The sequence below is a fragment of the Planomonospora parontospora genome (genome assembly GCA_014647935.1).
GTDB classification, from domain to species: Bacteria; Actinomycetota; Actinomycetes; order Streptosporangiales; family Streptosporangiaceae; genus Planomonospora; species Planomonospora parontospora.
In genome coordinates this window covers 1-50,649 of sequence record BMQD01000023.1, presented here as the reverse complement: position 1 = coordinate 50,649, position 50,649 = coordinate 1, and the positions used below count along the sequence as shown (strand labels likewise).

Annotated in this window: 76 protein-coding genes and 1 pseudogene (1 of these 77 only partly in view); 67 read left to right on the top strand and 10 right to left on the bottom strand. The window is 68.8% G+C overall.

Annotated elements, in window-relative coordinates:
- On the bottom strand, positions 1–226 hold the 5' portion of the coding sequence (locus tag IEZ07_RS28350; protein ID WP_191897570.1) for a hypothetical protein. The gene continues 26 nt to the left of window position 1, outside the view; the window shows 226 of its 252 coding nt (coding positions 1–226); it begins with the start codon at positions 224–226; its stop codon lies beyond the left edge, outside the window.
- 190 nt (positions 227–416) lie between these two features.
- Positions 417–905, bottom strand: coding sequence for a hypothetical protein (locus IEZ07_RS28345; protein ID WP_191897569.1), 489 nt, complete (start codon positions 903–905; stop codon positions 417–419).
- A 242-nt stretch (positions 906–1,147) separates the two neighbouring features.
- Between IEZ07_RS28345 and IEZ07_RS28340 the strand changes: the two genes are divergently transcribed.
- The 28 genes and pseudogenes from IEZ07_RS28340 (at position 1,148) to IEZ07_RS28205 (ending at position 15,052) form a co-directional block, all read left to right on the top strand.
- Positions 1,148–1,537, top strand: coding sequence for a helix-turn-helix domain-containing protein (locus tag IEZ07_RS28340; RefSeq protein WP_191897568.1), 390 nt, complete (start codon positions 1,148–1,150; stop codon positions 1,535–1,537).
- Between the two features lie 25 nt (positions 1,538–1,562).
- The gene (locus IEZ07_RS28335) at positions 1,563–2,192 is read left to right on the top strand and encodes a hypothetical protein (protein ID WP_191897567.1); all 630 of its coding nucleotides are present in this window, start codon (positions 1,563–1,565) and stop codon (positions 2,190–2,192) included.
- On the top strand, positions 2,189–2,377 hold the full coding sequence (locus tag IEZ07_RS28330; RefSeq protein WP_191897566.1) for a hypothetical protein: 189 nt from the start codon (positions 2,189–2,191) through the stop codon (positions 2,375–2,377). The genes IEZ07_RS28335 and IEZ07_RS28330 overlap by 4 nt, the downstream gene beginning before the upstream one ends.
- Positions 2,374–2,502 (top strand): hypothetical protein, encoded by a 129-nt coding sequence (locus IEZ07_RS36005; RefSeq protein WP_275413870.1) that lies wholly within the window; start codon positions 2,374–2,376, stop codon positions 2,500–2,502. Before IEZ07_RS28330 ends, IEZ07_RS36005 begins: the two co-directional genes overlap by 4 nt.
- Positions 2,499–2,936, top strand: coding sequence for a hypothetical protein (locus IEZ07_RS28325; protein WP_191897565.1), 438 nt, complete (start codon positions 2,499–2,501; stop codon positions 2,934–2,936). The genes IEZ07_RS36005 and IEZ07_RS28325 overlap by 4 nt, the downstream gene beginning before the upstream one ends.
- Positions 2,933–3,862, top strand: coding sequence for a YqaJ viral recombinase family protein (locus IEZ07_RS28320; protein ID WP_191897564.1), 930 nt, complete (start codon positions 2,933–2,935; stop codon positions 3,860–3,862). Before IEZ07_RS28325 ends, IEZ07_RS28320 begins: the two co-directional genes overlap by 4 nt.
- Positions 3,852–5,495, top strand: a complete 1,644-nt coding sequence (locus IEZ07_RS28315) for a recombinase RecT (protein WP_191897563.1) — start codon at positions 3,852–3,854, stop codon at positions 5,493–5,495. The genes IEZ07_RS28320 and IEZ07_RS28315 overlap by 11 nt, the downstream gene beginning before the upstream one ends.
- A gap of 56 nt (positions 5,496–5,551) precedes the next feature.
- Positions 5,552–6,025 carry a hypothetical protein gene (locus IEZ07_RS28310; protein WP_191897562.1) on the top strand — a complete coding sequence of 158 codons (474 nt, stop codon included), beginning with the start codon at positions 5,552–5,554 and terminating at the stop codon, positions 6,023–6,025.
- A complete protein-coding gene (locus IEZ07_RS28305) occupies positions 6,022–6,267 on the top strand; it encodes a hypothetical protein (RefSeq protein WP_191897561.1) in 246 nt (81 codons plus the stop codon). The genes IEZ07_RS28310 and IEZ07_RS28305 overlap by 4 nt, the downstream gene beginning before the upstream one ends.
- Before the next feature lie 117 nt (positions 6,268–6,384).
- The gene (locus tag IEZ07_RS28300) at positions 6,385–6,636 is read left to right on the top strand and encodes a hypothetical protein (protein ID WP_191897560.1); all 252 of its coding nucleotides are present in this window, start codon (positions 6,385–6,387) and stop codon (positions 6,634–6,636) included.
- On the top strand, positions 6,629–6,934 hold the full coding sequence (locus IEZ07_RS28295) for a hypothetical protein (protein WP_191897559.1): 306 nt from the start codon (positions 6,629–6,631) through the stop codon (positions 6,932–6,934). Before IEZ07_RS28300 ends, IEZ07_RS28295 begins: the two co-directional genes overlap by 8 nt.
- Positions 6,931–7,194 (top strand): hypothetical protein, encoded by a 264-nt coding sequence (locus IEZ07_RS28290; RefSeq protein WP_191897558.1) that lies wholly within the window; start codon positions 6,931–6,933, stop codon positions 7,192–7,194. The genes IEZ07_RS28295 and IEZ07_RS28290 overlap by 4 nt, the downstream gene beginning before the upstream one ends.
- Positions 7,191–7,361, top strand: coding sequence for a hypothetical protein (locus IEZ07_RS28285; RefSeq protein WP_191897557.1), 171 nt, complete (start codon positions 7,191–7,193; stop codon positions 7,359–7,361). Before IEZ07_RS28290 ends, IEZ07_RS28285 begins: the two co-directional genes overlap by 4 nt.
- Positions 7,361–7,639 (top strand): hypothetical protein, encoded by a 279-nt coding sequence (locus IEZ07_RS28280; protein WP_191897556.1) that lies wholly within the window; start codon positions 7,361–7,363, stop codon positions 7,637–7,639. Before IEZ07_RS28285 ends, IEZ07_RS28280 begins: the two co-directional genes overlap by 1 nt.
- Before the next feature lie 103 nt (positions 7,640–7,742).
- Complete coding sequence (locus IEZ07_RS28275) at positions 7,743–7,961, top strand: hypothetical protein (RefSeq protein WP_191897555.1); 219 nt, start codon at positions 7,743–7,745, stop codon at positions 7,959–7,961.
- Positions 7,951–8,433, top strand: coding sequence for a RusA family crossover junction endodeoxyribonuclease (locus IEZ07_RS28270; RefSeq protein ID WP_191897554.1), 483 nt, complete (start codon positions 7,951–7,953; stop codon positions 8,431–8,433). The genes IEZ07_RS28275 and IEZ07_RS28270 overlap by 11 nt, the downstream gene beginning before the upstream one ends.
- Positions 8,430–8,624: a hypothetical protein gene (locus tag IEZ07_RS28265; protein ID WP_191897553.1), complete on the top strand. Its 195-nt coding sequence runs from the start codon at positions 8,430–8,432 to the stop codon at positions 8,622–8,624. Before IEZ07_RS28270 ends, IEZ07_RS28265 begins: the two co-directional genes overlap by 4 nt.
- Positions 8,621–8,956: a helix-turn-helix domain-containing protein gene (locus IEZ07_RS28260; RefSeq protein ID WP_191897552.1), complete on the top strand. Its 336-nt coding sequence runs from the start codon at positions 8,621–8,623 to the stop codon at positions 8,954–8,956. Before IEZ07_RS28265 ends, IEZ07_RS28260 begins: the two co-directional genes overlap by 4 nt.
- A 182-nt stretch (positions 8,957–9,138) precedes the next feature.
- Positions 9,139–9,483, top strand: coding sequence for a hypothetical protein (locus tag IEZ07_RS28255; RefSeq protein ID WP_191897551.1), 345 nt, complete (start codon positions 9,139–9,141; stop codon positions 9,481–9,483).
- A complete protein-coding gene (locus IEZ07_RS28250; protein WP_191897550.1) occupies positions 9,480–10,571 on the top strand; it encodes a hypothetical protein in 1,092 nt (363 codons plus the stop codon). Before IEZ07_RS28255 ends, IEZ07_RS28250 begins: the two co-directional genes overlap by 4 nt.
- A 93-nt stretch (positions 10,572–10,664) precedes the next feature.
- A complete protein-coding gene (locus IEZ07_RS28240; RefSeq protein ID WP_191897548.1) occupies positions 10,665–11,534 on the top strand; it encodes a hypothetical protein in 870 nt (289 codons plus the stop codon).
- A gap of 139 nt (positions 11,535–11,673) precedes the next feature.
- Complete coding sequence (locus IEZ07_RS28235; RefSeq protein WP_191897547.1) at positions 11,674–12,225, top strand: hypothetical protein; 552 nt, start codon at positions 11,674–11,676, stop codon at positions 12,223–12,225.
- The gene (locus IEZ07_RS28230) at positions 12,222–12,464 is read left to right on the top strand and encodes a hypothetical protein (protein WP_191897546.1); all 243 of its coding nucleotides are present in this window, start codon (positions 12,222–12,224) and stop codon (positions 12,462–12,464) included. The genes IEZ07_RS28235 and IEZ07_RS28230 overlap by 4 nt, the downstream gene beginning before the upstream one ends.
- On the top strand, positions 12,457–12,894 hold the full coding sequence (locus tag IEZ07_RS28225; RefSeq protein ID WP_191897545.1) for an SLOG family protein: 438 nt from the start codon (positions 12,457–12,459) through the stop codon (positions 12,892–12,894). The genes IEZ07_RS28230 and IEZ07_RS28225 overlap by 8 nt, the downstream gene beginning before the upstream one ends.
- A complete protein-coding gene (locus IEZ07_RS28220; protein ID WP_191897544.1) occupies positions 12,881–13,192 on the top strand; it encodes a hypothetical protein in 312 nt (103 codons plus the stop codon). Before IEZ07_RS28225 ends, IEZ07_RS28220 begins: the two co-directional genes overlap by 14 nt.
- A 132-nt stretch (positions 13,193–13,324) precedes the next feature.
- Positions 13,325–14,164, top strand: a complete 840-nt coding sequence (locus IEZ07_RS28215; RefSeq protein ID WP_191897543.1) for a hypothetical protein — start codon at positions 13,325–13,327, stop codon at positions 14,162–14,164.
- Between the two features lie 385 nt (positions 14,165–14,549).
- Positions 14,550–14,702: pseudogene (locus tag IEZ07_RS36000) on the top strand (DnaJ domain-containing protein); the annotation flags it as partial.
- Positions 14,703–14,734: 32 nt separating this feature from the next.
- Positions 14,735–15,052 (top strand): hypothetical protein, encoded by a 318-nt coding sequence (locus IEZ07_RS28205; protein ID WP_191897542.1) that lies wholly within the window; start codon positions 14,735–14,737, stop codon positions 15,050–15,052.
- Positions 15,053–15,763: 711 nt separating this feature from the next.
- Here the strand turns inward: IEZ07_RS28205 and IEZ07_RS28200 are convergent.
- Complete coding sequence (locus IEZ07_RS28200; protein ID WP_191897541.1) at positions 15,764–15,940, bottom strand: hypothetical protein; 177 nt, start codon at positions 15,938–15,940, stop codon at positions 15,764–15,766.
- Positions 15,941–15,986: 46 nt separating this feature from the next.
- Between IEZ07_RS28200 and IEZ07_RS28195 the strand changes: the two genes are divergently transcribed.
- The 7 genes from IEZ07_RS28195 to IEZ07_RS28165 all read left to right on the top strand — a co-directional run bounded on the left by IEZ07_RS28195 (position 15,987) and on the right by IEZ07_RS28165 (position 19,914).
- Complete coding sequence (locus IEZ07_RS28195; RefSeq protein ID WP_191897540.1) at positions 15,987–16,268, top strand: hypothetical protein; 282 nt, start codon at positions 15,987–15,989, stop codon at positions 16,266–16,268.
- Positions 16,269–16,330: 62 nt separating this feature from the next.
- Positions 16,331–16,891 carry a hypothetical protein gene (locus IEZ07_RS28190; RefSeq protein WP_191897539.1) on the top strand — a complete coding sequence of 187 codons (561 nt, stop codon included), beginning with the start codon at positions 16,331–16,333 and terminating at the stop codon, positions 16,889–16,891.
- 61 nt (positions 16,892–16,952) lie between these two features.
- A complete protein-coding gene (locus IEZ07_RS28185; RefSeq protein WP_191897538.1) occupies positions 16,953–17,351 on the top strand; it encodes a hypothetical protein in 399 nt (132 codons plus the stop codon).
- A 77-nt stretch (positions 17,352–17,428) separates the two neighbouring features.
- Positions 17,429–17,803 (top strand): hypothetical protein, encoded by a 375-nt coding sequence (locus IEZ07_RS28180; RefSeq protein WP_191897537.1) that lies wholly within the window; start codon positions 17,429–17,431, stop codon positions 17,801–17,803.
- A gap of 1,192 nt (positions 17,804–18,995) precedes the next feature.
- Entirely contained in the window at positions 18,996–19,229 is a 234-nt protein-coding gene (locus IEZ07_RS28175) for a helix-turn-helix transcriptional regulator (RefSeq protein WP_191897536.1), read from the top strand.
- A 34-nt stretch (positions 19,230–19,263) separates the two neighbouring features.
- Positions 19,264–19,545 (top strand): helix-turn-helix domain-containing protein, encoded by a 282-nt coding sequence (locus IEZ07_RS28170; protein WP_191897535.1) that lies wholly within the window; start codon positions 19,264–19,266, stop codon positions 19,543–19,545.
- Positions 19,546–19,914, top strand: a complete 369-nt coding sequence (locus IEZ07_RS28165) for a hypothetical protein (RefSeq protein WP_191897534.1) — start codon at positions 19,546–19,548, stop codon at positions 19,912–19,914.
- 116 nt (positions 19,915–20,030) lie between these two features.
- Here the strand turns inward: IEZ07_RS28165 and IEZ07_RS28160 are convergent, their stop codons facing one another.
- Positions 20,031–20,912: a hypothetical protein gene (locus IEZ07_RS28160; protein ID WP_191897533.1), complete on the bottom strand. Its 882-nt coding sequence runs from the start codon at positions 20,910–20,912 to the stop codon at positions 20,031–20,033.
- Positions 20,909–21,253: a PadR family transcriptional regulator gene (locus IEZ07_RS28155; RefSeq protein ID WP_239320863.1), complete on the bottom strand. Its 345-nt coding sequence runs from the start codon at positions 21,251–21,253 to the stop codon at positions 20,909–20,911. The genes IEZ07_RS28160 and IEZ07_RS28155 overlap by 4 nt, the downstream gene beginning before the upstream one ends.
- Positions 21,254–21,315: 62 nt before the next feature.
- Between IEZ07_RS28155 and IEZ07_RS28150 the strand changes: the two genes are divergently transcribed.
- The 3 genes from IEZ07_RS28150 (at position 21,316) to IEZ07_RS28140 (ending at position 22,726) form a co-directional block, all read left to right on the top strand.
- Complete coding sequence (locus tag IEZ07_RS28150) at positions 21,316–21,972, top strand: ParB N-terminal domain-containing protein (protein ID WP_191897532.1); 657 nt, start codon at positions 21,316–21,318, stop codon at positions 21,970–21,972.
- Between the two features lie 37 nt (positions 21,973–22,009).
- Entirely contained in the window at positions 22,010–22,183 is a 174-nt protein-coding gene (locus IEZ07_RS28145; protein WP_191897531.1) for a hypothetical protein, read from the top strand.
- 90 nt (positions 22,184–22,273) lie between these two features.
- Positions 22,274–22,726, top strand: a complete 453-nt coding sequence (locus IEZ07_RS28140) for a hypothetical protein (RefSeq protein WP_191897530.1) — start codon at positions 22,274–22,276, stop codon at positions 22,724–22,726.
- A gap of 3 nt (positions 22,727–22,729) precedes the next feature.
- Here the strand turns inward: IEZ07_RS28140 and IEZ07_RS28135 are convergent, their stop codons facing one another.
- Positions 22,730–22,981: a hypothetical protein gene (locus IEZ07_RS28135; RefSeq protein ID WP_191897529.1), complete on the bottom strand. Its 252-nt coding sequence runs from the start codon at positions 22,979–22,981 to the stop codon at positions 22,730–22,732.
- On the opposite strand from IEZ07_RS28135, the gene IEZ07_RS28130 reads away from it, so the two are divergent.
- On the top strand, positions 22,965–24,095 hold the full coding sequence (locus IEZ07_RS28130) for a GNAT family N-acetyltransferase (protein WP_191897528.1): 1,131 nt from the start codon (positions 22,965–22,967) through the stop codon (positions 24,093–24,095). The genes IEZ07_RS28135 and IEZ07_RS28130 overlap by 17 nt on opposite strands.
- On the opposite strand, the gene IEZ07_RS28125 is transcribed toward IEZ07_RS28130, so the two are convergent.
- On the bottom strand, positions 24,060–24,536 hold the full coding sequence (locus tag IEZ07_RS28125) for an ASCH domain-containing protein (protein WP_191897527.1): 477 nt from the start codon (positions 24,534–24,536) through the stop codon (positions 24,060–24,062). The two genes, IEZ07_RS28130 and IEZ07_RS28125, sit on opposite strands and share 36 nt — an antisense overlap.
- A 125-nt stretch (positions 24,537–24,661) precedes the next feature.
- Here IEZ07_RS28125 and IEZ07_RS28120 point away from each other — a divergent pair, with 125 nt between their 5' ends.
- The 3 genes from IEZ07_RS28120 to IEZ07_RS28110 all read left to right on the top strand — a co-directional run bounded on the left by IEZ07_RS28120 (position 24,662) and on the right by IEZ07_RS28110 (position 26,995).
- Positions 24,662–25,081, top strand: a complete 420-nt coding sequence (locus IEZ07_RS28120) for a hypothetical protein (RefSeq protein WP_191897526.1) — start codon at positions 24,662–24,664, stop codon at positions 25,079–25,081.
- Positions 25,078–26,361 carry a PBSX family phage terminase large subunit gene (locus IEZ07_RS28115; protein WP_191897525.1) on the top strand — a complete coding sequence of 428 codons (1,284 nt, stop codon included), beginning with the start codon at positions 25,078–25,080 and terminating at the stop codon, positions 26,359–26,361. The genes IEZ07_RS28120 and IEZ07_RS28115 overlap by 4 nt, the downstream gene beginning before the upstream one ends.
- Before the next feature lie 166 nt (positions 26,362–26,527).
- The gene (locus IEZ07_RS28110) at positions 26,528–26,995 is read left to right on the top strand and encodes a hypothetical protein (protein ID WP_191897524.1); all 468 of its coding nucleotides are present in this window, start codon (positions 26,528–26,530) and stop codon (positions 26,993–26,995) included.
- Between the two features lie 147 nt (positions 26,996–27,142).
- On the opposite strand, the gene IEZ07_RS28105 is transcribed toward IEZ07_RS28110, so the two are convergent.
- A complete protein-coding gene (locus tag IEZ07_RS28105) occupies positions 27,143–28,525 on the bottom strand; it encodes a hypothetical protein (protein ID WP_191897523.1) in 1,383 nt (460 codons plus the stop codon).
- 281 nt (positions 28,526–28,806) lie between these two features.
- On the opposite strand from IEZ07_RS28105, the gene IEZ07_RS28100 reads away from it, so the two are divergent.
- From IEZ07_RS28100 to IEZ07_RS27990, 22 genes are all read left to right on the top strand, one after another.
- Positions 28,807–30,147 carry a hypothetical protein gene (locus IEZ07_RS28100; RefSeq protein ID WP_191897522.1) on the top strand — a complete coding sequence of 447 codons (1,341 nt, stop codon included), beginning with the start codon at positions 28,807–28,809 and terminating at the stop codon, positions 30,145–30,147.
- A 16-nt stretch (positions 30,148–30,163) separates the two neighbouring features.
- Positions 30,164–30,454 carry a hypothetical protein gene (locus tag IEZ07_RS28095; RefSeq protein ID WP_191897521.1) on the top strand — a complete coding sequence of 97 codons (291 nt, stop codon included), beginning with the start codon at positions 30,164–30,166 and terminating at the stop codon, positions 30,452–30,454.
- A 21-nt stretch (positions 30,455–30,475) separates the two neighbouring features.
- Positions 30,476–30,736 (top strand): hypothetical protein, encoded by a 261-nt coding sequence (locus IEZ07_RS28090; RefSeq protein ID WP_191897520.1) that lies wholly within the window; start codon positions 30,476–30,478, stop codon positions 30,734–30,736.
- Positions 30,737–30,770: 34 nt separating this feature from the next.
- Complete coding sequence (locus IEZ07_RS28085) at positions 30,771–32,330, top strand: phage portal protein (RefSeq protein WP_191897519.1); 1,560 nt, start codon at positions 30,771–30,773, stop codon at positions 32,328–32,330.
- The gene (locus tag IEZ07_RS28080) at positions 32,330–34,198 is read left to right on the top strand and encodes a phage minor capsid protein (protein WP_191897518.1); all 1,869 of its coding nucleotides are present in this window, start codon (positions 32,330–32,332) and stop codon (positions 34,196–34,198) included. The genes IEZ07_RS28085 and IEZ07_RS28080 overlap by 1 nt, the downstream gene beginning before the upstream one ends.
- Positions 34,195–34,362 carry an Rmf/CrpP fold protein gene (locus IEZ07_RS28075; RefSeq protein WP_191897517.1) on the top strand — a complete coding sequence of 56 codons (168 nt, stop codon included), beginning with the start codon at positions 34,195–34,197 and terminating at the stop codon, positions 34,360–34,362. The genes IEZ07_RS28080 and IEZ07_RS28075 overlap by 4 nt, the downstream gene beginning before the upstream one ends.
- Positions 34,363–34,549: 187 nt before the next feature.
- The gene (locus tag IEZ07_RS28070) at positions 34,550–35,299 is read left to right on the top strand and encodes a hypothetical protein (RefSeq protein ID WP_191897516.1); all 750 of its coding nucleotides are present in this window, start codon (positions 34,550–34,552) and stop codon (positions 35,297–35,299) included.
- A gap of 15 nt (positions 35,300–35,314) precedes the next feature.
- Positions 35,315–36,265 (top strand): major capsid protein, encoded by a 951-nt coding sequence (locus IEZ07_RS28065; RefSeq protein WP_191897515.1) that lies wholly within the window; start codon positions 35,315–35,317, stop codon positions 36,263–36,265.
- Positions 36,266–36,338: 73 nt separating this feature from the next.
- Positions 36,339–36,716 (top strand): hypothetical protein, encoded by a 378-nt coding sequence (locus IEZ07_RS28060; protein WP_191897514.1) that lies wholly within the window; start codon positions 36,339–36,341, stop codon positions 36,714–36,716.
- The gene (locus IEZ07_RS28055) at positions 36,716–37,027 is read left to right on the top strand and encodes a hypothetical protein (protein WP_191897513.1); all 312 of its coding nucleotides are present in this window, start codon (positions 36,716–36,718) and stop codon (positions 37,025–37,027) included. Before IEZ07_RS28060 ends, IEZ07_RS28055 begins: the two co-directional genes overlap by 1 nt.
- Positions 37,014–37,358 carry a hypothetical protein gene (locus IEZ07_RS28050; protein WP_191897512.1) on the top strand — a complete coding sequence of 115 codons (345 nt, stop codon included), beginning with the start codon at positions 37,014–37,016 and terminating at the stop codon, positions 37,356–37,358. Before IEZ07_RS28055 ends, IEZ07_RS28050 begins: the two co-directional genes overlap by 14 nt.
- A 3-nt stretch (positions 37,359–37,361) precedes the next feature.
- The gene (locus IEZ07_RS28045) at positions 37,362–37,751 is read left to right on the top strand and encodes a hypothetical protein (protein WP_191897511.1); all 390 of its coding nucleotides are present in this window, start codon (positions 37,362–37,364) and stop codon (positions 37,749–37,751) included.
- 4 nt (positions 37,752–37,755) lie between these two features.
- Positions 37,756–38,070, top strand: coding sequence for a hypothetical protein (locus IEZ07_RS28040; protein ID WP_191897510.1), 315 nt, complete (start codon positions 37,756–37,758; stop codon positions 38,068–38,070).
- Complete coding sequence (locus IEZ07_RS28035; RefSeq protein WP_204054671.1) at positions 38,067–38,417, top strand: hypothetical protein; 351 nt, start codon at positions 38,067–38,069, stop codon at positions 38,415–38,417. Before IEZ07_RS28040 ends, IEZ07_RS28035 begins: the two co-directional genes overlap by 4 nt.
- The gene (locus IEZ07_RS28030) at positions 38,414–38,860 is read left to right on the top strand and encodes a minor capsid protein (RefSeq protein ID WP_191897509.1); all 447 of its coding nucleotides are present in this window, start codon (positions 38,414–38,416) and stop codon (positions 38,858–38,860) included. Before IEZ07_RS28035 ends, IEZ07_RS28030 begins: the two co-directional genes overlap by 4 nt.
- A gap of 66 nt (positions 38,861–38,926) precedes the next feature.
- A complete protein-coding gene (locus IEZ07_RS28025) occupies positions 38,927–39,397 on the top strand; it encodes a phage tail tube protein (RefSeq protein ID WP_191897508.1) in 471 nt (156 codons plus the stop codon).
- A complete protein-coding gene (locus IEZ07_RS28020) occupies positions 39,397–39,876 on the top strand; it encodes a DUF7426 family protein (protein WP_191897631.1) in 480 nt (159 codons plus the stop codon). Before IEZ07_RS28025 ends, IEZ07_RS28020 begins: the two co-directional genes overlap by 1 nt.
- Before the next feature lie 193 nt (positions 39,877–40,069).
- The gene (locus tag IEZ07_RS28010; RefSeq protein WP_191897507.1) at positions 40,070–40,759 is read left to right on the top strand and encodes a DNA cytosine methyltransferase; all 690 of its coding nucleotides are present in this window, start codon (positions 40,070–40,072) and stop codon (positions 40,757–40,759) included.
- A complete protein-coding gene (locus tag IEZ07_RS28005) occupies positions 40,750–43,668 on the top strand; it encodes a phage tail protein (protein WP_191897506.1) in 2,919 nt (972 codons plus the stop codon). Before IEZ07_RS28010 ends, IEZ07_RS28005 begins: the two co-directional genes overlap by 10 nt.
- Before the next feature lies 1 nt (position 43,669).
- Positions 43,670–44,539 carry a hypothetical protein gene (locus IEZ07_RS28000; protein WP_191897505.1) on the top strand — a complete coding sequence of 290 codons (870 nt, stop codon included), beginning with the start codon at positions 43,670–43,672 and terminating at the stop codon, positions 44,537–44,539.
- Positions 44,540–44,552: 13 nt separating this feature from the next.
- A complete protein-coding gene (locus tag IEZ07_RS27995) occupies positions 44,553–45,119 on the top strand; it encodes a hypothetical protein (RefSeq protein ID WP_191897504.1) in 567 nt (188 codons plus the stop codon).
- A 102-nt stretch (positions 45,120–45,221) separates the two neighbouring features.
- Positions 45,222–45,980 carry a hypothetical protein gene (locus IEZ07_RS27990; protein WP_191897503.1) on the top strand — a complete coding sequence of 253 codons (759 nt, stop codon included), beginning with the start codon at positions 45,222–45,224 and terminating at the stop codon, positions 45,978–45,980.
- A gap of 46 nt (positions 45,981–46,026) precedes the next feature.
- On the opposite strand, the gene IEZ07_RS27985 is transcribed toward IEZ07_RS27990, so the two are convergent.
- Entirely contained in the window at positions 46,027–46,872 is an 846-nt protein-coding gene (locus tag IEZ07_RS27985; protein WP_191897502.1) for an AbiTii domain-containing protein, read from the bottom strand.
- A 160-nt stretch (positions 46,873–47,032) separates the two neighbouring features.
- On the opposite strand from IEZ07_RS27985, the gene IEZ07_RS27980 reads away from it, so the two are divergent.
- From IEZ07_RS27980 to IEZ07_RS27970, 3 genes are read left to right on the top strand one after another with little or no spacing between them, the layout of a single operon-like run.
- Positions 47,033–49,744, top strand: coding sequence for a fibronectin type III domain-containing protein (locus IEZ07_RS27980; RefSeq protein WP_191897501.1), 2,712 nt, complete (start codon positions 47,033–47,035; stop codon positions 49,742–49,744).
- Positions 49,745–49,784: 40 nt separating this feature from the next.
- Positions 49,785–50,288: a hypothetical protein gene (locus IEZ07_RS27975; RefSeq protein ID WP_191897500.1), complete on the top strand. Its 504-nt coding sequence runs from the start codon at positions 49,785–49,787 to the stop codon at positions 50,286–50,288.
- A complete protein-coding gene (locus tag IEZ07_RS27970; protein WP_191897499.1) occupies positions 50,281–50,451 on the top strand; it encodes a hypothetical protein in 171 nt (56 codons plus the stop codon). Before IEZ07_RS27975 ends, IEZ07_RS27970 begins: the two co-directional genes overlap by 8 nt.
- Before the next feature lie 14 nt (positions 50,452–50,465).
- On the opposite strand, the gene IEZ07_RS35995 is transcribed toward IEZ07_RS27970, so the two are convergent.
- On the bottom strand, positions 50,466–50,649 hold a 184-nt coding region (locus IEZ07_RS35995; RefSeq protein ID WP_301549358.1), incomplete at its 5' end, for a hypothetical protein.

The following is a 50,649-nucleotide window of genomic DNA, read 5'->3' as shown; positions in this document are numbered from 1 at the left end:
GTTCAAGGCCCAGGTCGTAGGCCGCGGCTGCGGGCAGAGGGACCGTACGGCGACGGCCGAGGGATGCATGCAGCCCGAGGGCAGAGCTGGCGGCGACGAGCCCGTAGAACAGCCGTGTGGCGTTCTCGCCGTCCGCATAGGGGGTTGCGATGCCGACGATGAGGATGCCGCCTGCGCCGATCCCGGCGAGCGCGGCCAGTATCCCCGTCAGCGTGGTTCGTCTCATGTGGTTGTTGTGCACCTTCCCGTACTGGAGCGGTGGACCGCTTCACCAGTCTTGAAGATCACACTCTTCCACTCGTGGAATTCTCACGGCACCTCTAGTGGGCTCATGAAGCCGTATTGTTATGATTGTTTCCTAATGCACAATTCTTTTGCGTCATGTCCGAATTTGTCAAGAATCCGTGCAGGCCGCCTCACTCTTCGGATCTGACGGTTGCCATTACCCGGGCGAGGAGCTTGCGAATCATCTGCTCCTTGTCTCCTTCTGTCCACTCCGCCGATCGGCGAATGTCCTGCACTTTCTGCAATAGGTCCATCACCACCCGCTCAGGCGTCAGATCATCCAGTTCGGCCAGCACGGGGTCGGCGGCAACCCGGCGCTCGGCCTCCGCCCGGAGAAGCTGGGCGGCTGCGGGACGCCCAGCTTCTTCAAGCTGTTCCGGGGTCGCGCCGACGACCAGGGCCATCAAGGCGAGCTGCTTGTCCGAGGCCTCGGTCCTGCCGCTTTCGATGTTGCGCCAGGTCCCTTCACTGAACGCATTCTCAGGGCTGATGGCGGCGGCACGGCGGTTGGCTTCCCGGATGGCCATCTCCTTGGAGATGCTGCCTTCGCGCCGGCGTAGGCGGGTGATGAGTACCGCTTCCGGTGGTGGGGACGGGGTGTCTCGTCGGACGGGTGACATGGCGCTCTCCTTCGTGCCTTTCGCTGATTTTGCGCATCTAATGCGGTTACGCGCAACGGTATCAGCGTGCGCCGTATAGCACATGGCACCGACAAGATCAACTTCACTTTGTGACTCTCTGTAGTCAACAGATTGATCTCGTTACGCAGATTACGCGCAACGAGTTGACTTATGCGCAACGGGGAGTATCTTGGGATCATGAAGTACGACCGTAGAAACCAAGATCAATTAGGGGGTAAGGGGTGGTCAGAGCAGTGAACAAGCCCGACCCCGCGCCCGATAGCACCACCGACGCCCTCCGCGTCGACCTAACGCTGCGTGACATCCCCTCCGGCACCCCCACCGTGTCGCCCGCCGGGAGCACCCAGGCCGCTGAACTCGTCGCGCGCATCCGCAGAGGCGACAGCATCACCGCCGAGGAGATCGCCGCCCTGCACCTGCAAAACGTCGCCGAAGCCCACAACCTGCTGCGCGTCAGCAAGGCCACCGTGCGCAACATGGTGACCCGGCGCGACCTCGACGGCTTCCGCGTCGGCGGCCAGTTCCTCATCCCCCTGGCCAGCATCACCGGCTATCTGGCCGACAACTACACCGCCGAGGACGACATCCCCGGCGCCAGCACCGCCGCGTAACCCTCCACCCGAAACGGGGAACGCCATGTTGATCACCCACCACCGCACCGCCTCCCGGTGCCACCTCGACCCCGCAGGGATCCTGACCACCCCCGCGGGTGTCTGGACCCTCGTCGGCCGCCGCCGGCCAGACGGCGACCTCGACGTCATCGTCCGCCGCACCCCCCGCGACGCCCGCGACGCGGACCGGTACTTCGGGTACCGGCTCAGCGTCGTTGACGCCACCTGGCGGCAGGTGGACATGTTCTGGTCCCGTCTGGACCAGGCCGCCGCCGACATCGGATGCGGTACCGCATTCGCTAACGTGGTGAGCCCGTACCTGCTGAGCCTCCTCAGCCTCGCGACCCCCCGTGCCGCGGAGCACAGCACCGGCCACGGTGAACCTGCTGCAGCCAGGAACACGCGTTCCTTCCGGGGCGGCTGGACCTCGACCACCCCGCACGTTCTGGCCGTCGAAGAGGTCACCGTCGAGCACCGCCGCCTCGACTCCGACCTGTACCTCCTCCCGCGCCCGACGCACGTCCTGGCCGAGGGCGACGCCTTCGGCACCCTCGTGAAGGTCTGGACCAGCAACCGCATCCCCCACGCGGACCTGACCCGCGCCGGGCACGCCCTGGCCGCCGAGCACGGCCTGACCTACCGGGGGAACCGGTGAGCACGCCGCTGACCGACGCCCTCGTGGCCGGGTGCCGCACCCGCTCCACGGCCGAACTGCTGGGCCTCTACCGCCAGGGCGCTGCCCTGGCCGCGACCGGCCCCCTCACCCTCAGCGGTGAAGTGCTGGCCGCGATCGAGACCGTCCTGATCGAACGCGACGCGCTGGCGGGTGAAGCCCGATGACGCCGCCCACCGACGCCGAGATCGAGCACTACCTGGCCGCCCTCACCGCAGGCGACGACCACCCCCACCCGTACTGGCCGGCCGCCGTGCTCACCCGCACCACCGAGACCGGAGGCACCCGATGATCCCGCTGAACGCCGCGACCGCCGAACGCGTCGTCGCGGTGGCGCACGCCACCCTGGAGGAGTTCGACAGCCGCGCCCCAGGCGACTACAGCGGCGGCGAGGCCGCGTTCCGGCTCGGGGAGCTGTCGCATGCCCTGCGCTCGGTGCTCGCGCTGCTGCCGGACCCGCCGGGCCCGGACGCGCCCACCACGGCGGCCACGCTGTCGCTGGGTCAGGAAGTCCCGGTGGGGTCGCTCGTGGGCCGTCTACCGCGTCGGCTGCTCGCCCTGGTGCCGGGCTACAACGGCAACTGGCCGATCAAGTTGTGCGACGTCCTCCAGCGCCACGAGGACTCCGTGATCGTTATCTACGCCATGCCGGGAGGGATCAGCGGCAAGACCTCCTGGCGCGCTGACCGGATGATCGTTCCGCTGAAGTGGGAGGACGCCGAATGACCGTCCTCGACATCGGCACCGCGCGCCTGCTCGGCACCTGGCCGGACGATTCTCCCGAATGGGCGGAAGCGCGACGGGAGCGGTTCGGCGGCAGCGACATCGCCGCGATGCTCGGCCTGTCGTCCTACACCTCGCCGTACTCGCTGTGGATGGAGAAGAAGGGCTACATCGCCCGGGACGAAGGCGGGGACGACGCCCTCCGCGGCAAGTTCCTGGAGCCGTCGTTGGCCGCGTACTTCGCCTACGTCCACCCGGAGCTGACCGTCGTCAACCACCCGGGCACCTACGCCGACGGGTGGAAGCTCGGCAACCCCGACGCGCTGTGCTACAGGGACGGCCGGCTCGTCGCGGGTGCCGAGTACAAGTCGGCCCGCCACCGCAGCGAGTGGGGAGAGCCGGGCAGCGACGAGATCCCGCCCGCCTACTGGGTGCAGGTCCAGTGGTACATGCACCTGTTCGGGCTGCCGGTCTGGTACGTCGCGATGATCGGATCCGGTCTGGACTTCGCCACCTACGTGGTCGAGTACAACGAGACCGCCGCGCTCAGCATGGTGGCCCAAGCCGAGGAGTTCCGCACCTCCATGGTGTGGGACATCCCGCCGCCGCTGGACCACCACCCCGCCACCTACCGGGCGGTCCGCAAGGCGCACCCCGAGATCGAGCACGGCACGAAGGTCACCGTCTCTACCAAGACCGGCGTCCGCTACGTCAAGGCCGTCCTGGCGAGTACCGCGGCGGACAAGGAGCTGACCGCCGCCAAGGCCGCGCTCGCCGCCGAGATGGGCAACGCCCACCAGGCCTACCTGGACGGCTATCTCATCGCTGACCGGCGCCCCAACAAGGGCCCGCACCCCCACGTGCAGCAGGCCCGCAACCTGAACCGCGTTCCGCTTCCCGCTACCGAAGGAGACCCCGATGGGCAGTGAACTGTCGCCGCAGCAACGTAAGGGCCTGGCCGCGCTGGACGAGACGATCGGCAGCTACGAGCGGGTCTTCCGGGAGGCTCTGCCGCCCGGCGTCCGCGTCGAGCGGTTTCTGCAGGACGCCCGCAACGCCCTGGCGCAGTCCCCGGAGCTGGGCGACTGCTACGCGCCCAGCGTCATCGGCGGCCTGGTGACGTGCGCGCAGCTCAACATCCGCCCGCACATCCCCGCGCTCGGCCACGCCTGGCTGCTGCCGATGAAGAACAAGAAGGCCGACTACCGGCTGGACGCCACGCTGATCGTCGGCTACAAGGGCTTCCTCGACATCGGCTACCGCGACCCCGACACGACCATGATGGCCGCCCACGTCGTCAAGGTCGGCGACGAGTTCGACACCTGGTTCGACGGCCAGTGGAACATCAAGTACCGGCCGGTGAGCGAGGACCGGGACAAGCGCCACACCATCAGCTACTTCGCCATGGCCAAGTTCCGGGGCGAGACGTTCATCACCGAACCGATGACCCACACCCAGATGGTCCGGCACCGCGCCAAGTACGCCATGACCCGCAGCGGCGGCCCCTGGTGGTCGAACGGCGAACACTCGCCCGAGTTCGACGAGCAGGGCAAGAAGACCATGATCCGCGCCCGTCTCATCAAGCTGGTGCCGCAGAACGTGCAGCTGGTCGCCGCGACCTACGCCGACGAAGGCACCCGCACCGACGACGACCCGAACGCCGACATCCTCCAGGTGACCGTCCACCCCGGCGACCAGGCCGAGGAGGGCGCCGACGAGCCGCAGGAGCAGCCGCGCTCGATCATCACCCTCCTGACCCGGCCGGAGCCCCCCGGCGAGCCGACAGACCAGGACCTCCTGGTGAAGCTCGGCGAGACGCTCATCGCCAACGGCGTCACCGGCCCGGCGATGCTCACCTACCTGAGCACGGCCGTGGGACGGCCCATCAGCAACCCGGGCCAGCTCACCCGGGAGGAGATCACCACGGCGCAGAAAGCCATCGACCAGCGCCTGCACCTCGATGAGCAGCAGCCTCCCCAGGAGGCAGATCCCGCTCCGGAGCCCAGCCCGGCCGCCGAGCAGCCGCCGGCGGCCGAGGCCGCGCCGACCGCGCAGCAGAGCCAACCGACCGCTGAACCCGCCACGGACGACCGGCTCCGTGAGTTGAACATCCTGTTCACCGACTGCGGCGTCACCCACCACACCGGCAAGGGCTCCAAGGCCCTCAACGACACCGAGCGGTTCGCCTGGCTGGAACGCACCATCGGCGCCCGGGTCACCAGCACCAAGGACCTGACCGCTGAGCAGACCGAGCAGGCCATCGCGATCCTGACCGACGCGAAGGTCGGACTCGCCCACCGGCGAGCCGAGCTGACCAACACCATCGGACGGCTGTTCGCAGGGCTCGGCATCACCGACGCCGACGACCAGCTCCGCGACGTGTCCGCGATCCTCGGGCGGGTCGTCGCCACCCCGGCGGACCTGACCGTGAACGAGCTCGCGGACCTGGCCGCCCTGCTGACCGAGACCCAGGGCAAGGTCACCGCCTGGAACGCCGCGGTCGACGCCGCCGAGAAGGCCAACCGAGACGCCGCCCAGACCGGCGGCACCGCCACCGCGTAACCCCTGATCCGGCCCGCCGCCCCGGCGGGCCGGACCCCCACCTCTCAAGGAGCAGCATGATCCACCCCATCTACGTCGTCAGCACCCCCCTCCGCCCGGAGGACATCCGCCAGTACGCCACCGAGCATGAGATCGTCCTGGAGATCGGCGAGTTCCGGATCGCCGTCCCGAAGCAGGACATGACCGCGCTGCAGGAAGCCGCCGCGCTCGGTGACCGGCTCACCGACCTGGCCCACGCCTTCCGCGTCGACGTCGGCCAGCAGGGCGGCCGCCTCATCGAGGAGACCAAGGCCCGGGAGAACGCCGCGGCCCGCTGCGTCTGCGGCATGCCGCACCTGACCGGCTACCGCCACCGTACGGACGGGCCGTGCTACGCCGAGGAGGCCCCGCGCACGCCCATCCTGACCAGTCAGCCGCCGGCCGAGCAGGCGGCCACCCCTGAGGGGGAGATCGACACGAGTTTCTGGGCCAAGCCCCTCGTCCCCTCCGCTCCGGCCCCGGCGCGGCCTGAGCAGGTGACGCAGCCATGACCGAGTCCGTTGACCTGCCGGGCGGCGGCACCGTCCTGCTCGCCTGGTCCTCCGCCCTGGAGACCTTCACCGTCCGCGCGACCCTCAACGGGCAGGTGCTGTGGCAGGAAGGCACCACCGCGAAGGAACTGCCGACGATCGCGGCGCTGCGCGCCGTCCTGCTCGGTCACCGGGTCTGCATCCCCGGCGACGTCGCCGACCGCCTCATCGCCATCCAGAACGAATGCGGCTCCGCATTCTGAAAACCCTCCACCCGAAACGGAGAAACCCATGGCAACCATCAGCGAAGCCAACGCCATCAACCGGCTGCTGAGGTACCTCCTCAGCGACGCGCACAGCCTATCGCCAACGGCGACGCGTTGAACGACGCGCTGTTCCTGGCCGAGCGCGCCAGGAAGGCCCTGCAGACCGGTATCGCGCCCGAAGACCTGCGCGCCTGGTGGCAGTCCCGCAGCAACACCGCCTACATCGACGGCCCCGACGGCTACCCGGCGCTGCGCTGCTCGACCTGCCACACCTACCTGTGCCTCGTGGAGGCACGCGAAGGACTCGCTGACCTCAACGCGGTCGTGGCCGCGCACACCTGCCCGAAGGAGAACGACCGTGGCTGACCCGACCCTCATCACCGCCGACGAAGCCGTCGAGGTGCTGACCGCCACCGCGTTCGAGATCACCGACGAGGAGTCCGAGCGGTACGGCGAAAAGATCATCCACTGCTTCGCCGGGATGCTCGGCGCGGACTGGCCCCTACAGACCGCCCTAGACCTGCTGGAGACCGCGCAGACCATCGCGTGGATCAACCACTGGGCCAGCCACGACCTGGCCGTCATGGACGCCGAGGGCAAGGTCCGGTTCTTCGACGTCAAGCGCCCCACCACCTCCATCAGCTCGAAGGGAGACGGCCAGTGAGCCGCCACACCATCACCACTCCGGACGGCCGTACCGTCCTGGTCGGCTGGGACCGGCCGACGTCGACGTTCTACGCGATGGGTCTGCCCATGTTCTGGTACGGCACCAGCACGGGCGAACTCGACACGGTCGAGGACCTGGCCGAGGTCCTGCGCCCGCACGGCGTCACCCTGCCGGACGACCTCGTGCGGCAGCTCGTCACCGACCGGATGAACGAGGGCCGCCTGGGGCGGCCCACCGGGATCGGGGGCCAGGCATGAAGTGGGTCGTGGGCTTCGCGGCGCTCTGCTCGCTCGCGCTGGCCGTGCTCGGCATCCACGAGCAGGTCACGATGGGCACCGGCGGGGACTCCATCGGCATTGGCGTGACGTTCCTGGTCCTGAACCTCATCGGGCTCCGGACTCTGCACAAGGGCGGCCGCCGGTGATGACTCTCCTCGTGCTTCTGGCGGTGCTGACCATCGGCCTGATGAACGCGGGCTGCTGGTGGATGTACGTGAGGGGCCAGCACGTCGACCGGACCCGGCTGTCCGCTGAGCGGTACGCCCGGCACCGCGCCGAGTCCGAGGCCGACCAGCTCAAAGAGCGAGCCATCGCGCTCGCGCTCGAGGCCGGCCGCCTCAAGACGGATCTCCTGACCGTCACCGAGGAGAAGCACGCCCTGCAGACCCGCCTGGACGACCTCGCTGCGGGGCCCGGCGCGTGACGTACGTCCTGCTCCTCTTCTTCGCTCCGTACGCCGTTGCTGCGGCCGTGGCCCTCGTGGTCGCGGCCGTGGCCGGCCTCGCTCACCTCCTTGGAGGCCGCCGGTGACCATCCCGCTGTGGCTGCTCGTCCCGCTCGGATTCCTGGCTCTGATCGGCGCGGTCATCGCGCTCATCGTGGGCCTGGTCCTCGCCGACACCTGGCTGCATGTGACCCGCGCCCGGCGCCGGGTCGCGCTCGCCGAGCTGGCCGACCCCACCTTCAACCCCGACCTCGACGGGCTCGTGATCGAGCCCCCGCACTGGAAGCGAAATGATGCCTGAACCCGTCCTCATGATCACCGCGTTCGGAGTGCCCGCCCCGCAGGGCAGCAAGAAGGCCCGCCCGATCTACAAGGGCCGCGGGCCCGCCCGGGTCTTCACTGGCCGCGTCGCCATGCAGGAGTCCTCCGACAAGGTCAAGCCGTGGCGGGACGTGGTACGGCGTGCGGCCAAGACCGCGGTCTCGGTGAAGCCCGGCTGGACGGTCCTGGATGAGCCGCTGATCGTGGAGTTCTGCTTCTCCCTGCCGAGGGGCGTGACCGTGAAGCGGGCGCACCACACGACGTACCCGGACCTGTCGAAGCTGGTCCGGTCGACCGAGGACGCCCTGACGAAGGTGGTGTGGGCCGACGACGCCCGCGTGATCGCCTACCGGAACCCGCGCAAGCTGTACGCCGGGGACGACGACCCGGACGCGCTGCCCGAGCCCGGGTGCGTGATCCGCGTCTGGCGGGTCGCGGAGGTGCAGCGGTGATCCGGCTGCTGGCGTTCGTCGTGATGACCGTGTTCGTGTGCGCCGTCTCGTGGTTCGCCTACGCCCAGTACCCGGTCACCGGGATCGTGCTGCTGGTGTTCGGGACGGCCGCGTTCATCGCGCCCGGCTACTTCGCTCTCCTCGACCCGGGCGCGCCCGCCCAGGACTCCAGCCGAGAGGGGGAGCGGTGACAGCCCGAGGCACGCTCATCGTCTGCTGGTGCTGCGGCGTTCCCGGCTCGTCGTCGGGCGCGTTCGAGCTGACCGAGGCCTGCTACAGCCGGTGGCTGCGCGCGGGCAAACCCAAGAGTGGGCCGCCGCCGCGGAACCCGGAGAAGGGCAAGCAGGCCCGCACCGAAGGTCTGCGCCGCGCCAAGGAGATGCGGCTGCAGCGGTACCTGCAGATCCGGGATGACTGCGCGACGCAGGCGGAAGCCGCGGCACAGCTCGGCGTGAGCCTGCGCACGATCTGGAGCTACGAGCAGGAGATCAAGGCCCGTGAGCGGGCCGCCCGAGTCGCGTAACGCACCGATCAGCCGGGCCGGGGGGGACCCCTTCCCCGGCCCGGCCCGTACCGACACCGAGGAGCACACGATGCCGCCCCGGCGGACGACCAGGCGCCCCTGTTCGACCTCGACCCGCCCGCCCCGACCTCCCGGAGCCACCAGCAATGACACCCCCTCCCCCCGCCAGAAAGGACCAGCGAATGCGGAACCGCACTCGTAAATCGTCCAGCGTCATCCAAGTGACCGGCCTGGCCACCCTGTCCGCGCTCGTCCTCGCGGCCTGCACCGTCGAGGAGACCGTCGTGTCCGACTGCGTCGAAACGGCCTCCCGCGCGCCGGACGGCTCCTACCGCGTGGTCGATGACCGGTACTGCGAAGGCGGATCCCACCACGGCTACAGCCACTACTACGGCGGAAGTTCGGCCGGCGGCCGGGTCCACAGCGGCACGACCGTTCGACCGGGCAACGTCACGATCACCACCCGGTCGGGGACGGTCATCTCGCGGGGCGGGTTCGGCGGCCGGGGAACCGGAGGCGCCGGATGACCGTCGCTTACGGCAAGACCGCCGCTGACCTGCGTGACTCGCGTCCCGTCATTCCCTCCAAGACGATCTACGGCCGGTACCGTAAACAGCTCATCGCCTACGGGCAGTGGCAGCCGCGACCGGGGATCGACGCTGAACCGGTCCGCGCGCACCTGCGGCTCCTACAGGAGGAAGCCCAGCTCGGTCTCGAAGCGATCGCCTCGATGACCGGAGTCGGCGTCGGGACCATGCAGAACATCCTGTACGGCAAGCCGAGCGAGGGTAAACCGGCCGCGCGAACCGTCTTGAAGTCGACGGCGGACAAGCTGCTCGGGTTCTGGCCAACCCTCGACCAGCTCCCCGGGCGGGTGCCGGTCGACGCGACCGGCACCCGCCGCCGGGTCCACGCCCTAATGCGGCAAGGCTGGTCGATGACACGGATCGCAGCCCAGATCGGCAGCAGCGGAGAGGCGCTGAGCCGGATGATCCGCCGCCGGACCGTCCTGGCGCGGCTCGCCCGCGCGGTCCGCGACGTCTACGACGATCTGTGGGACGTGCCAGCTCCGGCCCGAACGGCAGCCGACCTGAGATCGGTGAACAGGACGAAAGCTCTCGCTGCCCGCCGAGGCTATGTCACCGGCATGTCGTGGGACGACGACACGATCGACGACCCGAACGCCCGCCCGGATCCCGGGGCGCGCGTCTCCCGGGACCAGGCCTTGGCCGAGGACTCCGACTGGCTGATGACCACGCAGGGGCTGACGGTCGAGCAGGCCGCCGAACGGCTCGACGTCACCCGCGACTACCTCGACAAGGCCCGGTCCCGCCACCAGAGGCGCCTGACCCGGCAGGCCGCCGTCACGTCCCTGCAGGCCGTCTACGCGGCGCTGCGCGCTCACCGTCTCCAGAAGGCAGGCCAGCATGAACCCGCTGCTGACGTACTTCCCCGGCTGGAAGCGCGAACTGTGGCAGCCCTGGCGCGACGACGCCGCATGCGCCGGCCGCGCCCACGAGATGAACGACCCGCGGCGCGCGAAAGCGATCTGCAGGGACTGCCCGGTGTTCACCGCGTGCCGCGCCTGGGCCGACCGGTGCGCCGCCCACGGTGAAGACCGCTCCGGTGAGGTCCTCGCTGGTGAAACCCCGTCCGAACGCGGCGCTCGCCGCCGGACAACTCCCTCTCCACCCGAAGGAAACGCAGCATGAGCAACGGCAAAGACGCCGTGCGGGACCTCGTTGAGCACGCCAAGCAGGCAGGGCTCACCGTGAAGCAGACCCGCAACGGCAAGTACCAGATCACCAACCCGAACCGGCCCGAGACACGGCCGGTGTTCCTGCCGCCGCGCGCTCACTCCGGCCCGGACCTGGACAACTACCGGCGGGAGATCGAGCGGCTGATCGACCAGCCTCCGCCGATGGTCACCGCGGTCACCGAAACCGACCCCGAACAGCTTGAGGCCGCCGGGCGGAACTGGCCCATCACGCTCGTCATGGCGCTCGCCGAACGGTACGGCGTCACCTGGAAGGTCTCCGGCGGGGTCCTGTTCGTGACCGCGCCGCTCGGCGCGGAGTCCGTCGCGCAGGTCCTGCGTGACCGCGAAGCCGAAGTCGTTGCCCAGATCCGCTTGGAAGGTGAACAGCCCATGTCTCGTGCACAGCCGCGGGAAGCCGCCGACGACGGCGGGCCCACCGCGGCGAAGACCATGTCCGCCTCGGCCCCCGCGAAGACCGCGACGCCCGCCGTGCGCGTCGAGACCGAACCCGAAACGGCCTCGGCGTCCGTCACCGACATCGCGGAGCTGCTGGCGACCCTGCAGACGGTGCTGCAGAAGATCCAGCAGGCCGAGGCCGAACGGGATGCCGCGCTCCAGCGCGCCAGCAAGGCCGACGTGAAGGCCGACGCGCTGGAGCGGGAGCTGGCCGACGCCAAGAAGGGGCGGGAGGAGTCCGAGCAGCTGCTCGTGGAGGCCGACCGGGAGCTCGCCCGGCTGACCGGTGAACGGGACCACTACAAGGGGCAGCTCGACGCGCTCGGTGGGGCGTTCGCCGCGTTGAAGGGCTACACCCGCTGACCAGCCGTCCGGCCAGGCACGGGCCCGGCCGGACGGACCTCACCCGGCCCTCGCTGCGGGGGCCGGGTGCCGAAGGAAACCGACCTCGAGAGAAGGGAACACCCGTGAGCAGGACGAACAACGGCAAGGAGCGTGCCCGGTGAGCGGCGGCTCCTACAACTACCTCGGTGACCGGGCGCACGCCCGGGACCTCGTGGTGATCCCGGTTGAGCTGGAGGAGATGGCCCGCCGGCTGGCGGACATTCCCGGCGCGGAGGCCGCCCGCTCGGCCACGACGGCGGTCATCAAGCAGCTCAAGGGCGCCGCGAACATCGCTGAGTCCCTGGCCGGGGTGTGGCGGGCCGTCGAGTGGAACGACTCCGGCGACGGCCACGCCGGGCAGGTCCCTGACGCGCTCGCGGCCTACGCCGCCGCGCACCCGGCCCGCGCGCACGGCGAGGTCCGTCCCGGGCAGGTGTGGGCCGACCGGTACCCCGGCAACCGGGGCCGCACGATCCACATCGACCAGACCGACGAGCGCTACGCCTACGCCACGGTGGTGACCAACGCCGACTTCACCCAGGAGCACCTCGACGCGGACCGGACCTCCTGCCGGGACATGCGCGGCACGACCACCCGGATCTTGCTGAGCGGCGTGAAGCGCGGCTACCGGCTCGTCGCCGCCCCCGACCAGCAGGGGAGCGGAGCATGAAGAGGCCGGCGCGTGGCCGCCGGGCGGGACAGCTCGTCGCAGCGGAAGCGTGGACCGGGGTGGTCCATGCGGCGCCGCTCGTCGTCCGGCCGGTCGGCAAGCCCCGGCTGGGGGTGTGGCGGGCGGTGTGCCCCGTCGAGTCGACGCTGACCGAGGTCGACGCCGAGGTGACGTGCCGCCGCTGCCTGACGTGGCTGACCAAGCGGGGCCTGGCGGTCGGGGATGTGACCGGTGGGTGAGCGGTTCACGCTGCTGCTGGCCGGGCCCCGAGACGGGGTCCGGCCCGGCCCGGTCTGGGACGACCTCGACCGGGTCCACGCCGCCCACCCGAGCATGCTCCTCGTGGAGGGCGGCTGCTCGGGTGTCGACACGTTCGGCCGGGAGTGGGTCACGGACCGGCGGGCCCGCGGCTGGGACATCGAGGGGGAGACCTACCGCGCGCCGTGGCGGATCCCCGAGCTGAGCAAGGCCGCCGGGCCCGCCCGGTACGGGTTCATGATCGGGATGATCATCGGGCGGGGAGGTCCGTGCGGTGCGCTCGTCTACCTGCGGCCGGGCTCGACCGGGTCCGCGGGCACCGCGGCGTTCGCCAAGCACGTCGGGATGAGCGTGTGGCGGCGGCCCGCTCCCACGCTGGAAGAACAAGGAGGAGTTCGTGGTGGCCAGTGACAACGAGACGACGGAGGCCGCGCCGAGCTGCGTCGTCGGGGACGTGCTCGATGGCGGCCGGGTGGAGCGGTGCAGCCGGGACGCGGTGGTGGTGCTGCTGCTCGGGTGCGTGCATGAGCACCTGGGCGAGACGCCGCTGTGCCAGTTCCATGTGCGGGAGGTCGCGGACGGCTGGGTGTGGTGTCCCGAGTGCGACACCGCGCCCGGGCGGCGGCACCGGTGCCGTCTGGAGGTCCTGGCTGATGTTGCGCACCCCGGCGTGAAGGAGGGAGGGAACGTGCGTGTTCTCCGGGGGTGAGGGAGCCGCCCGGCCGGCGGATCGGCGCGGGGCGGAGGTGACGGGGCGGTGGTGGGCCGCCTACGGTGGCGGCGTGCTGCTTCCCTCGGCGGCAGCGATCGGCTGTCTGGTGATGCGTGAAGGAGAAGCGGCGTGGTGTGGTTCAGGGTGGATGACGGGATGCACGGCCACCCGAAGGTGGTGATGCTGAGCCTGGACGCGCTCGGGTTGTGGACGCGCGCCGGGTCGTGGGCGTCGTTCTACCTGACGGACGGGTTCGTTCCGGAGGAGATCGTCCGGGAGTTCGCGAAGCGGAAGTGGAAGTGCCTGTCCGACGAGTTGGTGACGCGGAAGTTGTGGTTACGCGTCGACAACGGATTCGTTTTCCACGACTTCGGTGATTACAACCCGCTCGCTAAGGACGTGCTTGCGGAACGGGAAGCTGCACAGAAACGGATGCGTGAGTTGCGGGCGCGGCGCAGGAGCAGGGAGCTGCCACCTGCGGAGATGCCCGATGAGAGTGCCGAGACGGGAAATAATGTTCGCCCGAACATCTCGGGAACGTTCGCGGAACGTTCGGGCGATGTTCGTAACCCCGTCCCGTCCCGTCCCGACCCGACCCAATCAAAGTCCTCATCTCACTCGACTACCTCGCCGTACCGGGCAGGCCGAGGACGGACGGACGACCGGGACCACCAAGGAGACGACGACCTGGCCGGTCTCGTCACGCGGCTGCTCACGCCGCACACCCGCACGCCCATCACGGCCGACCACGCCGACCGCGTCGTCCGCGACATCCTCACCCGGGGCCGCAACGTGAAATACCGGGCCCGGTACATCGAGCGTGCCCTCGAAGCCGACCCCACCCGGTACCTGCCGACCCCCGGACCCGGCGCCGCACCCGGCCGCGACCGCTGCCCCCGCCACCCCTACCAGGCCGCGAGCGCCTGCACCTCCTGCGCAGGCGACCGCAAAGCCCGACCCGACGCGTAACCCCGCCCCGGTTGGTGAATGCGCCACCGCGTTCACCAGCCGCACCCCCCGGCAAGGAGGACCGGTGTACTTCAGCAAGGCCACCCTCACCCGATGCGGCCGCCCCCGCTGCGGAGCGGCCATCCGCTGGACCATCACCGAAGCAGGCAAGAAACAAGCCGTCGACGCCGAACCCATCACCAACAACCACCCCCACGCGAGCAAAGCCACCCGCGCCGTCCACTGCGACGTCCACGGACACCTGCGCTCCCGCACCATCACCACCGCCCGGCCCCTCGTCGCCGGCGAAGCCCGCATGATGGCCCACGCCATCACCTGCACCGGCACCCGAACCACCCCGCCGCCCCGCCGGCCCGCACCCGCCCGGCCCCGCACCCCCAGCCCGTACGACGTCCTCGGCATCCCCCGCAGCGCGAACCCCACCGAGATCCGCCGCGCCTACCGGCGCCTGGCCCGCGAGCTCCACCCCGACCTCAACCCCGACCCGGGCGCCGCCGAGAAGTTCAAAGCCGTCACCCGCGCCTACGCCACCCTCACCGGCGGACGCTGACCCCGAAGGAGAACCACGCCATGGCCACCGACCCCGACGACCCGTTCAACACGTTCTGGAACGCCCGCGTCCACGAGCTGTACGAACGGCTCCGCGGCCTCACCGTCGACCACACCGCCTGGACCGTCGCCCGCGAATACGTCGCCGACCTCATCGCCGAAGGCGTCCGCCCCCCGGTCAAAGACCTCCCCGACGTCATCAAGAACACCCGCGCCAAGAACGCCCGCACCGGCCTGGCCGCCGAACCCGAACCCGTCTGCGTGTGGGTGACCTACCGGACGGGCGACGAAGAGCGCTGCGCCACCCACGGCAACGCGACCCGCGACGCCCACCCCTGACCGGCTCCCTCGTCGCTGACGCGCTACGCACGTAACGCGCACTGCGCGCACTACGTGCAACCTGCGCACGTCTAGAGCGCTCCCAGATCAACGCTGAGACGCGAACGGGGGGTCGCTGGTACATGGATGACCCCCCCACTCCCCAGAGCTTCACAGAGCGCTACAGAGCTTCAATCAACAGTGAAAATGGTTATCAGCGCTAACCCACAACCGGGGTGCCCTGAGAAAATTGCTTACACATGCATGTAACCCTGTGGCCGGCACCCCCCTTAATTGCTTGCACATGCAATGAACTTCGGGCACTCGACCCCCGCCCGCCCCCCGTACGCGCGTACGCGCGTACGCGCACCCGTGCCCGCGTACGTGCGGGAATCCGACCAACAGAGATCATATTCCGTCTTGCATGTAAGACGGATCGGTGTATGGTTGACCCATGACAGTTTCACGGATCGGACGGGGGGTGGGTTTGTTGCTTGCGTCGCTTGCAGCGCTCACCCTCACGGCCGCACACAGCCCCCGCGCGGGCGCGGACATCGTCCCCGCGCCCGACCCATCGCCGGACGTCACAGCCACGGCACAGCCGTCCCCGGACCCCGTCGTCACGGTGACCGTGACGGCCACGGTCACGGAGACCGCTCCCGCCGTGCGGGTCACGGTCACGGAGACCAGCACCATGCCCGCGCCGCCTGCCGCCCCTGCCGCCCCGGCGGCTCAGGTCCCGCAGGCACCCGCCGCGCCGCAGGCCACGACCCCGCCGCCCCCGGCTCCCACGGTCACGGTCACGGCCACGGTCACGGCCACGCCTACGGCCGTACCGGCGGCTCCCGCCCCGGTCTCGACCCCGACCGCCCCGGCGGCTCTGCCCGTGGCGAACGGGACGGCCCGCACGGACCCCCGGTTAACGAATGCGGACCCGCATTCGGAACAGACCCCGGTGACGTTCCCCACGGCAACCGCCACCCCCACCGCAACGCAGGCAACGGGAGACCCCGCCGGATCGGCAGTCGCACTCAAGACCGCCCCCGTGGGCGACTCCGAGGGAATGCCGGTCACGCTCCGGCTGATCCTCGCGGCGGCAATCGTCGCGGTGATCGTCGCCGCCGGACTGTTCGCCGTCCTGCTGGACCGGGCCGTCAAGGCCCGTAGGTCCCGCCGGAAGGGACCGGAGGCACCCGCCCCCGCTCCCAGCAGCACCCCGGAAACCTTGAAGTTCTGACCCCCTCGCCCCCCGCCACCCGGCGGGGGGCACCCAACCCAACGCAACACGGAAGGCACGTCATGACCACCAGCACCACCCCCGCCACCACCCCCGCCGACGCCCCGGCCGTCGCCGCCCCCCTCACCAACTTCGCCCCGGCGGAGCTGGTCACGATGATTGCTGAGGCGGTCGCGGGCAAGCTGGCCCGCTCCACCCGGTACATGGCCCTCAGCTTCGCCCTGCTGGCGACCTACGCCGTGGAGGGCAAGCTCCAGGAGGACACCGTCCCTCTGGACAACCTGCTTCCGGCGACCGACGCCGACCCGGCGGAGGACGTTTACACCGACGCCAAGGGCGGCCGGTGGATCTTCCGCAGCGACCGGGGCCGGGTCCTGCTGGGCGGGATCGCCAAGGACCACATGCTTGCCGCCAGCATGAAGCCCGGCAAGATGCGGGAGGTCGGCGAGAAGGTCGCGGCGGAGGCCGCCAAGCAGGAGGCCGAGCGCATCAAGCAGGAGGCCGCAAAGGCCATGGCCGACCTTGAGGCCGCCCGCGCCGAGCTGGCCGCTCTCAAGGCCGCTCAGGCGGACAAGCCCGCCCCCGCCGCCCCCAAGGCGACCGGCCGCGCCGCTGCGAAGTAGCACCCCCCGCGCCCCCGCCACCCGGCGGGGGCGCTCCCCCTCCACCCGAAACGGAGAGATGATGTTCCGCTCGCACCGGCACAGCGCCGAGACCGCCGCCCACAACGCGCGGCACGTCGCCCGCCTCGTGTCCGACATCCTCGCGGACTACGGTTACAACCTGCCCGCCACGGTGCGGACCGGCGTCACCCGCGCCGCTCTGCGCTTCGACCGTGTCCAGTTCCACACGGTCGCCGCCCTGGCCGAAGGGCACCCCGACCCCGTTGCCCGCCAGTTCCTGGCCATCGCGCTGGGCACCCTCATGGACGCCGCCAGCGCTCTACGCCACCCGGACCCCGGACACCGCGCCATCGCTGGCTACGCCCTCCGGATGGACCAGCTCCGAGACATGGTGACCGCCTACCAGGCCGGAAAGCCGGTCCTGCCGTTCGACCGGGTCCGCCCCTACGTCATCCGATAGCCCACCCCGCCCGCTACCGAATGCGGCACCGCATCCGGTAGCGGGCACCCGCCCCACCCGAGAGAGGAACCAAGAAGATGACCAGCAAGGACCGCAAGCCCGCCCGCCCCGCCGACGAGATCAGCAGCGCCGTCATCTCTACCGCGTTCACCGACATCATGGCCGCTGTGGGCATCGCGCACGGCATCATCGTGGGCATGATCGAGGACGGCACGGTGGCACTCTCGCTGAACGTGGACGGCCACGCCCGCGCCACGACGATCGTGGACAGCATGCCGGACGACATGCGGAAGATCACGGCCCGCGCCGCCATCGCACAGGTTGACCTCCTGCTGAGGCTCACCGGACGCGGGTACGCCGACATGACCAGCGTTGGAGCCATCGCAACCACGCTGAAGGCGCTCAACGCAGCCATGACCGTTGCGAACGCGCAGCGCGTCACGGTCAACTAGCCCGCGCCGACAGCGCCCCGCTTGCCACGGCAGGCGGGGCGTTTTCGCGTGTCGGCACGGGGGGTACCCCCCCCGTCGGCCGTGCCGGCCGCGCCGGAGTCGGCGGTGGGTTTCGGGTTTTGCCTCATCATGTGGTTATGGGCTGGGTGGATCTTGGGGTGGCGGCGGGGCGTGCTGGGGTGTCGGTGCGGACGGTGGAGCGGTGGGTTCGGGAGGGGCGTCTTGTGGTGGTGGGGCGGGGTGTTGGGCGGCGGGTGGAGTTGGCGGTGGTGCTCAGGGTGGAGCGGGAGCGGCGCGCTGCTCGGGGGCGGCCGGGGCCGCGGTTGGGTGCTGGGGTGGTGGCGGGGTGAAATTCGTTGGGGGAGTGTGTTGCGGACCTTGACGAGCGTGCGTGATCCTTTTGGAGGGTGCCGTTCGTGTGCCTGGGGGGCTCCGCCGGTTGGGCGTTGAGCGTGGGTGTTTCGTGAGTGGGTCTCATGTTGACGGGTGAACGTCGTTCTACCCACTAGTAACTTGTGGGAAGGACCATTCCCGGTAGTTGACCTTACGAGGGTTCACCGTTGACCCTTGCGCACGCTGTCAGGTCCGCAGGGTGGGGACACTCTGACCCGGTCCCGTTCCCGTGCGCTCCCCGAGGTCCTGAGCGCTCCCGTACGGTCCCGTGATCATCCGCGCGACCCTCGCACCCCGTACGGTCCCGCACCCCGCACAGACCCCCTCAAACCCCCCACCCCCGCACGGGACCCCCGCTGTGACCAGCGCGGATACCCGCCCGGATCCAAGGCGGGCACCGCGCTTCACGGCCTGGCCACGCGACGCTGTGAACGGACCCGCGCGGCCACCCTCGCCCATCGGCATCATCCCTGCGGATCTGAGCCGTTCATCCCCTCAACGTCGGCAGACCGGGGCCCGCCGAGCCCTCCACCCCTGGCGATCCGCAGCGCAAGCAGATCAAAGCATTCGCTTTCGCGTTGACACGAAAGCATTTAGCGCCGCGCCAATGCGAATACCAAACCACGCTTTCCGCGCGACACCTGCCCCTGAGCAGGGACAACTCCCCGCCGGGAAACTCCTCACCCGGCACCCTCAACGTCGGCAGGCCCGGGACGACCCCGCAAGGCCCCGGGACCTGCCGAACACCACCCGCCCCCATCCGGGCGCGGGCCGTACCCCTCCGAAGGAAGGACCCCTCGTGTCCACCGCCGTCATCACCTCCGCCCCGGTGTTCTCCCGCTGCGCCCTGGCGTCCGCGATGTTCACCGCGGACGTCACCACCGAGCAGCTCGCCGAGCGCATCCACCGCTCGACCGGCACCGTGAACGCCTACCTCGACGGGCACACCGTCCTCTCGGTCAACGTCGCGTCCCGCATCGCGGCCGCCCTCGGGACCACCCTCGACGCGCTCCTGACCGAGCCCCGCCCGTAATCGCCCCATCCCTTCTCCCTCACAAGGAACCACCATGACGACCATCCCGTCCCTCCCCGTCTTCGCCCAGGCCCGCGTCTTCTCCGGGGCCCGCCTGCACGAGCTGCGCACCGCCGCCGGGGTCCCCCGGGAACTCCTCGCGCTGGTGTCCGGCCTCGGAGTCCCGGCGATCCGCTCCTACGAGGTCGGCCGCTCCGTCCCGAACCTCAACACCGCCGCGGCCGTCGCCCAGGTCCTCGGCTGCTCCCTCGACGACCTGCTCGTCGCGGCCACCAACGAGCCCTCGGCGCAGGACGAGGCCAGGACCGAGGCGTAAATGCGCTGGCACACCCACGACAACCTCGCCGACCCCGACGTGCCGGCCGCGCCGCGGGGCCGGCTGGTTGACCTCTCGTGGTGGCTGGGCGTCCCGCGTCTGCTGCTGGTCTGCCGCGTGCTCGGGCATCGCCCGGTCGTCGACGGTGTCGACACGCCCCGCTGGTCGGCCCGCTGGGTGGCCTGCTCCCGCAGCGGGAGCCGGCCCTCCCCGCAGGGCGACCTCGACCCCACCGTCTGGGAGATCGGCCGCCCGTACGACGGGCCGTTCGTCGTCGTGGACCCCCTCCCCAAGGACCGGCACGTCCAGCTCGCCGAGCTGGGCGAGCCAGCACCCACGGCGCACCAGCGACCACGCTGCCTACGCTGAGGACTTCTGGCTGTGGCGGGCACTGCGCCGCGATGCGCGGCTGACCCGCACGGAACAGCAGGCATACGCGGACGTGCTCGCCGAGCACCTGAACGAGGAGCGGAGGACCTGAACCGCTACTCGTCCTTGGACCCTTCGCGGCCCTTGACTGTTACACCCAAGCGCTTCCGTGCCCACTCCACGCCCAGGTGGAACGCGGCGAGAGCAGGAAGCGAGAAGAGCGCAGATCCCGGTCCCTGCCGCACCACCACGTCAAGCAGCCCCAAGACCGTGATGATGCCGATCAATCCCCACGTCCGGGCCTGTGACTTCAGCACCCAACACGTCGCCTGATACAGCCGGTCGGCCGGGCACCACCAGCCTGGGGCCTGTAGTTCACCACGCAGTTGCCACACTCGACGGAGCTGTTGCACCGCGTACAGCACCTGCATTGAACGAGTTGCTTTCGCTGCGGCTAGATCCCAGAGCTCGGCATGCAGTTCTTCAATGTATCGGGTTTGGTGCTTCCGAGGAAGTATGCGAATTACAAATCCGATCAATCCTTCGGCTAGGGGCGTGATAACTACATCAATGGACGCCTCGCTCTCGTCCGCTGCAGCTTCTTGATATCCCTCTTCATGCTTTATGGCTGGAATTGCGGGCTTGGCGAGGTTGTGGGTGTAGACGATTTGATGGAGAAGATAGCGGGCGCGAGCGCGTGCGAAGTTTCTCCGGACGTTGAGATTGCTGTCAGATGTTGGATTGAGGCGGAAGAGCCTCTGAAGAGAAACGTCGACTTCGTGAATGTTTTTGAAAGCAAGGTCGATGTCATGGTCAATATCAGCCACGAGGCCACGAGCGAGACTGCGAACATGACCGATTCCTCGGCATAGGTCGGGGGTGATCTCGCGGTTTAGCTCGATTGCCAGGCGATGGGCAAGCTGGACGGCCTCAAGGAAATTAAGATCATGAACATAATCAGGATCGTAGGGAAGACTATGAGCAATGTCGTCATTCATGCGCCGCTACCACTAAGCCCGTGACGCAATCCAGTCAGCAGTCCGTTTACCTTGGTGCGAGCTTGAGCCATGGCGATCCGTGCGCTCTGAGCACCATCGGATGTAAGGCGATAGTAACGACGGCGAGGGCGTCCTTGTTCGTGAGGGTCGTTTTCTTCCCAACGGGATTCGAGCCACCCCAGCCCCTCGAAGCGGGCGAGGATCGGATGGATGGTGCCGCTGGCTAGTCCCGCCGTCTGGCAGATCTCCAGGCCGTACATCTCCCGGGTGGGGTCTTCGAGGAACGCCCGTAAGACGAGCTGCGTGGGCAGCGTCATCCGGGGCGCAGGTTGCTTAGCCATGATCTAACTCTACCAAGCCCCTAGGTAGAGAAAGACTTGATTCGAGAACTTCAGGAGACGCCGTGCCCAACCGCTACGTCGAGCACATCCGCCTGCCGGACATCCCGCGAGCCGTCCGCAACGCCAAGGCCCACGACCTGGCTGGGATCCGCCTCTCCATCGAGGAGTTCGGCTGCGTCATCGCGGGCGAGCTGGACGAACGCACCGGCCGGCTCGTCGTCGGCCACGGCCGCCTCCAGGTGCTGGAGGAGATGGCCGCCGAGGGCGCGGATCCGCCGGAGGGCGTCACGTCCGCCGACGACGGCACGTGGATGGCGCCGATCGTGCGGGGCTGGGCGTCGCGTTCGGACGCGGACGCGGAGGCGTACCTGATCGCGAACAACCGCACCTCCGAGCGGGGCGGCTGGGAAGACGACGTGCTCGCGGAGATGCTGGCCAGCATCGCGGAAAGCGACGCGCGGCTGCTGGACTCCACCGGCTACAGCGCGGCGGACCTCGAGGACCTGGAGGCGGCGCTGGCGGCAGACCTTCCGCCGAGCTTCACCGACGACGACGGCGGCATGGAGCGGGAAGAGGAGCTGCCCGAGCCCGGGGACGCGCCCACCGAGGAACGCGCGACGGTGTGGGGCATCGTCGTCACCTGCGACACCGAGGAGCAGCAGGCCGGGCTGCTGGAGCGGCTGACCGACGAGGGCTGGAACGTGCGGGCCCTGATGTGAGATCGGGTGCTCGCGGCGGCCGGTACGGTGGTGGACCGTGACCAGCGCCCCCGCTCCTTCCGTTGTACGGCTGCCCGCCCGGGACCGCTGGTACGTCGTCCCTGCCGTGCTGCCGATCGAGGTGACGGAGGAGACGGCGAAGCTCACCGTTGCGGAGTTCTTCGGCTTGAAGCAGGAAGAGCTGGTAGAGAGCATCTATCGAGCGTGGTGATGCCTTTGTCACCGCACGGTGTTGTACTGCTCATCTATCCGGATCGTTCTATCTACAGCGATAGTCGATCTCTGGGACGGGTGGGCGGCAATGGAGCTGGTAGTTCAGGCGCTCGGTGCTGTAGGTGTGATTGCATCATTCCTATTTCTTGCCAGACAAACTCGTGAGCTTGCCACTCAAACCAAAATAAGCAATGAGGCAAGCCTGGCCGAACTGGCCGTGAGCGGAATCGAGCGGCTTCACCAGGTAGAACAGCTGATCGTTGAGCGGCCATGGCTGCACGCCTACTTCTACGAGAACAAGGCGTGTCCCAGATCGCGGCGCAGACGGGGCGAAGTTCTCACCATCGCTCGCATGCTCGCCGACACTTTGGACTACGGATTGATGACGGCGCAGAAGCTGCGAGGTAGAGACGCCTGGTATAGCTGGAGCTCCTTCTCAACTCACATGGAAAATAGCCCCGTACTTAGGCAACTAGTTCGAGAGAATCCGAGCTGGTGGCCGAGTCTGTCGCATCATTGGGCGCTTGCGAAGAAGAGATAAGGATTACGCTGTCCGCCGCGCCAGCTCGGCGTCCGCGGCACCCTCCAGCAACGCGGCGGCCGCGCTGAGGCCGCGCACCTGCTCGGCGTCCATGCGGGCCAGGACCTCCTCCAGGCGGGCGAGGTTGCCCTGGTAGGCCCAGCCCATCGCGTTCTGCGCAGCGAGGGTCCGGCTCACCGAAGCGAACGACTTGGTCAAGCGGGTGAACGCCGCGGCGATGTCCTCGCTCGGGTCGGGCGTGCTGCTGCTGGTCATCAGGCTCCTCATAGGGGAAAGGACAGGCGAACGCGTGCGCGCTGAGATCACATTGTCGTCGCCGGTGCAGCGATCCGCGAGGGTCCTGCAGTTGCAAGGCATGTTCGATGTGCCGATCGAGGAGAAGCTCACCAGCTCGTGGGCGATCGACGTGCCGGTGGAGGACAAGCCGTGGAGCGTCGGCCTGGTGGTCGGCCCGTCCGGCGCCGGAAAGTCGACGCTGGCGCGGCATCTGTGGCCGGGCCGGGTCGCCGGGGAGCAGGCGTGGACGGATCGGGCGCTGGTGGACGACTTCCCGCGCGGCATGTCCATCAAGGACATCGTGGCGCTGCTCGGCGCGGTCGGCCTGTCCAGCCCGCCGGCGTGGCTGCGGCCGTACGCGACCCTGAGCAACGGGGAGGCGTTCCGCGCGTCGATGGCGCGGGCGCTGGCCGAGGCCGAGGGCCTGGTCGTCGTGGACGAGTTCACGTCCGTGGTGGACCGGCAGGTCGCCTCGCACGCGGTGGCGAAGACGGTCCGGCGGCGCGGGCGGCAGTTCGTCGCGGTGACCTGTCACTACGACGTGCTGGACTGGCTGCAGCCGGATTGGGTGCTGGACGTGGCGGCCTCCGAGTTCCGCTGGAGGCAGGTTCAACCCCGGCCCCAGCTCCAGCTTGAGGTCCGGCCGGTGGACCGCGCTGTCTGGCCCCTGTTTGCACGTCATCACTATCTGACGGGCAGCCTGCACCGGGCCGCGAAATGCTTCGGCGGGTTCATCAATGGAGAACTGGTGGCGTTCACGTCGTACCGGCATTTTCCGCATCCGAAAACGAAGACCATTAAAATGGCGCATCGCACGGTGGTGCTGCCCGATTATCAAGGGCTTTCCATCGGTGGGAAGCTCACTGAATGGGTCGGGCAGCACCTTTATGGGCAGGGGTACCGGCTCCGTGCGGTGATGAGCCATCCGGCGCTCATCGCTTACCGGTCGCGGTCGCCGAGGTGGCGGATGGTCGGGCAAGATAAAACGCTCGGCACGACGAGTTCGTGGAAGCACATGCACGCCGACACGTTGAATCCCCGCCGTCTCGGGACGGTGTCATTTGAATACGTGCCTCGGCGCCCGGATCGGTGACGCGAGCAGATCGAAGATCGTTTTCGTTTCCGGGTCGGTGTCGGTGAAGGCCCGCCTCCAGTCGGGCGGCGGCGCGAGAAGCCCCTGGTTGCCGCGTACTTCGAGGAGTCGCGTGGCCGGCGTCGGTTCGGTCAGCACCCAGTTGCGGGTGTGCGGGTTCGCCCAGGGTGAGGGGTGGCCGCGCACGACGTCGACCAGCTCGACGCTGCCGAGGATGACGCCGAACTCCAGGTCGTACGGCGCGGGGATGCCGAGTTCGGCGAGTTTGTCGTAGCCGCGCTGGTCGGTTGATTTCCCGGCGTGGATGAGAAGGGTCCCGGTGTATCTCGGGTCCCAGCTCCGGTTTTCGATGTCCTTTCGTCCGTGGGGCTTTTCGGGGTCGCCGTGGATTATCGCCCACGCCCAGGGTTGTTTAACGGTGATCATTTTCGCTTGCTGCATAAGTGCAGGGTAGCGCATGTCAATGATCTTGGGGAACGCTAGTTGATCTTGAATGGGGATCCCTCATGGGTGTCGGTGCAGCGAAACTCATCCCCGTATCCGAACGTCGCGCAAAGGCCATTCAAATGCGTCTGGCCGGAATCAACTACGAAACCATCGCCAAACAACTCGGCTACTCCAGCCGCAGCGCGGTCTGCCAGGACATCAAGCGGGCCCTGGCCAAGGCGATGAAGGAGGAGCAGGAGTCCGCCGAGGAACTGCTGAAGCTGGAGGTCGACCGCCTCGACCGGCTCATGGCCTCGGTCTGGCCCGCTGCGCTCGACGGTGACGTCAAGGCCGTCGAAGCCGCCGAGCGCATCATCAAGCGCCGCTGCGGCCTGCTCGGCCTGGACCTCATCAACCGCAACGGCTCCGGCGACGGCGACCTCGTCTCCCTGCTCGGCACCCTGTTCTCCGAGCTGCAGTCCCGCCACCCGGGCGCCCTCACCCAGGGCACGCCCGCGGTCGAGGTCGACGCGATCGAGGTCGAGGAGACGCGCACGTGAGCCTGGGCGTCGTACGACTCTCGCCCGCCCAAGAGCGCAGCATCGCCGAGTCCACGGCCCGCATCAACATCTGGACCGGCTCGGTCCGCTCCGGCAAGACCATCGCGTCCCTGCTGCGGTGGCTGATGTACGTGGTGACCGCTCCCCGGGGCGGGCACCTGGTCATCGTCGGCAAGACCGGCGACACCATCAGCCGCAACGTCTTCGAGCCGCTCATGGATCCGAGCCTGACCGGGCCGGTGGCCAGGCGCATCTTCCACACGCGCGGCAACCCGACGGCGAACATCCTCGGCCGCCGCGTGGAGATCATCTCCGCGAACGACGTGCGCGCCGAGTCCCGCCTGCGGGGCCTCACCTGCGCGGGTGCGTACGTGGACGAGGCGACGCTGATCCCGGAGACGTTCTTCGACCAGCTCCTGGCCCGCTGCTCGGTGTCCGGCGCGAAGATTTTCTGCACGACCAACCCCGACGCTCCCAACCACTGGCTGCGCAAGCGGTTCCTGCTGCGGCACCGCGAGCTCGACCTGCGGTTCTGGCACTTCGTCTTGGACGACAACCCCGCGTTGGACCCGGTCTACGTCGCCAACCTCAAGGCCGAGTATTCCGGGCTCTGGTACCGCCGGTACGTCCTCGGCGAGTGGTGCATGGCCGAGGGCGCGGTCTTCGACATGTGGGACCCGGACCGCCACGTGGTCGACTCGCTGCCGTTGATGGAACGCTGGCTCGGCGTCGGCGTCGACTACGGCACGGTCAACCCGTTCGCCGCGCTGCTGGCCGGCGTGTCCGTCCCCGACCACGAGGGGCAGCGCCGCCTGTATCTGGCGTCGGAGTTCCGGTGGGACTCCCGCGCGGAGCGGCGTCAGCTCACCGATGCCGAATACTCCAAGCGGCTGGTCGACTGGCTCGACAACATCCCGGACGCTTACGGGGTCGGAACCCGCGGGGTCCGGCCCGAGTACGTGATCGTCGACCCCAGCGCGGCGAGCTTCGTCACGCAGCTCTCCCACGACGGGGTCCTGCCACAGCTCGGCGACAACTCCGTGCTGGACGGCATCCGCACCATGAGCAACCTCATGGCGGCCGACCAGCTCCGGGTCCACCGCTCCTGCGCGGGCTGGCTCGGCGAGGTCGGGTCCTACTCGTGGGACGACCGCAAGGCCGAGAAGGGCGACGACGCGCCCACGAAGGTCGATGACCACAGCCTGGACGCGAGCCGCTACATCCTCCACACCACGCTGCCGGCCTGGCAGCCGCTGCTGGAGCCCGTTCCGTCGTACTGACCTCCCGACCCGTCCCGGCCTAGCGCCGGGGCGGTGCTGCTCCGCGCGCCCTTCCCCGTGCGCGCGTTGAGCGCCGATCCGGTCGTGGCCCGCCGCTGTTGAGGGGCGGCGGCGGGCCACGACCTCTTCGCCTGCCCGCTGGCTCGTCTCCCCCGGAGGAATGAAAATGGATTTCGTTTTCAACATTGCGAAGGGGCGCGCCGCCGAACTGTACTGGCGCGTCAAGAACTCCGACCCGGCCAACTCCGCGCTGCTCGTGGTCGCTCTCGCTGTCGCCAACCTGGAAGCCGACACCGTCCTGCAGGACAAGGACACCCTCGCCGACATCCTGTCCGGCGCGACCGACGAAGCCACCAACAGCGGCTACGCCCGTAATGTCCTGACCGCCGCCGACCTGGCCGCGCTCACCCCGGACGACACCAACGACCGCATGGACCTCGACATCCCCGACCAGACGTGGACAGCCGTGCAGGCGGGCAGCAACTGGGGCAAGCTCGTCATCGCCTACCGGCCTGCGTCCGCCTCCCCGGACTCGGCGATCATCCCCATGACCGCGCACGACTTCACGATCACGCCGGACGGCTCCAACATCGTCGCACAGATCGACGCCGCCGGGTTCTACCGCGCAGCCTAGCTGAAACGCTACGAACAATGCAGCATGGGCTATCACCTCCGAGTACTCGGAGGTGATAGCCCATGCTGCGGCCGGACTCCCTTATGAAGGGAATCTAATCATCGGGTCCCTGCTCGGAGACTCGCAGACGATGAAAAGGCTTTCTTTTCATGAGAAAGGAATGTTCAGGTCCGGCGTTTCGAAAACACTTTCAATCCTTATGTCCTGCTTGCGGGTCGATGCGCGCGGACCAGGGCGAAGCTCCTGGAAAGCCTTAACAAGGAACGTTCCAGACCCTCCGACAGCGGCGCCTACAGCAGCCCCGAAAAGACCAGGAGCGGCAGAAGTTCCGACGGCAGCACCGAGGGCAGCACCTATAATGGCTCCTACACTTTCAGCACCAGGTCGGGCGACCAGCCGTATAGCGCCGATCATTGTCGACCGTTGAGGGCCTTTCGCTACTTTGCGTAGCGCTTTCGCATACTCATGGATGGATTTTTTCAGCATCGCCTCGCGATCGGACGAAGGATCCTTTGCCCAAGCCGATCGCATGTCGAAGTACTGCTGAGCCGGATCGCTCTCGCGGATAGCGATAAGCTCTCCACTGTCCGCTCTCTCCAGGGTGGCAAAAGATGGCAGGTTAACTCTAGTTTGAAAAGTTATAGCATTTTCCTCCATCGCCACACTTGATGATCGGGGAAGCAGGGGGATTGCATGATGGGCTAGCGCTCCTGGAATGTTGTGGCCGCAACCAAACTTACTAGCCTGGCTCTGCTGATAGCAGAGATTCACCGCATCAACGAACAGTTCGATGTCTCCATGCAAGGGAAAAGGGCGAATCCCATCAGTACTTTTGACCGCCCTCAGTAGATCTCGAGGCTTACCTAGTTTTTCGCCAGCCGACAGAATCCCCAGCTTTCTGCCTACTGCGTCAAATATCTCGGCTCGCCTGATGCCATCACCACCGAGGATGCTGGTTGTACGGCGCGCTTCCTCCAAGCACTCCGTACGGAACGGTTCGATCCTCTGCCATATGGCAGCGAGATTTTGATCTTCTACCAGTAACTCTTCCTGTTCGATGAACACATGATGAGCTAGTTCGGCAAACGCGCTACCCATATTCTCCGGCCAAATAATCGGGCCGTCTCCCAGTGATGCGTCGAACGCGCTGTCCAAACGCTCAGCTAGGCTCTGCGGGCTGAATTTATACTGATTCTGCTCGATCCCGAGTATTCCTTGTCCACCTATCTCATTCAAGCTCTGAGAAAAAGTCTCCGTAGAGCTCGAACGAAATGCCGGTGTAATCAATCCAGATTTCAATGCACGTAGAAATATGGGATACTCGGAACCTTCGAGATGCTCAATCAGGTAACGACAGTTAAAGAAAAATACGTCTGTTATAACCAGTGGAGCGGGCTCGAACAGGAGATGGAAGATCAAGCTGTCCCGGAAAGACTTGCTATTTACCGAATGTTCAATTCCGCCATCGGTAGGGGAAAAATACCAGCCTCTTTTGTTGGCATCGCGTCGGGCGTGCGGCGACATCTCCATACGTGTCATGGTACGCCCGCCGAGCGCCTCGGTGGCCACTTCTCGGGGAATTTCCCTACGACTTATGGATGCACCAATAATGCAATTATAGATCATCCGATGCATGCATGAATAAGAATGCCTTCACAGGTTGGACGAAATGGGACACCAAAATGTTTCCGTCCCAGACGCATCATGAGTCTCTCATTCATCAAGACCATTCAATGGTCATTTCGCGGAAGTCGCAGTAGGTGCTACGGCCTGCCGGGCGCGCGGATGCGGATCACCCGCACCCGGCGGCGGTGGGCGGTCCGCTCGCCGTACCGGGTGCATCGCGCGACCTGACTTACCGGCAGGAGGAGGAAGGCATGGCGGTCCGCCGGAATAACTTCAACGGCGGTAGCCGCGGAGCGGTCATCACGGTCGCGAACTCCGGTGGTTCCAGCGGCGATGCGTTCACCAGCATCGTCGGGAGCCCGCGCTACACCGACACGCACTTCACCTCCATCGGTGGGCAACTGTCAGCGGTCAACCTCACGGTGGACGCTGACACTCACCTGGACTGGTCCGATGTCGCCCAGCCGGGGAACGTGTTCTGCGTCCGGCTCTACATGAAGCTGGTCACGAACGTCGCCAATCCTCAGCGGTTGTTCGTGCTCCTCGGCCCCACCGGCATCGTCGCCGGAGTATGGATCTTCCAAGACGGCTTCATCGCTGCGTACAGCGGGTTGGCCGACAACTACCTCACGGAACTCACCGCGTCGGTCCCGGTCGGCACATGGGTGCGCGTGGAGCTGCGCTACACCATCGCCGCGAATGGCAACGGCACCGTGGAGATGTGGCTGTACCGCACCGCGGACTCCTCCTCCCACGACAGCTATGTCATCTCGCCGAGCACGGTATGGCCCGGGGGAAAGCCCGAGACCGCTGAGTTTCACCTGCGGCGCGACAGCGGCGGCTACTGGCTGCTGGACAACCTCGCCGTCAGCGATACGAAACTCGGCTCGGCGTTCCCCCGTCTCGAAGGCGTCGTCGGCCAGGCCGTCGAGACCGACGCCGCGCGCACGGTCCGCCGACCCGTGCCGGCGTCAACGGCCACGGAGACAGGCACCGGCCAGCCGGTGCGGCGCACGAAGACCAGAACCGTCGGCAGCGCCGCCGAGGCGGGGACCGCACGATCCGTAGCGCGAGCGTTGGCACGGCCGGTCGGCCGCGCCGCCGAGAACGACACCGTCTCCGGGATCCGCTGGGACCTGAAGATCTGGACCGCAGCCGAGACCGGCAGCGCGGCCCCGATCCAGCCGACCAAGACGCTCCCGGTCAGCGGCGCCGCCGAGACCAGCGGCCCGCAGCCCGCGCGACGCTCCAAGGCGCGTCCGCTCGCCCTGCTCACCGAACCGGCCACAGCGCGGCCCATCACCGCGGTGAAGATCCGCGCGGCACGACGCGTCGTGGAGCTCAGCGCGGCCCAGCCCGCGTGGCAGGGACCCGCGCTCGTCACTCCGCTCGGCCCGGCCACCGAGACCGCTTCGGCCGTCGCGGTCATCTACCGGACCCGGACGCTGCGCGTCGCTGCGCTCTACCGGACCTGGCGGATCACCCGGATGCGGCGGGCCTGGTCCGCCGGGTCACCCACCACATAGGGAGGAGGGCCCCCGGGTGGAGCCCATTTCGTCGCTGTCCCGCGAATACGTGTACGTCTTCGTGGAGGGCGCGACCGGAGCCGAAGGCGTGGAGATCGCGTTCACAACGCCGAACGTGGAGCCCACGGAAGCGCAGTGGCGGCCCGCGCTCTGGCACAGCACCGGCCCGCGAGGAGCCGAAGCGCGGATCCTCATCGGCCCGGACACCGACTCGCCGCTGACGGACGGCACCTACCAGGCGTGGGCCCGCATCACCGGCCCCGTCGAACGTCCCGTGCTGCCGGGCGGCCTGGTCCCCATCACCTGAGAGCAGAAAAGGGGTTCCCTCATGCAACGACCCGCCACGGGCCGCATCGTCCGCTACCGAGGCAAGCAGGGCTTGCACGCGCTGCGGGCCGCGATCGTCACCGCCGACGTCGAGACGCTCGACCCCGAGGGTGTGCGCGTCGGGGCGCTGCCCGGCCTCGACAGCGAGTTCCACGTGCATCTGTGGGTGTTCTCGCCCGGTCACGCGCGGGGCGGCTTCGCCGAGTTCAACGTCGGCCCCGGCCAGACACCCGGCACTTGGCACTGGCCGGAGCGCTCATGACGACCTGCGACCGTACGACACCGAGGGAGGTGTGATGGCGCTTCCCGAACACGATCAGGAGTGGCCGCCGCCGTACACGCGCGCTGAGCAGCGCCTCTACCGGCAGTGGGGAGCCTGGTACTCCGGTGACCCGGACGTGCTCGGCCAGGTGTACGGCTCCGGCGTCACCCCGGGCATGGGCCTGGACCTCAAGGGCTGGGACCGGCCGCTGCAGTACGCCGGCGGCACGATCGGCCGGGTCGCCCGCTGGTTTTGGGGGGCACCGACCCCCGCTGGGCAGAGCAGAAGCACGAAGATCCATGTGCCGGTCGCGGCGGACATCGCCGCCACCAGCGCGGACCTGCTGTTCTCCGAGCCGCCGACGCTGCGCGTGTCCGGCAAGAAGGGCCAGGCCCGGCTGGAGAAGGTCCTCGCCGAGGGCGGCGTCAACGGCATCCTGCTGGAGGCCGCGGAGCTGGGCGCCGCCTACGGCGGCGTGTACCTGCGGGTCGGCTGGGACACCACGATGCACGACTACCCGGTGATCGACATCCTCCCCGCCGACACGGGCGTCCCGGAGTTCCACTCCGGCCGGTTGAAAGCCGTGACGTTCTGGAAGATCGTCGCCGAGGACAACAAGGTCGTGTGGCGGCACCTGGAGCGGCACGAGCAGGGCCGCGTCTTCCATGGCCTCTACCAGGGCGACAACGAGCGGCTCGGCATGGCCGTACCGCTGGGAGACCACCCGGCCACCGCGCACTTCGCGGAGATCGTGGACGCTGACGGCGGCTTCGATTCCGGCTTCGACAAGGGATTGCTCGTCCACTACATCCCGAACATGCGCCCGCACCGGACGCTGCGCGGCTCCCAGCTCGGCCGCTCCGACTACGCCGGGGTCGAGCCGCTGATGGACGCCCTGGACGAGACCTACACCTCCTGGATGCGTGACCTGCGGCTGGGCAAGTCGAGGATCATCGTCCCCGAGGTGTACCTCGCCAACACCGGCCGCGGCCGAGGAAGCACCTGGGACCCGGACCGGGAGATCTACTCCGGGCTCGGCATGCTGCCCAAGCCGGGCGGCGGCGACCCGATGATCACCCTGTCGCAGTTCGAGATCCGCGTCGCCGAGCACCAGCAGACCGCCAAGAACCTGCTCGCGCAGATCCTCCGCGGAGCCGGGTACAGCGTGCAGTCGTTCGGCGAGGCCGGGGAGGGCGCGGCCGTCACCGCCACGGAGATCCACTCCCGGGAACGTAAGTCCTACACCACGCGCGGCCGGAAGATCGGCTACTGGACCCCGGCGCTGTCGTGGCTGTCGGAGTGCCTGCTGGCCGTCGACCACGCGGTGTTCGGCACCAAGGTCGTGTCCGAACGCGCGCAGATCGAGTGGCCGGACGGCGTCATGCCCGACCCGGAATCGCTGTCGCGCACGGTGGAGATGCTGGAGCGGGCCGGGGCCGCGTCCCTGGAGACGAAGGTCCGCATGATCCACCCCGAGTGGGACGACCCGCAGGTCAAGGCCGAGATCGCGCGGATCCGCGACGAGAAGGGCCTGAACGTGCCCGACCCCGACCGGATCACCGAGACGGTCGTCCCGGCCGCTGACGACGACTGATGGCCACCGCATCCGCTGAGGATGCCGCCCGCGTCCTGGAAGCGCTGGAGCACGCCCGCCTCGTCGCGCAGCTGTACGCCGACGCCGAAGCGGAGCTGTTCAAGAAGGTCGCCGACAGGCTGCAGGAGCGGCTCGGGGAACCCGAGTACGAAGGGGCCCGGTTCGCGGAGATCCGCGAGCTGCGCCGGGAGGCGGAACGGATCGTCGGCCGGCTGGAGCGGGCCGCGGCCAAGGCCGTGCGCGACGGTGTGACCGACGCGTGGCGGCGCGGCGTCGACGCGGCGCTGGAGGACCTGCGCGGCCTCGGCTCCAAGAAGCTGATCTCGCCCGGTCAGGGCGTGGACGTGCTGGTCGGGCAGACCCTCAACCTCGTCACGCAGGTGCAGGCAGGGGCGCTGCGCGCGGTGGAGGACATCTACCGGCAGGTCATCGCCCGCACCGTGGGCCTGTCGCTGACGGGCGCGCTCACCCGCCGGGAAGCGACGCAGCGGGCCCTGGACCGGTTCGCGAATCAGGGCATCACCGGGTTCGTGGACCGGGCGGGACGGCACTGGGACATGCCGTCGTACACGGAGATGGCGATGCGGACCGCGATGACCCGCGCAACCGTGGACGGCCACCTGGCGGCCATGAGCGAGAACGGCATCGACCTCGTGCTCGTGTCCCGGACCCCGCACGGCTGCCCGCTGTGCGACCCGTGGGAGGGCGAGGTCCTGTCGATCAGCGGCCCCGCCGGGACCCGCACCGAACCGCACGCGACCCGCGACGACGAGACGGTGAAGGTGAAGGTCGCCGCGACGGTCGCTGAGGCCCGCGCCGCCGGGCTGCTGCACCCGAACTGCCGCCATGCCCTGAACGCCTACCTGCCCGGGGTGACGCAACCGGCGCCGCCGGTCAAGGCCTCCGGCACCTACGAAGACACCCAGGAGCAGCGGCGACTAGAGCGGCAGGTCCGGCACTGGAAACGGCGGGAAGCCGCCGCGCTGGACGACGACGCTCGCGCGAAGGCCGGCGCGAAGGTCGAGGAGTATCAGGCGCGGCTGCGGGAGCTGACGAAGGCCACCGGGTTGCGTCGCCGATCGGGCCGGGAGCAGATCGGGGTGCCGCGTCCCCCGCGTCCGAAGCAGACCCCCGCGCCCAAGCCGCCCCGGCAGCGACCGGAGCGACCGGAGCAGCCGACAGTGGAGCCCGCCGAGCCGTCCACCAGCTCGAGACCGCCCGGCGTGCCGGAGCACTGGCCGGTCACGCTGCGGGGCCTGCCGGAGGAGGACCTGCTGGCGTTCATGCAGTGGTACACCGACGACCCGGACATGCAGGAGCGGTTCCTGACCTACCTGGACGAGCTGGAACAGCGCGAAGCCCGGGAGGATGCCGATCCCGGCTGGGCGTGGTCGTGGGAGGAAGACGAAACCCCCGAAGACCGGCGCATCACCGAGCTGGTCGCGGGCGGGATGCCGTACCTGGACGCCTACGCCGAGGTCCACGGCCTGGACTCCGGTGAGCTGCGCCGCCAGGAGGAGCTGAGTCTCCTGCGGCAGGAACGGGAAACCGGCGAGACCCTGGATGCGATGGTCCGCCGCCTGTACGCCGAATGGCTCGACATGCAGGTGGTGGAAGCGGAGAACGCGACCCGGGGCGTGCTGCTGAACAAGCAGGGCGAGGCCGCCGACATCGACCCGCGGACCTTGTTCTCGGGCCGGGCGGACCGGGCCCGCACGTACGCCTCGGAGGAGCTGCTGCGCTGGTGGGGTGATCACCCGCGCATGACGCTGACGGAGTTCAAAGCCCAGATGCTGGAGCGCGACTCCGACCGGCGGGCCGCCCGCCGGATCCGTGAAGGCAGCGCCGGAAAGGAGTTCGGCGTATGAGCTTGTCCACGCTGGATCGGCGGGCCGCGATCACCTTCGGGCGTCTCGCGGCCCGCCGGGGCCTACCGGTCACCGCGTGCCCGTACGACCCGGGCCGCGACGACCGGCACCGCGCCCTCGCGCTGCTGTGGGTGCGCTCCTGGCGACGCCACCGCGACGCATAGCCCCTCCCCATGTTCTTGGCGGACGCGCCTGCCGCGTCCGCCATCCGTGTGCGCAGCCGCTGGCCGGCGGCACGCGGTCGATCCAACTGACCGTTCGTCCTCGCGGGCCGGGGACCGGTCAGAACCGACTACCTGGCTGTTCGACACCCGCGGGCCGGGGTCCAGCCAGTGACAAGGAGTGTCCTTCATGGCCGATGACGACAAGCCGCAGACCGAGCAGACCGAGCAGAGCGGCGCGCAGCCGCCCGTCGAGGCTCCGCCTGCCCCTGTGCAGCAGGAGCAGGAGACCGAGCGCGTCAACCCGGACGCGAAGAAGATCGACCAGCTTCCGAAGTGGGCGCAGGACGAGCTGCGCCGGGCCCGCGCGGACGCCGTGAAGTGGCGTACCGCCGCCGGTCCCGACAGCGTGGGGGCGCAGGAGGCCGCCAAGCGGGCCGAGGACGCCGCCCGGGAGGCGGCGGAGAAGGCCAAGGCGGAGGTCGCGCAGCAGATCGGCCGGGCGCTCGGACTCGTCGCGGACGAGGAGAAGCCGGTCGACCCGTCCGAGGTGATCAACAAGCTCACCACGGAGAAGGAGCTCACCGCCAAGGAGCGGGACGCCGAGCGGGACCGGCACCGTCGTGCGCTGGTCGAGCTGGCCGTTCACCGGCAGTCGATCAAGCACGGCGCGGACCCGGACGCGCTGCTGGACTCCCGGTCCTTCCTCAAGCAGGTCCGTGACCTCGACCCGGACGGCGAGGGCTTCATGACCACGCTGACCGAGACGATCACCAAGGCCGTCGAGGACAACCCGAAGTTCAAGGCCGCGGCCGTCTCCGGGCCGCCGGCGCGTTCGGGTGGCGAGTTCACCGGTGGTCCCGGCCGCTCGTCCGACCCCGAGCAGATGACCACGGACGACTTCCGCCGTGCCCGGCGTAAGCCGCCCACCACCTCCTAGTTCATGGAGTAGAACGTGGCCAATACGTTTCTTACACCGAATGTGATCGCCCGCGCTGCGCTGGCGACGCTGTACGAGACCTGCGTCATGGCGCAGCTCGTGCACAGGGATTACGACGAGGATTTCGCCGCGAAGATCGGCGACACCGTCAACGTGCGTAAGCCCGCCGTTTTCGAGGCGAAGGAATTCTCCCGCGCGAACGGCATCGAGATTCAGAACGCGCAGGAGACCGGCATCCCGGTCACGCTGAACCATTTCGCGGACGTTAGCTTCGCCGTTACGGCGGAGGACCTGACGCTGCGGATCGAGGATTTCGGCGTGCAGCTTCTGAACCCGGCGATGGAGGCCATCGCGCAGAAGATCGACCGGGACATTCTCTCCCTGCGGGACGACATTCTCCAGGAGGTCGGCCGTCCCGGTCAGTGGGCCGCGAACCCGCTGGGTGAGAATGTTTTCGCCTACGACAATCCGCGTTCCGCGATCGACGCCCGTAGGGTGTTGAACCAGCGGAATGTCCCTGCGGCGGACCGTCACCTGGTCGTCGGCCCCGAGATCGAGGCGAAGTGGCTGAGCGACGAGCTTTTCCACCGCGCCGACGCCCGAGGCGACACGGACGGTCTCCGGGAGGCTTCTCTGGGAAGAAGGGTTTTCGGTTTCGATCCGTATCAGACCCAAAACATCACGGTTCCCGCGGGTAGCGTTACCGGGAATTCCACGACCGAAGTCGGCGTGGCTTTTCATAGGACGGCTTTCGCGCTTGTGACGCGGCCTCTCGTCCTTCCGCAGGGCGCGGCCAACGCCGCCGTCGCGAATTACAAGGGCTTCGGCCTTCGCGTGGTCATGGATTACGACATCGACCTCAAGCAGGACGTCGTTTCCATCGACTGCCTTTACGGCACGAAGACCATCGACCCGGACCGCGCGGTGCTCATCAAGGGCAAGGACGTCGGTGACCCCGAGCCGTAATTAACGGCCTTTCTCGCGTCAATTCTTCCGGCCCGCTACATGGCGGGCTTTTCTCATTTCAAGGAGGTACGCGATGGCCGTGAAGGCACGCCTCACCGAGAAGACGATCGCGCTCAAGACACCGGCCGCCGGGACGCACGTCCTGTGGCGGGCGCCGGTGCCGTGCAAGGTCCGCGCGGTGCGCGCCTACCGCGTCGGCGGGACCGGCGCGGCCGTCAACGCGACCAAGACCACCATCGACCCGCAGACCAGCAACCCGGTGACCACCAACCTGCTGCCCACCGACCTGTCGGTGGGCACCGCCGCGCGGTGGGCGTCCGGGGCGCTCGCGGCGGCCCCGGTGCTGAAGCTCAACGCCGGGGACACCCTGACGGCCGTGGTCGTCTCCGTCGCGGGCTCGCCCACGGACCTGATCGTGCAGATCGACGTCGAGCAGGACGCCAACACCTGATGGCGGAGCCGTACGTCTACCGCAACACCCGCACCGGCCAGACGGTCGAGTGGCCCACCCGCTCCGTGCGGCTGGACCACTCGCCCGTCTGGCTGCTCATCTCCGCCCCCGAGGTGGAACCGGAGCCGGTGCCGACGCCGGAGCCCCTGCGGGCTCCGGCCCGGCCGGTCCAGGCCGACCCGAAGGCCGCGTGGGTCGCCTACGCGGTCTACCGGGGCATGTCCGAGGCCGACGCCCGAGCGCTGAGCAAGACGGCGCTGATGGAGGAGTTCGGCCGCGACGACCAGGAGGACGACGATGGCCCGAACTGACCTGACCGCCGTGGCGATGACCCGGGCCGGGGTGAACCTCGGCGCGGCGCTCACCCCGGCCAACGCGGACGGCCACGCCTACATCGACAACGGCCGCCGCATGGTCCGCCTGAAGAACACCGACTCGACGGCCAAGACGGTGACGGTGCAGATCCCGGCCACCGTCGACGGCCAGGACGTCGAGGACCGCGAGTACATCGTCCCCGCCACCACGGGGGACGTGCTCCTGCCGCCGTTCCCGGCCGTCTACCGGCGCCCGGACGGCAAGGTGTTCCTCGACTACTCCGCGATCACCGGTCTGTCGGTCGCGGTGTACGAGCTGCCGGTGTAGGCGATGCAGTACGCGACCGCGGCGGACTACGCCGCCTACACCGGCATCAGCGCGCCGGCCGACGTCGACCGGCGGCTGGAGCGCGCCTCCGAGCGGATCGACGAGCTGCTGATGGGCGCGGTCTACGCGGTCGACGCCGACGAGCGGCCGACCGACCCGAAGGTCGCTGACGCGCTGCGGCGGGCCACGTGCGCGCAGGCCGCGTGGACGCTCGCGGTCGGCGACGAGTACGGCACCGCCTCGGCGTTCAACCGGGTCGAGATCGGGTCGGTGAAGCTGCAGCGGGCCGACTCGGCGGCCGGGACCGCGCCCCGGCACGCGCCGGACGCGGCCTCGATCCTGCGCATGGCCGGACTGCTGCCCGGCATCGTGATCGACGGCTCGAGGTGGTGAGCCCATGACGCTGCTGCCGCAGTGGCTGATGCGGCACACCGCGACGATCCGGCCGTTCCTCGGTGACGGCGCCTACGGGCCCGTCTTCGGGGAGGAGGTCACCGAGCGGTGCCTGGCCGACGACGAGCGGCGGCTGGTCCGCGACGCGGACGGAACCGAGGTCGTCTCCGACCTGACGCTCTACATGCGGCCCGGCGTGGTGTGCCCGCCCGGGTCGGAGGTGACCGTCAACGGCCGCACGACCACGGTCATCGTCTCCCACGCCCGCGACGGCGGCGGTTTGCCCACCCCGGACCATGTGGAGGTGGCCTGCACGTGACCAGCATCGAACTCGACTTGAAGATCAACGTGGAGGCGTTCACCGCGGAGCAGCGCCGCGCGGCGGCCCGGGGCCTGCACAAGGCGACCCGGCATGTGCTGACCGCCTCCAACCAGCGGGTGCCGTTCGAGACCGGTGACCTGGAACGCTCAGGCCGGCCGGTCGTGGACGAGGTGAACCTGCGCGGCGTCATCTCCTACGACCAGCCGTACGCCGTCGCCCAGCATGAGGAGCTGGGGTACCGGCACGAGCGCGGCCAGGCGAAGTATCTGGAGTCGGCGCTGCGCGAGGAGGCCGACACCGTGCGGGAACTCATCGCGGCCGAGCTGAGGCGGGCGCTGCGATGAGCTGGACCCGTGACCTGCTGACCGGTCTGGCCGAACTGCTGGCCGCCCGGGGCGTCGGCGACTGGAACCCGTCCGGCATCTACACCGACGCGCAGACCGCGATCACGATCTCGGGTCTGCCGTCGAAGCCGGACCTGGCGATCTCCCTGACCTACTACGGGCTCGGCAACGACGGGGAGGACGTCACCCAGGCGGACGCCTCCGCGCAGGTGCAGGTCCGCATCCGGGGCAAGGCCGACCCGCGCCTGGTGGACGACCTGGCCGACGAGGTGTTCGAGGTGCTGCACGGCCTGTCCAGCACCGAGCTGCCCGGCGGGGTGTGGGTGCTGCTGTGCCAGCGGACGATCGTCGCGCCGCCCGACCGGGACCAAAACGGCCGCCGGGTCCGCGCGGACTCCTACGACCTGCTGTGTCACCGGCCGTCGCTGCACCGGGCCGAGTGACCCGCACCTTTCCTCATCAGCGAATGCGGTTCCGCATTCGCTTTTTCTTTCACGAAGGAGAGATCAATGGCGCTGCGCTCCTTGCTCGCCAAGGACTGGACCGTCGAGGTCAACACCGGTACCCAGGCGGTGCCGGTGTGGACCCCGATCAAGGGCCTGACCAAGTTCGCCGAGACCATCGAGTCCGAGACCCAGGACGACAGCGACTTCGACAGCAACGGCTGGGGCAGCGACGTCGTCACCCAGCGGAAGTTCAAGCTGGAGTGCGAGGGCCGCCGCAAGCGCGACACCGGCTCCCCGACGTTCGTGCCCGACCCGGGCCAGGAGGCCGTCCGGCAGGCCGGCCGCGTCGTCGGCGTCGAGGCCAACATCGAGGTCCGCTGGTACCGCAAGGACGGCTCCCCGGACGCCTACCAGGGCTTCGCCGCCGTGGACTACAAGGGCGGCGGCGGTGAGACGACCGACCTGGAGCCGTTCGCGTTCGACCTGCTCGGCCAGGGCGAGCCGACCGAGATCGAGAACCCGGCGGCCGCCTGATGACCAAGTTCCGTGATCTCACCGAGTTCTTCGACCCGACGCTCAAGTTGCCGGTCGGCGGCAAGACGTACGTGATCGAGCCGGTCGACGCCGAGACGGGTCTGCTGTGCCGCCGCCTGATGGAGGTGTCCATCGAGGCGGCGGGCGGCGGTGAGCCCGACACCGAGGGCCTGGAGGCGCTCGTCCTGGACGACGACCAGGAGAAAGACCTCTACAAGCGGATCCTCGGCGGCGTCTACGACGAGCTGTTCGCCGACAAGCTCGACTGGCCGGTGATCCAGCACATCGGCACCACGGCGCTGGTGTGGGTCGTCGCCGGACTCGACGCGGCGGTCAAGCACTGGGAGTCCGCGGGGGAAGCCCCGGCCCCGAACCGGGAGACACGTCGAGCGGCGGCGGCCCGATCGACCCGGTCACGGGGCTCCGCGAGTGGTACGACCCCGACGACGGCCTCAGCGTCGAAGAGGGCCAGAAAGTAGCGTGGGCCGACCTGCTGGCCCGGTGGGCGCTGGTCGAGGCTGACCTGCACGAGCACTACGGCCTCGACGTCGGCGCCCCCGGGATGCTCGCGTCCCGGTCCTGGCGGTGGCTGCAGGTGCGGCTGCTGGGTCTGCTGGCGGCCGACACGCGGATCGCTCGCGCGCTGGCCCCCCCGGACGACGGCGGCACGCGGTGAAGCCGCGGCTGCTGGACGCGTGCTGCGGGGTCGGCGGAGCGACGCGCGGCTACCAGATGGCGGGCTGGCACGTCACCGGCGTCGACATCAACCCGCAGCCCCGCTACATCGGTGACGCGTTCGTCCAGGCGGACGCGATCACCTACATCCGTGAGCACGGCCACACCTACGACGCGATCCACGCGAGCCCGCCGTGCCTGGCCTCGACTGCGCTGATCAAGGGCACGAACAAGGGCCGCGAGTACCCGCAGCTCATCCCCGCCACCCGGGAGGCGCTGCAGGAGACCGGGCGGCCGTGGGTGATGGAAAACGTCGTCGGAGCTCCGCTGCGCCGGGACCTGCTGCTGTGCGGGGAGATGTTCTCCCTCGGGGTGCTGCGGCACCGGGTCTTCGAGCTGAGCCCCCCTGACCTCGTCGGCCCGGTGGAGCACCCCAAGCACCGGGGCCGGGTCTCCGGTATCCGTCATGGCCGCTGGTACCGGGGCCCGTACGTCGCCGTGTACGGCAAGGGCGGCGGCAAAGGCACCGTCGCGCAGTGGCAGGACGCCATGGATATCCACTGGCCGGCCACGCGACGGGAGATCGCTCAGGCGATCCCGCCCGCCTACACCCACCTGATCGGTCGCGCCCTGCTGGCGCACCTCGGCATGGACACAGAGCAGGAGGTGAGCGGCCCGTGGCACTGAACGTGGGCGAGTTGTTCGCGACCATCGACCTGCGGGACCGGCTGTCAGCCGGGCTGCGGCGCGCGATCGGGAACCTGCGGGACGCCGCCCGGGAGGCCGGCGTCCACATGAGGTCCATCGGCGGCAACGCGACCCTCATGGGGGCGTCGCTGGTCACCTCGGCCGCGAAGTTCTCCGTGATGGCGTCCGCGATGGCGGTGACCGGGCAGGGCGCGCTCTCGCTGGGGGCGGCGCTGGCCCCGGCCGCCGGGATCATCGCGGCGTTGCCCGGCGCGGTCGCGCTCGGGGCGGCCGCGCTGGCGACGCTGGCGGTCGCCCTGTCCGGCGTGGGGGAGGCGTTCTCCACCGCGCTGGGGGACGACCCGGCGAAGTTCGCCGAAGCGCTGGCGAAGCTGTCTCCGGCGGCGCGGGCCGCCGCGCTGGAGGTACGGGCGCTCAAGTCCGCGTTCGACCAGCTCAAGTCCAGCGTGCAGGACGGGCTGTTCGCGCCGCTGGCCGGGCAGATCAGCGCGGTCGCCTCGGTCCTGGGAGGCCCGCTGCAGGCGGGGATGACCGGTGTCGCCTCCGCGTTCGGGCAGGCCGGGGTGCAGGTCGCGGAGTTCCTGCGGTCCTGCACCGCTGTGATGGCGGTCAACACGATCTTCGCGTCGCTGCGGTCGGCGATCGAGTCGCTGACCCCCGCGATCCAGCCGCTGCTGACCGGCTTCGCCAAGCTCGCCGCGGTCGGCGCGGCCTTCTCGGCGACGCTCGCGCCGGGCATCGCCGAGGCCGCGACCCGGCTCGGGAACTTCCTGTCGGCCGCCGCGGACTCCGGGCAGGCACTCGGGTGGATGCAGGGCGCCGTGGAGGTGTTCCGGCAGCTCGGCTCGATCTTGCAGGACGTGTGGGGCATCGTCTCCGGGGTCTTCGACGCGATGCGGACCTCCGGCGGTGACGCGCTCGGCGTCATCGGGCAGCTCCTCGACGGTCTCAACGCGTTCGTCAACAGCGCGAGCGGCCAGCAGACGCTGGTGGCGGTCTTCACGACCCTCGGTCAGGTCGGCCAGGCCCTGCTGCCGGTGATCCTGGCCATCGCCAGCGGCATCGGGGCCATCGCGCCGCTGGTGGGGCAGCTCGCCCAGGTGGTCGGCCCGGTCCTGACGACCGCGATCAACGCGATCGTCCCGGCGATCTCCGCGCTCGCGCCCGGGGTGATGGTCGTCGTCGGAGCGATCGGCCAGGCCGTGGCCGCGATCGGGCCGACCCTGACACCGATCGGTGAGGCGATCTCCGGAGTTCTGGTGGCTGTGGCTCCGCTGATCCCCGTCATCGGGGACCTCGCGGCGCTGATCGCCTCGACCCTGGCGGCCGGCGTGCAGGCGGTCACTCCCGCGCTGGGCCCGCTGGTCGCGGCGTTCGGGCAGCTCATCACCGCGCTGTCGCCGTTGATCCCGCAGGTCGTGACGCTGGCGGTGACGCTGCTCAACGGGCTGCTTCCGGCCATCACTCCGCTGATCCCGATCGTCGGGCAGCTCATCGCGCTGTTCGCCGGGACGTTCATCCAGGTCCTACAGATTTTCGCCGCTGCGCTACTGCCGATCCTGCCGCCGTTGTCGCAGCTCGCGGAGGTCCTCGCCGGGGTCCTCATGCAGGCCATGCAGGCGCTCATGCCGTTCATCGTGCAGCTCGCCACGGCCATCGCATCCCTGCTGCCGACGCTTACGCCGTTGATCACGCTGGTGACACAGGTCGCCGCGCAGCTCGGGCAGATCCTCGTCCAGGCGATCACGCTGCTGGTGCAGGCGCTCTCACCGCTGATCCCGGTCATCGTGCAGGCCACCTCGACCATCGGGACGGCGCTGCTGGAAGCGCTGATCGCGCTCATGCCGTCGATCATGCAGATCATCGATGCGTTCGTGCAGCTCCTGCCGGTGCTGACGCCGATCGTGGGGATCGTCGCGCAGCTCGTCTCGGCGTTCGCCCCGCTGGTGGCGGAGATCCTGCCGGTCGTGACGCAGTTGATCACCGCGTTGACGCCGGTGGTCGTGCAGATCGTCGGCGCGTTCGGTCAGCTCCTGGCCGCGTTGATGCCGGTCATCTCGGTCCTGGCGGACATCGTCATCGCCCTGATGCCGGTCGTGACGTGGCTGGTGCAGGTCGCCGCGGCGATCTTGGAGAAGGTCATCCCCGTCGTCGGGGACCTGATCAAGTGGGTGATCGATCTCGCGGCGAAGATCCTCGCGGAGTTGACCCCGGTGTTGCAGTGGGTGCGCGACAAGATCCCCGAGGCGTGGGAGTGGGTGAAAAGCAAGATCAGATCGGCGATCGAGGACATCAAGAGCGTCATCAACTGGTTCTCCGAGCTGCCCGACATGCTCGGCCGGTGGATGATTGACGCCCGCGACGCCGTCACGCAGCGATTCGCTGAGCTGGTCGACTGGTTGCGCGGCTTGCCGGTCGCGATCTTGAACGCGATCGGTAACCTCGGCGGGCTGCTGTCCGGCCTGGGCCATGACCTGATCATCGGCCTGTGGAACGGCATCGTGGGCATGTGGGACTGGTTCAAGAACGCCATCTGGAACTTCTTCTCCAGCATCATGCCGCAGTGGGTGAAGGACGCCCTCGGCATCGCCAGCCCCAGCAAGGTGTTCGCCGAGATCGGCCGCTTCACCATGATGGGTGTGAGCGAGGGCATGCTCGCCTCGCAGCGCGGCGTGCTCAACACCGCCGCCGGGATCGCGGGCCGGTTGTCGAAGTCGTTCAACCCGCAGCTCACCGCGAGCGCCGGATCGACCGGCCTGCCGGTGACCGGCGGTGCCCGGACGGCGGGCACGTCGATCCACGTGGTCAACCACTACCCGCAGGCCGAACCGACGTCCACGACGGTCAACCGCGGCCTGCAGTACGCGGGCGCTCTGGGGGTGGTGTGAGGTGCCGACCTACACGCTCGACGGCGTCCCCCTGGACCACCCGGCCGGCTGCTGGACGCTGAAGAAAGGCACCCGGCGGCGTCCCCTGCCCGGGGTCCGCGCGGTCGAGGTGTCGGTGCCGGGCCGGGCCGGGGAACTGCCCGTGCTCGGCCTGGACCACGCCACCACGACCATCCCGCTCGTGCTCGGCGTCACCGGCCGGTCCCCGGCGGGCGCGCACGGCGGGTTCGAGCAGTTGGAAGCGAACCTGGAGGCGCTGGCGGCGCTGCTCGGGGTCCGGCACCGGCTGATGACCCTCACCTACACCGCCGGGTCGATCACCCGGGCGGCGGAGGTGACCATCACCGCGGTGTCCGACCCCGAGGTCGACGTCGGCGCGGTCCGGGCCCGGTTGACGGCGTTCGCGCGGGTGCCGGGCGTCTACTGGCGCGACCCGGCGGAGGCGACCTGGGCGGGTTCGGCGAACGCCTCCGCGCAGCCGGTGACGACGCTCGCCGGGTCGACGGCGCCCATCACGGACGCGCTGGTGCGCGTCACCGGACCGGCCGTCAACCCGCGCATCACCGATGTCGCGACCGGCGGCGCGGTCACCCGGCCGGGCGGTCTGCTCACCGGGGAACGGCTGCTGCTCGACTGCGCGACGATGCGCGCCGCGCTCGTGGACACCGACACCTGGGACCTGGCCGCCGGAGACGACGTGACCGGCCAGATCGACGCGACCGGCCCCGGCTCGGCGTTCCGCTGGATCCACTTCACCCCGGCGGTCGCGCTGGCCGACCCGCACTCCCGGGCGGTGCTCGTCACCAGCTCGGCCACCTCCACCACCGCGGACTCCCGGCTTGAAATCCGGGCGCGCCGCGCCTACCTGTAAGGGAGAAGACCTGATGGCACCTGAGTGGACGCCCGACCCGATTCCGCCGGCCAGCTCGGCGGTTCCGCTGCACAAGCACCCCGAGTACCGGTCCTTCGGGCAGAAGGGCACCGTCCAGTCGATACCGGTGGCCCACGCCAACAGCGTCATGGAGCCGGGGAGCGTTCCGGCGCTGTACGCGGTGAAGCTCACGCTGCCCGCCAAGGTCGGCGCGGCCGGGGTGGCGGTGCTGAGCAAGCCCGGGGTGAACGTGTCCGGGCTGTGGCGGGCGGCGGTCTACAGCGCCTCGGGCGGGAAGCTGCCGCTGGCGATCAGCGAGCCGTCCGGCGTCACGGTGAAGATGTGGCAGACGGCGACGTTCCAGTGGCCGGTACCCCCGGCGGAGACCGACCGGGACGTGTGGGTGGTGCTGGAGACGGGCGGCCTGGCCGAGGCGGGCCTGATGCACCACAAGATGTGGTCCCCGGAGCTCGTCGCGAGCCTGTGCTACAGCACGTCCCAGCTCACCGAGCTGCCGCGTGAGCTGACCTTCGGCGGGTGGACGCCGGAAGGCCGGGTGCCGGTGGTCGCGCTGAACTGACATGTGCTGCTGGTCGAGGCAACGTCAGCACTGAAAATTCGGGCCTGTTGCATCGACCTGTGATCGTGTCGGAGAGTTCTGCCGATGCCCTAGGGTTTTTACGTGGTTGAACACGCCGAACCGTTCCCGGGGCCGGAGGACTGGCTGCTCAAGAGCGTCCGGAGCTTCCTGGAGAACTATCTCAGCTCGCAGGTCGAGGCGCAGGCCCGCATTGATCGCAACCTGGAGGAGTCTCGCCAACGGCTTCAGGAGCGTATCGACCAAGCCTTGGATAGACCGCGCAGTCTGGTCCAGGCGAGGATCGAACAGGCTTTGGAAGCACAGCGCCAGCGGATGAGTGAACTCGCCTGGCAGGCCGTGGAAAGGCATCAGGAGCGGACGAAGAAAGCTGCCGAGGCCGCAGTCGGGCACCTTTTCGCGCGGCATGAATCTGCCCTTCAGAGGGCTGCCCAACAACTCTTCGCTGTGGATCGCGCGGCGCTGATCCGCATGATCAAGGCTCTCCAGGACAACGCCGAGCGGCCTGCCGAACAACCTCCTGTGGTTGGCGAGATGGCATCCTCGCTGCCCCCGCTGCAGATGTCCGCCTCCGGCACCGTCACGGCCACGGGTAGTATCGAGATCACCACCATAGATGTCTGGCCTGGTGAGTGGGATAGGGAGAAGACGAAGAAATTCGTCCAGTTCTACTTCGCGTTCCTCGCCTTGGTTCTCCTTGGTTCTCTGGCTCACCGCCTCCCGGATGAGTTCGATGTGGCTACCGCAGTGGTGGGCGGCGGGGTGCTCCCGGGTGCCCAAGCGATGTGGATCTACGTGGGCAAGGCGTTCGACAAGCTGTACCCCCCGGACAACGAGTCCTAAGCCACAGCGCGGCACCAACATGAAACGAAGGGTTGCGAGGCCGGGATCAGTTCCAAGGGTTAGGCCAGTTCAGCCACTGGCCCAATCCGGCATACGTTCCCACCGCTGTGACGATGAAGCCGAGCACCCACGCGGCTACCACCCATCCCCGATTTGATTTCGGCTCAGGTCCACCCGAGGTGGACGTATTGGTGATACCTCCGCTTCCACCATTGTGGTAGTTGACGACGGCTCCCTGGCCCGCGTTGATGTTGACTGCCCCCGGAACCGCCTTCTCCAAGGCGTTATTGGTGTCAGCGGAGGAAGGTGTTTCCTGACCTTCAGGCATCAAAGACCTCAGTTCTGCGACGAATACGGCCAGCGCCGTACGGACTCGATCCACAGCACCCGCTACATCGGCCGGATTGACTTTCCAGGAAATCTCGCCGATCTGTTCGAAGCCGTGGAGTTCCCCCATGTCTTGGAGCTTCTTCGTGAGCATGGCGGCGACGATGCTGGCATCGCTGAAGGTATATGACAACTCCTCCTTCTGCGCGTCGCCCTCGACGGTCTTGATCGGCTGACGGAGGAGAACCTCTTCGCCAATGGAATCATGCAGTTCTTCCGGAAGTGCCCTAGGGCTGATCCGCTGTGTCCGCTTCATGGGGCCACGCCATATATCAATGTGAAGCGAGGCGCCGATTTTCCTATACTCCGGCAGTTCATCACTTCTGCTGTAGCCATCCAGTTCCTTGGTAGCCCAATTACGCAAGGAAGCGGATTTAGCATGGCCGCTCAGGAGAACACATAGCCGAAGGGCATCGGTGATCGACGCGCGAGGATCACGCAGACTGAGTTCGATCTGTTCTACGAGTGACCTGTCGCGGTCAGGGAGAGAAGGCGTCACGGGCACTTACCCATTCTCATGTGCTTTACCTCACAGGTGGTAATCCAGGACGCGCCTGGCCGCTGAGTCATCGTGGCGCGCCTCCCAACATTGGCCGCAAGCAGCCCGAGTTGGGATGTGATGCACATCACACAAAGGAGGCGCTGCTGTGTATGACCTCCGGTTTGTGGTGCACGCCCCGAACGGGCCCCGTCTCGGCACCCTGCCGCACCCGCTGAGCTGCGACACCGGGTGGCCGCTGGACGACGTGCCGAGCCTGCGGCTGCGCTACAGCGCGCACGCGCTCGGCGCGGACCTGCTCGCCTCCCCCTGCGAGGTCGCCGTCGAGTGGTCCGTCGACGGACAGACTTGGACCGAGGACCCCGACTCGCGGTTCCTGCGGATCAAGCGGGCCGTCAACGACGTCGACCGGACCGGCACGGCCGTCTACGAGATGCCCGGCTACGGCTGGCAGCTCCGGAAAGTCGTGCTGTACCCCGGCGGGACGCTGGTCGACGGCAAGCGGGCGTTCCTGTCGGCGACCGCCGGGGAGATCCTGCAGACGTTCCTGGCCGAAGCGCAGGCGCGCGGCACCGCCCTCGGCCTGGACTGGGACTTCACCCCGGAGCGCGACTCCGCCGATGAGTCCTGGTCGAAGGTCTTGACGATCTACTACGAGCCGGGCCTGGACGCGCTGACCACGCTCATCAACCTGTCCGAGCAGGGCGTGTGCGACTTCCGGATGCAGGGCCGTACCTTGCAGGTGTTCAACGCCGACGCCGGCGGCGAGCTGGACCGGGACCTGGCCAGCGGGGACGCTCCCGTGGACCTGCGCTACGGCCGCGACATCGTGGACGCCCCCGATGAGGGCACCCTGGAGGACCTGGCCAACGCGGTCCTCGTCGTCGGCGACGACGGGTTCCGTGTCTCCTTCTCCTCCGGGGCGACGGCCGGGCCGTGGGGCCGGTGGGAGACCTACGTCGGCCAGGGCGGTGTCTCCGACATGGGCACCGCGACCCTGCTCGCGCAGGCGGCCCTCACGCGCGCCGCTGCCGAGCGGATCCAGCGGACCCGGCAGATCACCCTGGGCACCGCGCGGTGGCTGCCCTGGCGCGACTACCGGCCCGGGGATCGGGTGCTCGCGCCCGGCGACGGCGGTGTCTTGGAGCCGCTGCGGATCCGGCAGATCACCCTCGTGCGGGACGAGCGGGGCCACATCACCGGCAACCTGATCTTGAATGACCGGTTCCTCGAGCGCACGGTACGGCTCGCGCGCCGCACGGCCGGCATCGTGGGCGGGTCGACCGCGGAGGGCGGGTCGGGGGCGCGTCCGGCTCCGGAGGCTCCCTCGCCGCGCACTCCGGCCGCGCCTGCCGGGTTGATCGTGAATCCGCTGGCGTATCTGGACGCGGCCGGGACCGCTCAGGGGCAGATCACCGCGACGTGGGGAGCGGTCATCACGGACGGGGGCGGGGTCGCGCTCACCGTGGGCGGGTACGAGCTGTTCGCGCGCCGCAACGAGACCGGTGCCCCGTGGTTTCTGATCGCGATGACGGAGGCGACCGACACCACGGCGACGTACTCGCCACTGCCGGTCGGGCAGGCGTGGGCGTTCAAGGTCCGCGCGGTCAACCTCGGTCAGCGCGGGCCGTTCTCCGCTGAGGTGGCGGTGACGATCCCGGATGACCCGCATGCGCCGCCGGTGCCCTCGGCTCCGCAGCTGTCGACTCGGCTCGGCGTGATCCGTATCGGCTGGGACGGTCTCGGTGCGGGCGGGGAGGTGATGCCGCCGGACTTCCACCGGCTACGGATCTGGATGCAGGACCCGCTCGCGCCCGGCTGGGCGGAGGTCGGGTATCTGCAGGCCGCCGGGTCGGTCGTGGTGCCCGGCCAGCCGTACGGCGCGGACCGCGAGGTGCGGTTCACGACGGTCGACTACTCCGGGAACGAGTCCGCGCCTTCACCCGGCGCGGTCATCGCCACGGTGCCGCTCGTGGCCGGGGACGCGGCCGAGGAGTCCATCACCACCGGCAACCTGACCGCCAACGCCGTGACGGCCGACAAGCTCGCGGTGGGCGCGGTCGAGGCTGAGCACATCGCCGCCGAAGCGGTCACGGCGGGCAAGCTGGAGGCCGTGCTGACCCTGTCGACGCGGATCGTCGCCGGGTCACCGGCCGCCGCCCGCGTCGAGCTCAACAGCGCCGGGTTGCGGGCGTTCAACCCCGATGGCGTGCAGACGGTGGGCATCTCCGCCGCCTCCGGCGCGGTCGCCATCGTCGGGCAGTTCGCGTCCGGCACGGTCGGCCGGCGGATCATCATCAACCCGGCGGGCGCCGTGGACCCGGAGATCCGCTTCTACCCCGGCAGCGGATCGAACTTCGCGCGGATGTACGTCGACGGCGACGGCTCGATCATCCACGTCTCCGGTCTGTCGCCGGACGGGACGCGCCGCTCGGCGGTGATCCAGCGGGGCAACGAATGGCGGGCCTACGTCTACGACCCGGCCACGGGCCTGGCCGGGGGCGGCTACACGCTGGCCACCCCTTCGGAGCTGGAGGTCGGCTACAACGACATCAACGCGAACCTGCAGCGGTTCCGGTTCACGTCCGCGGCGGCGGAGTACCGGGGCCGCTGGTCCTACAGCGGCGCTGAGGCCGGGCTGATCATGTTCGCGCTGAACCTGAACTCGGGCAGCTCCTACAGCAACATCGGGTGGGGCGCGACCCTGCTGTCGGTGCCGCTGTGCGTGGTCGGCGCGGAGTATTCCTCCGGCACCGGCGCTTCGACGCTCAGCATGTTCGTGCGCAGCCGCACGACGTCGAACTTCGGGATCGCGGCGGCCACCACGACGAACACGGGCCAGCCGGTCGTCGCGATGATCTGGGCCTGGCGGCAATGACCACTTCAGGGGGGCGGCTGTGGCGGTAGCGCAGTGGGTCGTGACGAGCGTAGAGGAGACCACGGACACCTCGGGGCGGATCCCGTTCTGGGTGATCACCTACCGGGTGCCGGAGAGCGTCGCCGACGACGGCGTGGTCACCTACTACCTGCCGAAGGCGGCACTGGAGCACCGGGTCGCCGAGTACGGCCTGGACAGCGTAGAGGAGGCGCTGGAGATCGCGCTGTACGAGCCGGTGCTGGGACCGCACCAGGCCGCCGGGGAACTGGACATGCTCACCCCGGCGCTGCTGAGACCGCCGGAGGCCCGCGCCCAGGTGGACCAGCAGATCGCCATCTGCAAGGAGAATTACGGCGTGGTCGTCACCGCGCCGTCCGCGCCGCCGGACGCGAGGGTGAGCAGGGCCACGAGCGCGGCCCGGGACCCGCTGCGCGTCATCCGTGAGCAGACCCGTATCGACCCGATCCGGACGGCGGCGCTACGCGTCGAGCTCGACCGCATCCGGATGACCTACCAGCGCACCCAGGAGGCCACCCGTGGCTGAGCAGCAGCCGTTGAACGTCAGCTACGAGCAGATCATCGAGGGGCTTCGCCGCCGGATCGGCGACCTCACCTACGAGAACGTGCTCCTGGGCACGGCCGTCGATCAGTTACAGGAACGGATCACCGAACTGACCGGAGACGACCGTATGAATAATTGCCATTGATGAGCTGACCCGCGTCATGTCGAGGGCTTTTCCTCGGGCAAAGCCAACGCTGCGCCTGCAAGGAGAGCACTCCTAATGCTCTGCGAGAGTGCGCCCTCTACCGAATTCGCCTGCTCGGTAAGATTCTTCATTGATTCGTCATCATCGGTTATGGATAGTAGATCTAGATACTTGCCGTTCCCGTCGAGGACTTTTTTT

What these genes read in the sequence shown, in the direction of transcription:
- IEZ07_RS28325 (WP_191897565.1), top strand. Translation starts at nt 2,499, where the DNA reads ATGATCCCGCTGAACGCCGCGACCGCCGAACGCGTCGTCGCGGTGGCG.
- IEZ07_RS28180 (WP_191897537.1), top strand. Translation starts at nt 17,429, where the DNA reads ATGACCAGCAAGGACCGCAAGCCCGCCCGCCCCGCCGACGAGATCAGC.
- IEZ07_RS28185 (WP_191897538.1), top strand. Translation starts at nt 16,953, where the DNA reads ATGTTCCGCTCGCACCGGCACAGCGCCGAGACCGCCGCCCACAACGCG.
- IEZ07_RS28155 (WP_239320863.1), bottom strand. Translation starts at nt 21,253, where the DNA reads ATGGCTAAGCAACCTGCGCCCCGGATGACGCTGCCCACGCAGCTCGTC.
- IEZ07_RS28140 (WP_191897530.1), top strand. Translation starts at nt 22,274, where the DNA reads ATGGAGCTGGTAGTTCAGGCGCTCGGTGCTGTAGGTGTGATTGCATCA.
- IEZ07_RS28020 (WP_191897631.1), top strand. Translation starts at nt 39,397, where the DNA reads ATGACCAAGTTCCGTGATCTCACCGAGTTCTTCGACCCGACGCTCAAG.
- IEZ07_RS28120 (WP_191897526.1), top strand. Translation starts at nt 24,662, where the DNA reads ATGCGTCTGGCCGGAATCAACTACGAAACCATCGCCAAACAACTCGGC.
- IEZ07_RS28045 (WP_191897511.1), top strand. Translation starts at nt 37,362, where the DNA reads ATGCAGTACGCGACCGCGGCGGACTACGCCGCCTACACCGGCATCAGC.
- IEZ07_RS28240 (WP_191897548.1), top strand. Translation starts at nt 10,665, where the DNA reads ATGAGCAACGGCAAAGACGCCGTGCGGGACCTCGTTGAGCACGCCAAG.
- IEZ07_RS28270 (WP_191897554.1), top strand. Translation starts at nt 7,951, where the DNA reads ATGATGCCTGAACCCGTCCTCATGATCACCGCGTTCGGAGTGCCCGCC.
- IEZ07_RS28170 (WP_191897535.1), top strand. Translation starts at nt 19,264, where the DNA reads ATGACGACCATCCCGTCCCTCCCCGTCTTCGCCCAGGCCCGCGTCTTC.
- IEZ07_RS28055 (WP_191897513.1), top strand. Translation starts at nt 36,716, where the DNA reads ATGGCGGAGCCGTACGTCTACCGCAACACCCGCACCGGCCAGACGGTC.
- IEZ07_RS28205 (WP_191897542.1), top strand. Translation starts at nt 14,735, where the DNA reads ATGGCCACCGACCCCGACGACCCGTTCAACACGTTCTGGAACGCCCGC.
- IEZ07_RS28315 (WP_191897563.1), top strand. Translation starts at nt 3,852, where the DNA reads ATGGGCAGTGAACTGTCGCCGCAGCAACGTAAGGGCCTGGCCGCGCTG.
- IEZ07_RS28250 (WP_191897550.1), top strand. Translation starts at nt 9,480, where the DNA reads ATGACCGTCGCTTACGGCAAGACCGCCGCTGACCTGCGTGACTCGCGT.
- IEZ07_RS28070 (WP_191897516.1), top strand. Translation starts at nt 34,550, where the DNA reads ATGGCCGATGACGACAAGCCGCAGACCGAGCAGACCGAGCAGAGCGGC.
- IEZ07_RS28345 (WP_191897569.1), bottom strand. Translation starts at nt 905, where the DNA reads ATGTCACCCGTCCGACGAGACACCCCGTCCCCACCACCGGAAGCGGTA.
- IEZ07_RS28230 (WP_191897546.1), top strand. Translation starts at nt 12,222, where the DNA reads ATGAAGAGGCCGGCGCGTGGCCGCCGGGCGGGACAGCTCGTCGCAGCG.
- IEZ07_RS28030 (WP_191897509.1), top strand. Translation starts at nt 38,414, where the DNA reads ATGAGCTGGACCCGTGACCTGCTGACCGGTCTGGCCGAACTGCTGGCC.
- IEZ07_RS28075 (WP_191897517.1), top strand. Translation starts at nt 34,195, where the DNA reads ATGAGCTTGTCCACGCTGGATCGGCGGGCCGCGATCACCTTCGGGCGT.
- IEZ07_RS28135 (WP_191897529.1), bottom strand. Translation starts at nt 22,981, where the DNA reads ATGACCAGCAGCAGCACGCCCGACCCGAGCGAGGACATCGCCGCGGCG.
- IEZ07_RS28110 (WP_191897524.1), top strand. Translation starts at nt 26,528, where the DNA reads ATGGATTTCGTTTTCAACATTGCGAAGGGGCGCGCCGCCGAACTGTAC.
- IEZ07_RS28160 (WP_191897533.1), bottom strand. Translation starts at nt 20,912, where the DNA reads ATGAATGACGACATTGCTCATAGTCTTCCCTACGATCCTGATTATGTT.
- IEZ07_RS28050 (WP_191897512.1), top strand. Translation starts at nt 37,014, where the DNA reads ATGGCCCGAACTGACCTGACCGCCGTGGCGATGACCCGGGCCGGGGTG.
- IEZ07_RS28165 (WP_191897534.1), top strand. Translation starts at nt 19,546, where the DNA reads ATGCGCTGGCACACCCACGACAACCTCGCCGACCCCGACGTGCCGGCC.
- IEZ07_RS28190 (WP_191897539.1), top strand. Translation starts at nt 16,331, where the DNA reads ATGACCACCAGCACCACCCCCGCCACCACCCCCGCCGACGCCCCGGCC.
- IEZ07_RS36005 (WP_275413870.1), top strand. Translation starts at nt 2,374, where the DNA reads ATGACGCCGCCCACCGACGCCGAGATCGAGCACTACCTGGCCGCCCTC.
- IEZ07_RS28085 (WP_191897519.1), top strand. Translation starts at nt 30,771, where the DNA reads ATGGCGCTTCCCGAACACGATCAGGAGTGGCCGCCGCCGTACACGCGC.
- IEZ07_RS28310 (WP_191897562.1), top strand. Translation starts at nt 5,552, where the DNA reads ATGATCCACCCCATCTACGTCGTCAGCACCCCCCTCCGCCCGGAGGAC.
- IEZ07_RS28285 (WP_191897557.1), top strand. Translation starts at nt 7,191, where the DNA reads ATGAAGTGGGTCGTGGGCTTCGCGGCGCTCTGCTCGCTCGCGCTGGCC.
- IEZ07_RS28255 (WP_191897551.1), top strand. Translation starts at nt 9,139, where the DNA reads ATGCGGAACCGCACTCGTAAATCGTCCAGCGTCATCCAAGTGACCGGC.
- IEZ07_RS28105 (WP_191897523.1), bottom strand. Translation starts at nt 28,525, where the DNA reads ATGGAGATGTCGCCGCACGCCCGACGCGATGCCAACAAAAGAGGCTGG.
- IEZ07_RS28320 (WP_191897564.1), top strand. Translation starts at nt 2,933, where the DNA reads ATGACCGTCCTCGACATCGGCACCGCGCGCCTGCTCGGCACCTGGCCG.
- IEZ07_RS28090 (WP_191897520.1), top strand. Translation starts at nt 30,476, where the DNA reads ATGCAACGACCCGCCACGGGCCGCATCGTCCGCTACCGAGGCAAGCAG.
- IEZ07_RS28335 (WP_191897567.1), top strand. Translation starts at nt 1,563, where the DNA reads ATGTTGATCACCCACCACCGCACCGCCTCCCGGTGCCACCTCGACCCC.
- IEZ07_RS27995 (WP_191897504.1), top strand. Translation starts at nt 44,553, where the DNA reads ATGGCACCTGAGTGGACGCCCGACCCGATTCCGCCGGCCAGCTCGGCG.
- IEZ07_RS28025 (WP_191897508.1), top strand. Translation starts at nt 38,927, where the DNA reads ATGGCGCTGCGCTCCTTGCTCGCCAAGGACTGGACCGTCGAGGTCAAC.
- IEZ07_RS28305 (WP_191897561.1), top strand. Translation starts at nt 6,022, where the DNA reads ATGACCGAGTCCGTTGACCTGCCGGGCGGCGGCACCGTCCTGCTCGCC.
- IEZ07_RS28060 (WP_191897514.1), top strand. Translation starts at nt 36,339, where the DNA reads ATGGCCGTGAAGGCACGCCTCACCGAGAAGACGATCGCGCTCAAGACA.
- IEZ07_RS28125 (WP_191897527.1), bottom strand. Translation starts at nt 24,536, where the DNA reads ATGCAGCAAGCGAAAATGATCACCGTTAAACAACCCTGGGCGTGGGCG.
- IEZ07_RS28280 (WP_191897556.1), top strand. Translation starts at nt 7,361, where the DNA reads ATGACTCTCCTCGTGCTTCTGGCGGTGCTGACCATCGGCCTGATGAAC.
- IEZ07_RS28080 (WP_191897518.1), top strand. Translation starts at nt 32,330, where the DNA reads ATGGCCACCGCATCCGCTGAGGATGCCGCCCGCGTCCTGGAAGCGCTG.
- IEZ07_RS28040 (WP_191897510.1), top strand. Translation starts at nt 37,756, where the DNA reads ATGACGCTGCTGCCGCAGTGGCTGATGCGGCACACCGCGACGATCCGG.